We start from the raw sequence: 57,671 nt of genomic DNA, 5'->3' as shown, positions 1-57,671 counted from the left end.
CCAGAACCGACATCGGAACCACCAAAACCATCATCCACGCAAGATTGTATGCAATCAGTTGCAGGATCAGAAGAGTGTCTATCCCTTTCCCAATCAACTGCTCGGCAAATCTCATAAGAAATTGAAGGATGAACACAGAAAAAAGTGAAAACACCGAGAACAGAAATGGTATGAAAAATTTCCTTGCAATGTAAAAACTTAAGATCATTTTGACCGGGCGAACTCTCGGAATTTTTTGTGAGTGTAAAACTGCTTAGTTTTGTAATTAAATGAAATTAAAATATTTAAATATAGCAATTCTGATCCTAACTATAGCAGCACTATTTTTTGAATTGAGCCGCTGCAGTACGGTTGCAGGATTGGTACCCGGTTACCCTGCATGGCTTGTTGATGGCGAAAAGTACCCTCAGCAGACTTCAGGTATCACATTCATCAGGAATGATGAGCTTGGTCAGCCGGTGTTTATAATTTGCGATGACAAACAGGCACTTCATTATTTGAAGATCGTCGATGATGAGTTTACCCTGACTTCAATAGAGATTGATTCCTCGGTAACTGACACTCTCCCGCCTAAAATCAGACTGGACATGGAGGACATCGCCTACGACAAATACACAAACAAAGTTTACATAAGTATCGAGCCCGATAAAAGATACAGGCAGCAATTTGGGATATTTGAGCTTGTGTTCAAGAACGATGACATATTCTCGGGAAGAGTGACCGGATTAAAACGGCTCGTGATCACCCCCGATTCTCTTTTTCATCAATATATTGAAGATAATACAGGATATGAGGGGCTCGCAGTCGACTCAAACTGTTTATATTTGGGTCTTGAAGGAATTAAAAGAGGGGAAACCTCATTCGACGGAAGTTTGGTCAGGGTAGTCGACAAAAGAACGCTAAAAATAGTTGCAACCATGCTTTTGGATTCATTGGGGGTCAACACAATTACAGGACTGGCAATTGCAGATGACGGGTCGCTTTGGGGCGTTGACAGAAACAGATTGAACTTTTTTAATATGAAATTTGATAATAAATTTACAGTCACAAATATTAGAGTTTTTAACATCACAAACTACATTCCGGGCTATCATCAGTACCGGTATGCAGCGGCTGTCGAGGCAATTTCACTCGACAAATCAGGTTTTGTTTATTTAATCGATGATCCATTCACGAAAGAATATGTACCAGTTGAGAACATATTAAGAAAAATGGACAAGAAAACAGAAAAAAGATTTAAGGAATTTGTTCCGATAATTTACAAGTACAAAATGGAGTAATCCACAGGAAAATCATGCACAAGACAGAAAAATTTGTAAACGATAACATAGATAAATTCATAGCCGAGCTTGGCGAGTTTCTAAAATTTGAAAGTATCAGTACTCTTCCTGAAAAAACGGAAGAAATGAAAAAATGTGCCGAATTCACGGCAGCGAAAATGCTTGAAGCCGGGCTCGATAAAGCGGTCGTGCTTGAGACAGGAGGACATCCCGTTGTCTATGGTGAGCGGTTAAGAGTGCCGGGAGCACCAACGGTTCTAATATATGGTCACTATGATGTGCAGCCTGTAGATCCGGTTGAATTATGGAGCAGTGCACCTTTTGATCCCGTCATTAAAGACGGTAAGATATTTGCAAGAGGGGCAACCGATGACAAAGGTCAGCTTTACATGCACATAAAAGCAGTCCAGACAATTCTCGCCAACTCTGATGAACTTCCGTTGAATGTTAAATTCATAATCGAGGGAGAGGAAGAGATCGGGAGCCCGAGTCTTGAACCGTTCCTTAAGGCAAACAAAGAGCTTTTAAAATGTGATGTGGTGCTGGTTTCAGATACAGCGCTCTATGCCCCGATGCTGCCGACTCTGACTTATGGTCTTAGAGGACTTTGTTACATGGAGATTGAGGTAACAGGACCCAACAGAGATCTCCATTCGGGAACCTTTGGAGGTGCAGTAGCAAATCCGATCAATATCCTCTCGCAGATGATTTCAAAGATGCATGATGAAAACGGAAAAGTGGCTATCCCTGGCTTTTATGATGATGTACTTGACCTGACAACCCATGAGAGAGAAGAACTGGCAAAACTTGAATTCTCCGAGGCTGAATATAAAGCGCATCTTGATGTGAATGCTCTTTGGGGTGAGAAGGGATATACAGTAATCGAAAGAACAGGTGCCAGACCCACACTTGATTGTAATGGTATTTGGGGTGGTTTCTCGGGTGCAGGTGCCAAAACTGTGATTCCTTCGAAAGCATCTGCAAAAATAAGCATGCGACTGGTTGCAAATCAGAACCCTGAGAAAATCGCAGTTTGTTTCACTGACTATGTGAAACAAATAACGCCAGAATCAGTAAAAGTGAAGGTTAGTGCTGTTCATGGTGCTGAAGCATGTCTCGTACCAATTGAGTCACCAGCCATCAGTGCAGCAGCTAAAGCATTAAGCAGAGCATTTGGCAAGGAAACGGTTTATCAGAGGGAAGGCGGAAGCATTCCTGTGGTCGCCAAGTTCAAAAAATATCTCGGAGCCGACTCTGTTCTGATGGGTTTGGGACTAAACACAGAGAATCTTCACTCACCCGATGAACATTTTGATCTCAATCATTTCAGACTGGGAATTATCAGCTCAGCATATTTCATGGAAGAATATTCCGGAAAGTAAATAACGGTTTTACGATGAAGTTTAAATATTTAATAGTTTTTGTCCTTTTTTACGGATTGGCAATTTTCGTTGCAGGATGTGGCGAAGATGAGACTGCAGATCCGGCAGATACCGGTTCAACTGCTTCAACGGAGCTCGTTGAGGATCAACCTGACAAGGATAAATCGATTCAGGAATTCAATCTGGAAAAAAGGAAGAAACAGACAAAAACCAGATTCCCTGGAGATACAATCGATTTGATGGAAGCTGTTTTGAAAACCTACCCGAAAGGCAGTTATGTTATCGAAGAGGATATACCGAACTCGTTGGGAATTCCTCCCGCCGCAGTAATCTACAGGCAGGATGGTGCCAGCAAAATGGTCTTTGCCCTCATTGCCACATCCCGTGAAGGGATGGAGAGGGATCGTCTGATTGAATCGAAAAATGTTATCGGGTATGATCAAAGTTTTATTGACTACGACAGTACCAGGCTTGGAACAGCACTTTTCTTCATGACCGGGTTCACGATCGATGGCAGAAATTTCAGCAGAATCTGGGAAAAATATACTCCGTCACATGGCGGTTTCAGGTTGATGACACTTCAAAACTGGGCAGTAAAGAACATTCCCTACATTAAAGTGGATTTCTATGCCCAGTTCAAGAATGCCACTTTTTACTTCAATTATTTCTTTTTGAACGGATTTAATCAGAAACCGCACCTTCTGCTCACTTATGAAGGGATAAACCAGAGGAGAGTGATGACTGATGCCAACGGTGATAAATTTCCTGATTACATAGAGTATGTGTTTGTGGACAACGATCATTCAATTGCTGTGGTCGATTCCGTTACCTATATCTGGAAAGATTCACTTTATGTGAACACGAGATATCCGGAGAAGGTTACCCCCTACTGACAATTCAATCTTTGGTATGCCGGGAAGTCAGGCAGCTTCCCGGCTGCTGCATCTAATTCAAAGTTTAATAATATTTTCAAGTGAAAATGACCGATAAAATTTTTACATCAGTGATTCAGAACATGCTAACCGGGAATGGCTACACTTACGAAGCAGGGAAGAACCATCACTTTCTTTCTCTCTCGAGGAGAGGTTTGAAAGGGGATATAGAATTGTTGAAAAGTGGCACCGCCATTCGGGATACCTCCTCTTTTTGCACCCTGGAAATAAAAGGCGACGATTCTCTCGACTTCCTGAACAGAATAAGCACAAATGATCTTCGCGGATTAAAGCCGGGGGAGAGTATCCGCACTATTTTCTGTTCTGACAAAGGTAGAATCATCGACTCGGTTCTTGTTGTAAATGAGGGACTCAGATTTTTGATTTTTGGCACAGGCGGAAGTTCTGATAAACTCACAAGATGGATCAACAGATATATCATCACGGATGATGTGAATGTGAAGGATATTACAGGTGCATTCGGAAGTTTCGAAATCTACGGTCCTCAGGCTCAAACTGTGATCATTCTTCTCTCTGGAATAAAAGATGAGGAACCAAACAGGATTTATAACTTTGAATTTGAAGACAAGTTGTTCAGCATTCTCAAGTATAATTATGCCGGGAAATCGGATCGTTATCTCCTGTTTGGGGAGCCGAGGTGCTTCGAGAAACTTGCCGGTTATATCTTAAAGTATGACGGACCTTTCAACATTGATTTTGTGAGCGAATCTGCATTTCAACATTACAATATTGAAAACATCACACCGGGAGAAACCGAAATATCAGATTCTTTCAACCCTCATGAGGTCAAATTGATGAGTGAAGTGTCACTCAGAAAGGGTTGCTTCATAGGTCAGGAAGTGATTGCCAGACTTGACACTTACGAAAAAGTTCAGAAATTTCTCGTGCAGCTTGAGGTGAGTGAGGGTAACAAGGTGGTTCTCCCCGCGCAACTTCTCGACACCGACGACAAAGACGCAGGAGTGCTTACATCAATTTCAGCCTGTCATACCAATGGAAAGGTAAAGGCACTGGGACTCGTTCGCAAGAACCATCTTCAAAAGGGGACAGTTTTGTTTGTTCAATCAGGTGCGGACAGAATAAGTGTTTCGGTAAAGGAACTTTAACCATTTCATTTTGATTACAATAGTAAACAAAACTGAGAAAGATGAAAATTTACACAAAAACCGGTGATAGTGGTGAAACGGGACTCTTTGGTGGTCAGAGGGTTGGGAAAGACAGCACACGAATAGAAGCTTACGGAACGGTCGATGAATTAAATTCATTTATTGGGCTTGCTTTGTGTGAAGTCAAAAGTGAAGACCTGACACATGACTTGAGACTTATACAAAACCGGCTCTTTACCGTAGGTTCCGACCTTGCGACTCCTCTCGATTCAAAGATTAAAAATTTTAATCTGCCAAGAACAGAAGAATTATTTTTTAAAGATCTGGAAAAAAGGATAGATTTTTACTCTAATCAGTTGGAAGAGCTTCGGAACTTTATACTTCCGGGGGGAAGCAAAGGGGCATCACTTCTCCATGTTTGCAGAACCGTCTGCAGAAGAGGGGAGAGACTGGTAGTGGAATTGATGCACCACGAGGAATTGAACAAAAATATTGTTATATTTCTGAACCGTCTTTCAGATTTTTTCTTTGTTGCTGCCCGGTATGAAAATCATATCACAGATAACGAAGATCTGAAGTGGGAAAAATAGACTAAAGTTTCACGGGGGTGAAATTGGCTTCGACGGGGTTGACAGGAGCCTTGGATTGCGTACCGTGTTATCCGCAGACACGCTAAACAGCGGTAAAAAAACAACAGGCGAATCTTACGCCCTCGCAGCCTAATTAGTTAGGCTGCCGTTTACGCAGAGTTCTCGTATCGACTCTGTAGTGAACGCCATTTAGATACGATAGCTGATCCGATTTCCGGGCAGGTGAAGCGAATCTTTTACCGGATATTAGCCGTGCGATCCAGTCAGACGGAGCAAACGGAAGGAGATTAAAATTCTGACTATGTGCGTAGTATATCCTCTGAGCCTCAACTTCGGACGCGGGTTCGACTCCCGCCACCTCCACCATTTTATGTGATAGTTTATGTTGTACCCTCCTTTTCGGGTGACACACCTTTTGCGATCAACCGGTCGCTTATCTCTAATGGTAATTAATTAACTTGTTCAGTAATTTCAGGTCGCATTTTGCGTGCGCCTCGTGTATGGAAGTCATCAAATGATGAAAAAAAAGAATTTCTCCCTCTCCGCTTTAACGGTAATATGCCTTTCTCTTACATTCAGCCTCTCTTCTCTTCAAGCACAGAATACAGAGGCGGATTATTACCAAAACGCTTATAAACTCTACGGAACCGCTCTTAGAACAGCACTTCATAATATTGTGAAGGGTCACACAGTGATCAGCTATGACGGACTGTATACGGCTTTTCCTTCCACTGATTCGAGACCGGGTACGAACAATGTATGGGATATTTACTCCGACAAACCCGGCGGCACACCCTCTTATCTTTATGTCCATGGCTTGAAGAAATGCGGCAGCTATTCAGGCGAAGGGGATTGTTACAATCGTGAGCATTCATGGCCCGACAGTTGGCTTGGTGCAACGAATCCCGCCAGATCTGACCTTTTCCATATGTACCCGACCGACGGATATGTGAACAACAGGCGAAGCAATTATCCGTTTGGGACGGTCGGCACGGCAACCTGGACTTCCACAAACGGAAGCAAGGTGGGGAGTTGCTCATTCCCCGGCTACACATCCACTGTATTTGAGCCGATAAACGAATTTAAGGGTGATCTTGCAAGGTCACAGATGTATATGTCCGTAAGATATTATCTGGAAGACAGCGGTTTTTCAACAAGTCCTGCCACCAATAAATCGAATCTGCTTCCATGGTATGCAAATCTGCTTTATTCATGGCACATCAAAGATACGGTCAGTACCAAAGAGATCAACCGGAACAACGCCATTTTTACTTATCAAAAGAACCGGAATCCGTTTATTGATCATCCTGAATTTGCAGCCGAAATCTGGCAGACAGATATGAAACCACAGGTGGTGAAACTTTATCCCGATGGAAACTCCATGGTAATAGATTTTTCGAGATATATCGATTCCAGTGTCGCTGTTAATCCGTTAAATTTTACATGCAGCAACAATGGCGGGAATCCTGTTTCGATTCATTGGGGTGTCGTAAATGATGTGTCGAAGCTTCTTGTAACATTTCAGGGTCTCGTGAGCGGGACTCAGTATGCCCTTCAGATATCCGGCCTTAAGAGTATCAACGGAGTATTGATGAATGATACGACTGTAAATTTTACAACGAGCGGAACCACCGGAGTGGAAGGGAATGAAAGCAGTCTCAACTCCTTCAATCTCGAACAGAACTATCCAAATCCATTCAATCCTTCGACCGTTATAAGGTATCAGATTCCTGTTGAGAATCATGTTTCACTGAAGGTGTTCGACTCCATCGGTAATGAGGTAGCGGTTCTCGTTAATGAAGATCAGGATGCCGGGAGCTATTCTGTCAATTTCAATGGTGCCGGTCTTTCGAGCGGGGTTTATTTTTACCAGATCCGTGCAGGCGGGTTTGTGAAAATGAACAAGCTGATACTAATGAAGTAGTCTTTTCATTTGCCTTTAGTGTAATCTAAATTTTGGGGAGCGAAAAACTCTTTCGTTCCCCGACTGCTGTTCAACAGCTCTCTTTAATAACTGATCACCTTCCTCAAGCACATCGATTTAGTGCCCTTTACTTTTCTTTCTCTTCCCTTACAACTGTTCCCGGTTCTTAATATCCTGTATCGTCTTTACAAATTATTTTTTTTCGCATTAAAATGAATAAAAAATACAAACTAACTTATATCGTTTAAAAAAAATGATTAAATTTAGCTGTTAAAAAAAATCATGCAGATGCAGTTGTAACGATACTTTTTACTATTCAGTAAGAGATAACTGTACACTTGTTTGCAGTGAGACAATCTGAGTTTATTCGCCAAAGTTGAAATTCGCAAAACAAAGGTTTTTCCTATGAAAGATTCATACTCTGAATTGCAGAAAAGGTTTGCAGGACTTGAAAAGGAAAATGAGAGGTTAAGACAGAGGTTAAAAGATCTTGAATACAATCCGCATGTAAGTTCTCATCCTCATAGAAGCAGTGTCGAGGAAGTCATGCGTGAAACAGAGCATAACTATGAAACATTATTTATGTCGATGAATCAAGGAGTCCTTTACCAAAATGCTTCCGGAGAAATTACTCTTGCAAATCCTGCTGCTCAGGAAATATTGGGATTGACCCTGGATCAATTACAGGGAAGAACATCAATGGACCCGAGATGGCGGTCAATCCACGAGGATGGAAGTGATTTCCCCGGGGAAACCCACCCCATCGTGGAAGCCCGCAGAACGGGAAAACCGGTAAGAAATGTGATTATGGGCGTTTATCACCCGATTGAAGACTCCTACAGATGGGTGGAGATAGATGCTGTACCCGAGTTTCATCCCGGGGAGTCAACTCCATATCAGGTTTTTGTGACTTTTACAGATATTACGACGCTAAAAGAACAGGCAGACACCTTAAAGGCGAATGAAAGGAAATTCAGAAGTTATATCGAATCCGCACCCATCGGCATCTTTATTGTCGATGAAGAGAGTCACTTTCTTGAGATAAATAATACACTTTGTCAAATGTTTGGATTGGAGCGGGAATCGCTGATCGGCAAAAAGCTGTTTCGATTTGTAGAGAAAGATGTTTACTTGCCGGCACTTCAGGTTGTCGAGGATGTGAAAAAGAGAGGGCACCACTCAGGTGAGCTTCATCTTCGCTTAAAAAACGGGAATACAATGCATTGCCTTGTGAATGCAGTAAAACTATCTCAGAATCAGTTTCTTGCTTTTATTCAGAATATTGATGAAATAAAAAAAGTGCAGTTCGCCCTCACAGAAGCAAAAGAGAAAGCCGAGACTGCCGCAAGAGTAAAAACAAGTATCCTTGCAAATATGAGCCACGAAGTACGCACGCCTATGGTGAGCATCATGGGTTACTCGGAACTGATCTATCACGAAAATATCGATCCAAACATTAAGGAACTGGTGGAGAAGATAATCTTTGGAAGCCGAAGACTTCTTTCTACAATGGACTTGATCCTGGACATGTCGAGACTTGAATCGGGAAAGGTGGTTGCTAAATCTGAATCGTTCGACCTGGTTGAATTGATGAAAAAAACCGCAAGATTCTACACTCTTATTGCCCATGACAAAGGTCTTGAACTCGATTTACAGATCCCTCGTGAAAGGCCCGTTGTCATTCAGGACAAAAATACCCTGGAACAGGCTCTTCACAATATTTTGAACAATGCAATAAAATTTACAGAAAAAGGGAAAATTGAGATTCAAATCCCAAAATTCCCTGTTTCCTCCGGAGTGGTCGAAATACTGGTAAAAGACACAGGAATCGGGATACCTGACCGGTTGAGGGATGTAATATTTGAAAATTTCCGACAGGCGAGTGAAGGTCAGGGGAGAATGTATGAAGGAACGGGTCTCGGGCTTTCTGTTTCGAAGAAACTTATGGAGATAGCAGGGGGGGATTTGATCCTGCTAAAAAGTGACTCCACGGGTTCAACATTCAGACTCGCTTTCCCTGTTCAGGTTGAGAGGTTCCTTCCTAAACTTCCTGAAGATGTCGATCAGGGGTCAAACAAAGTTGATTCCGGTGTTGAAACGGACCCGGCAAAGAAATTTAGAATTTTGATTGTGGAAGATGAAGAGCTAAACTCCACAATCATCAGAGAACATTTAAAAACGCAATATTCAGTGGATATTGCTGACACAGGTGAGGCTGCTCTCCTGATGTTGGAGGCTGGTCAATATGATCTAATTCTGGCTGATATAAATCTTGGTGGTGGAATGACGGGTGTCGAACTCGCTGCAAAAGTAAAAGCCGATCCAAAATTGTCGGGAATTTCAGTGATTGCCATGACAGCTTATGCTCTTGAAGGTGACATGGAGGAATTTCTTGCAGCAGGCTGTGATGACTACATCTCCAAACCATTCTTTAGACAGGATATCCTTAACCTGTTAAAAAAACATTTACCTGGGAGAAAAAATGAATAAAGGAGGGAGTTTAAAAGATATAATAGGGACGCTGAGGGAGAGTGAGGAAAAGCTCGAGATGTTTTTCTCACAGTCTCTTGATGGTTTTTTCTTTATGATGCTTGACGAACCGGTTGTCTGGAACGATGAGATTGACAAGGATGCCACCCTCGAGTATGTCTTTGCCCACCAAAAGGTTACAAAGATTAACGATGCCATGTTGAAACAGTACAGAGCTGAGCGGGATCAGTATCTGCATCTTACGCCCGCCGATTTTTTTGCACATGATATTCCATACGGGAAATCTGTATGGAAAGAGTTTTTTGACCAGGGTCACCTTCATATAGAAACTGAAGAGAGAAAATTTGACGGCAGTCAAATGTTTGTTGAGGGTGATTATATCTGCATGTACGATCAGGATAAAAGAATCACGGGGCATTTTGGAATTCAGAGAGATGTAACCGAACGGAAACTGACTGAAGCCCGGTTGAAGAAGTTAAATGAAGAATTGAGGCAGTCAGACATTGAGAAGAACAAACTCTTCTCGATAATTGCTCACGATTTGCGCAGTCCTTTGCACGGACTTCTCGGGTTGACCGAAGTTCTCTCGACAGATGCCGAATCTTTGGATAAGACTGAAATAGTCAGGTTCAGCAGGGAATTGCATATTACCGCCATGAGTATCTACAAACTCATCGAGAATCTCCTCGACTGGAGTCTGGTACAGAAAGGAAAGCTGACTTTTCGACCTGTCAGGACAGGTTTGTACCCGATTCTTCAGCAATGTATCGCAGAAGTCGACCAGAAAGCGATACAAAAGGAAATCAGGATAATAAATAATGTCGTCAAAACACAGATGATTTTTGCCGACGAAAAAATGATTTGCTCTGTATTTCGCAATCTGATCACGAATGCCATCAAATTTTCGAACAGAGGGGGTTCTGTCGTTATTACTTCCGAAACGACAGATAAAACCGTCAATATCTCGGTTCATGATGATGGAATCGGGATACCCGATGATTTGCGCGAACGGTTATTCATAACCGGTGAAAAAGTCAGGAGAACCGGCACGGAAAAAGAACCGAGCAGCGGGTTGGGATTGCTTCTGTGTAAAGAGTTTATCAATAAACACAATGGCACACTTTCTGTCGCGAGTGAGGAGGGGAAAGGTTCGACCTTCACCATAACCCTTCCGGTGGAGCAGTAATGAAAAACTTCCCTGAACTGCAGCAAAGCCGTGTGGTCTTGAGAAAACCCTCGACAGAGGACTCGGAGTTCATATTCAGACTTCGCTCCGATGTCGAAGTCGGGAAATATCTTGACAGAAGGCCTCAGACAAAACTGCAGGAAGCTGAAGAGTTTCTCAAAAAAATAATAAACGGCTTAGCCGGAATGAACTGGCTTTACTGGATTATAACCGAAAAAGATTCAGGAAATTGTCTGGGAACCATCTGTCTCTGGAATTTTTCAGGTGACAGAAAAAGTGCTGAAGCCGGTTTTGAGATACTGCCGGAATATCAAGGGAAAGGTTTCGCCTCGGAAGCACTTTCCGCGGTTTTAAGGTATGGGTTCTATGAGTTGTCGCTGGATAAAATTGACGGATTTGTCGAATCGGCAAATCTCCGTTCCCTCGGACTAATGAAAAAATATGGATTCTCACTTGCCAAAGAATTGGAAGAGAAATCTTCGATTGATGGAAGTGAAACCAAATGCTCGATTTATACCTTGGCAAAAGAGGACTATTACCTTAGCTCCTGATCCGGATTTCGACCACAAAAACTTCGAGCAGATCCACATTTACTGAATAGAAGATATCCCACTTTTTGTAAGCAAGTGCAAAAAGACCTTCGTCTACACGACGGATTCTTTTTCGCATGGTATCCTGAGGGTCCATCGTCAACTGAACCGTAGCATATCCTGAGATGTTCTCTCCGTGTGTTGTAACTGTTTCCCGGTTTGTAATCAATGCCACCTCTGAAAAATTCACTGTGAACTTCGGTTTCTCTCCCGTTTTCACCCAGCCGCTTTCAGAATCAGGAAATGAATCGGCATAGGGAAGATAGGGTTTAATATCAAGCACCGGGCTGCCATCGAGAATATCAGAGTTGTTGATATATAGTCTCAATCCTTCCACCTTGACAAGAGAAACGCAACTTAAACCGATATTGTTTGGTCTGTGCGGTGATCTGGAAGCAAAAACCCCGACTTTTTTACCTTTGTTTCCCGGTGGCGTGACGAGAGGTTTCCAGGTGTTGTTCAAGTGAAACAGGTAGATGACCCATATCCTCGCAAATCCATTCAGATCTTTTAGAGCCTGCTCAATATTTCTATGAGGTGAGAGGTTTATGATGGATATATCACCGGAAGATAAAATCCCCTGTTGTGGAGTTTCATACCTCTCCCTAAGTTTGGACTCGACAAAACCGATTGGTTCAAATTCGTATTTATCAGTCATCAAATGTCATCTCAATATTATCATCTTACCCGATAACTTTTCGTTACCTGTCTCCAAACGATAGAGGTAGATACCGCTCGTCAGACCGGAGGCATCAAAAATATACGAATGGGCTCCCTGTTGCATGAATTGTTGCAGTGGAGTTGCAACCAGCTCTCCGACAGCATTGTAAACAGCCAATCTGATATAACCCGGTTCGGCGAGGTTAAAGCGAAAAGTTGTGACCGGATTAAATGGATTCGGGAAATTTTGATAGAGCGTGGTTTTTTCAGGGATGAGTGGATTTTTCCCCTCTCCTGTACCTGTCGGGTCTGCCGTGGAAATTTTGACGGCATCAGCCCTTATCACGGGACCTGTTGTACTCTCTCTGGAGTCCACAACTGACACAGAGATATTGTCTCCAGCGGCAAACTGGTATCTTCCGAGAGTCCTCCAATATCCGCTGTTCGAATTCTGATTTACATGAAACGAATCAATTGCAATGCCATCCCTTTTGATGATATAGAGGGCATTGTTGGCGCTGTTTGTAGTTACAGGAACAATGAATGAAACATCAAACAAGCCGGTTTTCTGAATCACACACGAAAAAGTTGCCACAGGTGGAGGCGTGGTTGTGTTGATGTATGCATACCTGCTTGAGGTGCCGTATGCCTGTGCTACGCTTTTATACCATGCTCCTGACTCGCTGTAGTTTAGAGAATCATTATCGTCAACTATTTCAAAATAAGGCATAACCGTAAGCGTCACAGGAATTTTAAGAAAACCGTTCACAGGGTCGTTGCTTATTATTATCACTGTATCGGTATGCACACCTCTTTGAGAAGGGATAAATTGTAATCCAATTCTGTATGGTGACATTCCGGGAACTGACTGTGGATAACTTACCGTTGGTTTTATCTTACCGGTAACAGACAGAACGGAAAAAAGGGTCAGGTCGTTTATTCCTTCGTTTCTGACGGGTACATCAAAAACCAGAGTATCCATTTCGTTTACTTCACCAAGATTGAGGAATGTTTTTTCACAGACGAGGTATCTGTTCCGGACATTGGCGGATATCCTGATCACATCCGCGCTCATTATCTTAGGAGTTGAAGTCATGTTTCTGCCGGTTACAATAAAACTGTAGAGCGAACCGGACTCAAATTCTTTTGATGTCAGATATGCCCATTTATTTCCGGGTGAGTTATTCTGCCAGCTAAAGTTTTCAACCGGGAAGCCGTTTTTGAAAATTTGTAGATCGAGCAAATCGAGCCGGTTGGCAACCTCAGGAAATTGGAGGTGTAGCGAATGCCAGGTGGATTGTGAGGGGATAAAGTTCCATCTTACTTTTGCGGAATCACCCGGCTGAATGGTCGCCACCCTTGAATTGATACCCCAGGCTGCTGCGGCACTGTTCGACCAGGAACCTGCCAGTTCCGAGTAGCCCTGATCAAGATTATCAACAAACATATCATCGGGTTTGTATCTTATAAATGCTGTCGAGAGATTTCCCATTGTGTCGGTAATAGCGGTTCCAACTTTCATAAGATCATCAACAAAAAAAGAGTTGACGGTTTTCCAGGTTCCCGGTGCCGTCTGGATGCAATCTGCGACTGTATACCGGTAATAGATATCTTTAATTGCGACAAATGGCTGACTTTGAAAGATTGGTTCGTTCGTTGAGATTACGAATTTCCTTTGAATCCCCGACACTTCCTCAGAAAGTGCAAGTTCAGGTTTTATAGTATCAGTTCCTTTTCGCCAAAGTTGGTAGGCTTCAACGGCTGTACAGTACTGAAACTTGACATTGGGATAGAGGAGTGCTGCTTTGTGAGCAAGGGAATCGACATGGGCAATTTCATCAAGAAAAGTCCCTTCTGGGAGGTGCGACCAGAAGCATGCGAGCTGGTCGGTACCCTGGTTGGCTTTTGAGAAGATATTGTTCATCATTGTTGTGGAGACTGATCCCATATATTCTGATCTTACATTCCATCCCTTTCCGGTTCCGGCGAGTTGGTAGTTCTGCGGAGAGGGGTGAAATGGAACGAATTCAGGGGAGGAAAGTGACCAGTCGTAATTGTTGTCGCGAGGCTCGGTCAGATCAGTTCTTTTGGCTGGATAATCGTTGTGCAGGCTGTAGGGGAGAAGGGTATTCAGATAATTCTGCCATCCGTTATCCATGTAGTGCCATCCGCTTCTGAAAGAAACGGGAAAAGTGTTTTCTTCGAGGAGATACTGTGCAAGGGTGACATCAAAATCATCTCTCAATTCTGCAAACTGCTCGGTTTGATTCCACCAAAACACACCGTCATTATCGTAATCTGTCCAGCCAAAGGTGTGATAATGGAGAGTAAGTTCGTCTCCCCACCGTGCAATACTTTGTCCGTAATATTTTTTCATCAACCAGAGTGTCATTGTGTTGGGTACAGGGACATTATTGTTGGTCGCAAAACGGAAGATGTTACCTGCCATCATCCACCATGTCAGTTTAACGGGGGTGCCGAAGGAGTCGGTAAAACGATTTCTAAATGAAGGCTCCATAACTTTATATGGATTTTTATTGACATCTGTAAACAACTGGATATTATAGGTGCAGTTGTACCTGGAGGTGCTCATCCCGTCCCAGATTGCGGTATCGGAACCGAGGACCAGGTATACTTTTCCCTGTGGTACAAGGAAAGAGGAGAGGGCGATTAAAGAGACCAGGAAATGATTCGTTTTCATTTCAACCACCAAGAAAATTTAAAATATAAAACAACTTAGGGAAATTTTTTCGAGATTACAAGTTATTAACCTCTGCTGGAGTGCATTCCGGGGTAAAAGAGTGAAAATTCGATGCGAAATAACAAAAAAAAACCCTCATCCCGCAAGATTGCAGGATGAGGGTACACATTCAACAATTGATTTACTTGAGCAGAAGCATTTTTTTAGAAACTGAAGTGCCTGCAACTTCAAGTCTGTAGAAATAAATTCCGCTGGCAAGATTTGATGCATTGAAGGAAACCAGATGTGTTCCGGCTTCTTTTACATCATTAAGAAGGGTGGCAACAAGATTGCCAAGATTGTCATAAACCTTCAGGGATACATTCCCCGTGACGGGTACACCAAATTTAATGGTGGTTGAAGGATTAAAAGGATTCGGGTAATTCTGTTCGAGAACAAAATTCTCCGGAATGCTTTGCTCTTTCACCGAGTTTGGTGATGCCGGAATAAATGATGCTGCATCTGAATATGCAGAAAAATCACCATTTGCATTTTTAGAGCGAACTCTCCAGTAGGTGGTATTCTGCAGTCCTGAAGTAATCACGAGATTGGTAATCTGTGATTGCAAGGTGGTTGCGTTGCTAAATTCAGGATTATTTGCGTACTGAACTTCATATCCGGAGATATCACCACTTGTAGGAACGATCCACGAAAGTACAGGAGCGGAGGTCGAAAGTTGAATTCCGTCGACAGGGCTACCGGTTATTGGTCTGACAGCCCATGTTCCCGACCATGTAACAAACGATTCAGGAGTTGCCCATGCAGAGGAAACCACTCCGTCGGTCGATTGAACCTGCCAATAATAGGTAGTTCCGGGTAACAGACCTGTAAGTTCATATCTGCTGTTCGTGAGATTGGTCACTGTTGTGGCGCCGCTCATAGCTGGTGATGTTGAATATTTCAGGTTGTAGGTTAAACCTGTTGATGCGGAGTTCAAATACCATGAGAGCTGCTGTGTTGTGGTATAAATTGTAGTTCCGCCGATGGGCCAGGAGAGAACAGGTGTAACGGCTACAGGGGTGGAAGCTATTGTAGTGAAAGCTTCACCGGTCGACCATGCCGAGTACACTCCGTTTTTAAGCGATCTTACCGCCCAGTTGTAGGTTGTACCTGCAAGCAATTGTGGCACATTCAACCAGGGATTTGTCAAACCTGTCGCAGTAGGAGAAGCTTGAAGCGCACCCGCTCTGAGTTCAACTTCGTAAGTATATCCATCGGAAGCAGTTCCAAGCCACCATCTGAGGGTGGTGGAAGTGGCGTAAACAGTTGCACCACCTACAGGCCATGACGGATGTGGTACTACAGGAGGTGTACTTGCGACTTCAGCAACTGTTGAGAAAAGAGCTGCATCAGACCAGTTGGAATATGAAGTCCCTCTTTTGGAGCGGACTTTCCACTTGAAGTCAGTGCCACTTGGGAGGTTGCTGAGTTGATAATTAAGTGATGTAATATTTGTGTAAGTAGCACTTCCTGTGAATGGATTTGTACCCGACACGAGCTCTACTTCATAAGTCAGTCCTGTACCGTCACTTCCGAGATACCAGTAGAGTTTTGGACTGGTTGTATAGATAACGGCTCCACCGAGGGGCCATGACGGAGTTGGTACCACGACAGACGGGACGGTGAGAGTTGTAAAGGAAGCAGGTGTTGACCATGCGGAGGCACCACTTCCTGAAACTGAACGGATTGCCCAACTGTACTTTGTACCCGGGGTAAGTCCGTTTAACTGAACAAATTTATTTGTTGTCGGCAGAATGTTCGCTGTGCCTGTAAGGGCAGCGGGTTCACCCTGAACAACTTCTATTTCATAAGAAAGACCGAATGCCGGTTCATTGTGATACCAGTAAAGTGTGGGTGAGAGTGTATATACTGTCGGGTTGCCTATCGGCCATGAAAGTACGGGGAGTGGAACACTTGGACCTGCCGGAGTTACAAAACTCTCGATCACAGAAGTGTTGTAAACCCATCCAATAATATTATGAACTCTGACTCTCCAATAGTATGTGGTACCGGGAAGAAGTCCGTTAACTGTGTAAAGCTGGTTCGATCCCGGGTTGTACATTGTATAGGTAGCCATGTTGGGGTCTGTTGAAAGCAACAGGTCGAAATGGAAGCCTGCTCCCATACCCCAGGGGAGATACCATGAAAATTGAGCACTGTTGGAATAAATCTGGGCACCGTTTACGGGCCATGATAGCTCGACGGGTGGAACCATCGGGTTTAATATTTCCTCAACAACAATATCTCTGAAGTAGTTGGAATTCTGATAGGAATTTGTCGGAAAAGTACCGGAGCTGCCATATACACCGTTGGCTCCATCAGCGACGGTTGATATTATTCCGTTTGTGACAGGGGTAGCAAGAGCATTTTGGGTAGCGCCATAAGCTGTGTTGGAGTTAACTGAAACGAAATAAACATTTTCAGGGTAAATCTCGTAGTTACCTGTAACTTCCACAGTCTGCCATCCGGAAGCTGTCTCGTTAGTAAAAGTAAACTGACCGAGTTGTCTTCCGTAGATATCCCAAATTCGTCCAATGTGTGTACCTGTTTCACCTGGCGTTTTGTAGTATTTAATGGCTTTAATAGTGGATACTTTAGAAACGGAAAACTTTACACCGAGTTCGTAGGGACCATCGTTAAATTCGCCGGAAGGTACCTGAGTAGTAAATATTGAATTCGGGGGTGTAACCGCAACCACATCAACAAAATAGTTGGAATTGTTGAATGACTGGTTTGGGAAAAGTCCCGGGTTGACATTGAACACACCGTTGTTGCCATCAGCAACAGTTGAAAGAAATCCGTTTGTTATTGAAGTGGCAAGTCCGTTTTGTGTGATAGGATATTCTGTGTTGACATTAACAGAAACCACAAAAACTGTATTAGCCTCGATAAGGTAAGGAGACGGCAGGACGGCGGTTTGCCAGCCCGAACCGGTTTCACCCGTGAAGACCACCGATGAAAGAAGAGTACCTGAAGCTGAGAAAAGCTTGCCTGTATGAGATCCCGTTTCTCCGGCGGTTTTGTAAAATCTGATCGCCTGGATTAAAGCGGGTTGAGAGGCAGTAAACTTAGTGCCAAGCTCATAATCACCATCTGCACCTGTTGAGGCAGGTACCTGCGTAGTGAAAATGGTTATCTGTCCAAATGTCTGTGCCGGAAGCATCAGCCATAGTGTAAACAGAAATGTAAAGCTGAAAATGCGTAATATTCGTTGCATTTTAATCTCTCACTTTGGTATTATTAAATATATATAACGAACCTATGCTGCAAAAATAGTGCCAAAATAAATATGCCAAAATCAGGCATAATGAGCGTCATTGGGAGGCAGGTTTTGCGAAGTGTCTCATAATGAGATTGGTTAGTGTCTCATAATGAGAATACGATGCTGAACAAAGTGATAAAAAAATCATTTTTTTAATTGTGAAAATAGCTGTAAATTTAATCAGACAATTTTATCTGATTTGGAAAAGCACGATGGAACAGGAAAAAATAAAACCTAAAAACATAAAAAAAGCAAGAGAAATAAAACTTCAAAACCACCGGTTATGGGTTCAACTGGCATTCATAATCATCTGTCTATGGATTGGAGTGGAGTTTTATTATTTCACAAAGTATTTTGAAACAGGAGGAGCCGAAGGGAGTTTTTCGCGCCCTCCGGGAGTGGAGGCATTTCTCCCGATAAGCTCGATGATGAGCGTTTACTACTTCGCTATCACAGGTGAGTTGCATAAAGCTCACCCGGCCGGTTTTTTTATTTTTCTTGGCATAGTAAGTCTTTCATTCCTTTTTGGAAAATCATTCTGCAGCTGGATTTGTCCGGTAGGATCAATATCAGAGGCGATAGGTGATTTTGGTGACAGGATTGCGATGAAACTTTTTAAGCGGAAATTAAGGATGCCCCGCTGGCTGGACTATCCATTAAGAAGTCTGAAGTATCTTTTACTTGGCTTTTTTGTGTATGCGATATTTCTCTCAATGGAAGTTGCAGCCCTTAAATCATTTCTCGACAGCCCATACAATATTATATCCGATGTAAAAATGTACTACTTTTTTGCGGATATATCACAGTTTGCATTTGGTGTAATAGCTGTGCTTTTTCTGTTATCAGTTCTGGTGAGAAACTTCTGGTGCCGTTACCTTTGTCCATACGGTGCACTCTTAGGGATATTTTCTTTGTTGAGTCCTGTAAAAATAAAACGGGATGCCGACAAGTGCACTTCATGCAGTCTGTGTACTTTGGCGTGCCCCAACAAGATAAAAGTGGAAAAGGTAAATGTCGTTCTTTCAGATGAATGCTCGTCTTGTATGAAATGTGTGGATGCCTGTCCTGTTAGAGACGCACTTTACTTAAAGGAAGTTGTAACCGGTAGACGGGTCACAAAAAAATTCGTGACTCCTCTTGTTCTTGGCGTTTTCTTCCTTTTTATTGCTTTGGGGATCATATCAGGAAACTGGCAGAACAAAGTAACTAAAGAGGAGTATGAAGTCTATATTCAGATGCGAAACAGCCTGGGCCATCCGACTGGCATGGAAAATGAAGAGGGGAAAAGACTTATTGAGCAGAGAAACAGGGAAGCGAAGGAAGCTGCAACGAAGTGACCGGTGAGAATCAGGAACGGCTAAATGAATTTTGTGGGGATATTATAGCACCATTATATACACAGATTAATAATAGATTATCAGGAACATTCATAATTTTTGCAAAGAGGCGATTATAGACCGCGAAGTACCGTGCGAAGTGGGATTTGATTCGTGTAAAAGGATTGAAGAATCAGGAATCATTTTAATAAAGGAGGAAGTTTAGCAATGAACCACAATGAACTTCCATTGATAATTCAAGGTGGAATGGGTGTAAATATATCCAGTCCACAATTGGCGAGTACTGTTTCCCGATTAAACCAGCAAGGTACGATTTCAGGCACTGCACTGGAATGGGTAATGGTGCGTTCTCTTCAGATGGGTGACCCGGGAGAGAATTTCCGTAGAGCTCTGGCATCTTTCCCTTTTCAAGCGACAGTGAAAGATATCTTCAATAAGTTTTATCTTCCCGGAGGGAAGGCTAAATCCACTCCATTCAAGGGAATTTCACACATCAATTTAAATCCTTCCGGCTTATTGATCGCACTGATAATTTGCGCCAATTTTGCCATGGTTAATCTGGCAAAAGAAGGGCATGACAAACCTGTAAGCATCAATTACCTCGAAAAGATAGCAATGCCTCATATTTATGCACTAACCGGTGCAATAATGGCAGGAGTTGATATTATCACAATGGGTGCGGGGATACCTCTACAGATTCCTCATCTGATAAATGATATTGTAAATCACCGTGAGACGACATATTCGATACCTGTAACAGGTGACAATATCAAGAGCTTTGCGATGCGGTTTGATCCGGCAAAATTTTTTGGAGCCGCGCTCCCCGAATTGAAAAGACCAAAATTTCTTCCAATAATTGCATCGAATCTCCTTGCCACACTCTTTTTGAAAAAATCACCTGAAGGCAGTGTTGACGGATTCGTAGTCGAGGAACCTACTGCAGGCGGTCACAATGCCCCGCCTCGAAGACCAGACCCCAGTGCATTACCGGGTGCATCTCCGGTTTACGGCGAAAAAGACCTGGTCAATTACAAGGAAATCGCTTCACTTGGCTTGCCGTTTTGGATTGGAGGATCGCATGCGACACCTGAAAAACTGAGATATGCTCTCTCCATAGGTGCTGCGGGAATTCAGGCAGGAAGCATCTTTGCTCTCTCGGAAGAATCGGGAATGGAACCTGATTTGCGTAAAAAAATCAGTAAAACGGGTTTTGAAGGGAAGTTAAATGTAAGGACCGATGCCAGAATTTCCCCTACAGGTTTTCCCTTCAAGCTTGCAGAAGTTGAAGGCACAATTTCCGAAAAGGAAACCTATGATTCGAGAGTGAGAGTCTGCAATAAAGGACTTTTGGTAACTCCCTATGAAAAAGAGGATGGAAAAACGGGATTAAGATGTGCTGCCGAACCTTACGAAAAATTTATTGCAAAGGGAGGAAATCCCGACGACCTCGAAGGAAGAGGCTGCCTTTGCAACGGTCTGCTCGCAACCGCCGGGGTAGGCGATGAAGTGGAACCGCCAATGATCACTCTAGGTGATGATCTTGAATTTTTGCCGGTTTTGATGAAACACAGCGACGACACTTACAGTGCAGCCGACGCAGTCAATTATCTTTTGGGTAAGTATCAGGAGAAGCCGGAAATCAGGAAAACCTAAAGACTAAAATCGATTCCCCATGCTTCGGCTAATGATCTGATGAAGGATTTCTCATTATCAGCGAGATCCTGGTCTGCATTTGCTATGCTCAGGAGGTCATCGAGTATGGCGCCCTTTTCGATGTCTGTCTCGAGATCCACATTCAGTTTTGCTGCGATGGAGTAGACTACCTGAATTCTCTGATCAGCCGATTTGTTATACCAGCCAACAATATCATCCCACAAAGAGGAGATTTCCTTCAGGTCAGTGCCCTCAGATCTCTTTGAAAGTATTCTTTTGATCTCTCCGGTCTCTTCCTCACTCAGAACCGTATCCGAAAGATGTGCGAAAGCCAGATAGAGATATCCGAGATTTTTTAGTTTTGCGTAATGATTAATAGACAAAAAAACTCCTGTTTAATTCGCAATTATATGGAATATTTGTCAGGTATCAAATTAAAATATTAACTTACAAGCTAATTATTTAAAATTTGCGTTCAAAATAAGAGTCACAAAAATGACGATCGATCAAGTCCGTGAGCAGTTTCCCTATCTCAAACTGGGGAAGATTTACCTGAATCATGCCTCACTTTCCCCCGTACCTCAACCTGTTATAGATCATGCAAATCTTTTTCTGAAGCGAAGAAGCGAAACGCACATTGACGATATGAGTCAGTGGATGGCGGATGCGGAAGAAGCGAAAATAAAACTTGGAAGGTTGATTAACGGTGATCCTGACCGGTTCGCATTTTTTGACAACACATCGACTGGTTTGAACATTCTGGCACAGGGAATCAACTGGAAGCCTGGTGACAGAATTCTACTTAATGATGTGGAATTTCCTTCGAATGTCTATCCTTTTTTGAATCTAAAGAATCAGGGTGTGGAAATTGACTTCGTTCACTCCAAAAAAGGGGCTGTAAATTCGGTTGACATACTCGCTGCCGTTAAACCGGAAACCAGACTGATCTCGATCAGTGCCGTTCAATTCCTCAGCGGTTACAGAAGTAATTTGAAGAAGATTGGTGATTATTGCCGGGAACACAATATAATTTTCAGTGTGGATGCGATTCAGGCTCTGGGAGCCTTGCAAATCGATGTTAAAGATTGTCATATCGATTTTCTCTCATGCGGTACCCAAAAATGGCTGCTTGGTTTGATGGGACTCTCGTTTATCTATATAACAGAAGAACTTCAGCATGAAATAACTCCGAGATTTGTTGGCTGGGCATCGATGGAGAACCAGACATCACTCCTTGACTACAGTTTTGTCTTTAAGAAGAGTGCGGACGCACTTCAAAACGGTACCATTAACATGATCGGTGTGAATGCACTTCTCGGATCACTCGAACTTTTACTGGATTTCGGACCGGAAAATATTGAGAGAAGAATAATCGAAAATACCAGACATCTGATTGAGAGGCTTCATTCGATCGGAATCAAACCGGTGTGCGGGAGGTATAATGAGAGGAATCTGTCGGGGATTGTGAGTTTTACTTCTCCCCGGTCAAAAATGATAAATCAGAGATTAACCGAGGAGAAAGTAAGCACTTCACTTCGTGAGGGGTATGTGAGGATGTCCCATCATTTTTACAATACTTTTGAAGAACTCGACAAAGCAGTTGATATTATCAGGTCCTGCGTCAAGTAGCTGACTATATTTTTCTGATCCTTAGTGACCCCATAGTGAGGTCAACAGAAATGGTGGCGCCGTTTCCGCCATTTATGCTGCAGTTCACCAAAACTTTTCCGCCTGATTTCTTCGTAGTAACAGGGAAGTCTGATTGAACTTCGTCAGTCACTTCATCACCCCAGCCAAATGACGATACATTTCCCTTAAGAGTAGCCTTAATTGCGGAGGGGAGATTGACAATAACATCACCCGCCGAGTTGGAAATCCTTACTTTCCCGGTATTACCTGCTGCAAATGTGATGCTTATATCGCCGGCAGCAGTTTTTATTTCAGCATCCGATCCAAGATTTTTTATCACAACTTCACCTCCCGAAGTTTTTGCGACAAGTTTTCCGACTGCAGACCTCACATTGATGGAACCTCCGGCAGTTGCGAGTTCGCTGTTTCCCTTAAGAAGGCTTGCGGATACATTTCCACCCGAGGTTTTTAGAGAAGCTTCTCCTGCGACAGTATTCACCTGAATATCTCCACCTGCTGTCCCAAGTTTTGCGTTGCCGCCGAGTGTGCCGGCAACGATATTTCCTCCGGAAGTCAGAAGGTGAGTATCACCCGCGATGTCAGCGGCGATAACATCTCCACCGGCAGTTTTTGCTTTTACTTTCCCGGTTACACTTCCCATTCTGATCTCACCCCCCGAAGTGGAGGCATCCAGATCACCTGTTATATTTCTGGTTGTTATATCACCACCTGCTGTAAAAAGAATGTGGTTCCCTGTTGAATTGTTGAGGAGGGAAATGTCACCTGCGGCAGTATTGATATTCAGGTTGAATTTTGAAGGTATGGTAACGATAAACTTTATCCCGTCACCCCATCTTTTATAGTTCTTGAAAACGATATAAATGGAGTTACCTCTCTGGTCGGCAGTAAATCCCGCCTGATTTTTGTCAGAAATGCCTTCACCAATCACCAGCACTTCATTTTTCTCCCATACTCTTATCTCCACTTCACCGTAATCGGACAGGAGATTAAAAGTGCCACCGGGTGTGACTGTGAAAGATTCCTTGAAATCAAATTCATCACCATGGGTGATTGTCACCGGCAAGGCGAGTAACAGAGCTAATAAAAGTATTCTTTTCATTTTACAGATCCTTTCCATCCAAAACTGATTTTGCTCTTATTTTTATGTAGGGGTTGTCTTCCTGTTCAAGCCGGTTTTTGAAGACTGAGAGTATTTCATCATCAGCCTTAAAGCCCGACTCAATTGCTTTAACGAGAGTATTAATGGCTTCAATTCTGTTACCGGGTACTTTATCGTTGATGAGAACATGAAGGCATGTTTTCTTTATTTCATTGTCAAACTGAAGTGCGGCGAGTGTCTTTAGTGCCTGGAGTCTGACCCCGGGATTCTCATCGTTCTTAGCGGCACTTACCAGTGCTTCCTTCACACCGGCGATCTCCTTTTTGTCGTAACTGTCGTTAACGAGATTGATGGAGTTCAGCCTTGTCCCGGGATTTTTCTCGTTCAAAATCGAGAAAGTGAGGAGCTTCTGTATTTCAGGATCATCGGGCGAACCTGAGATTGTTACTCTTTTGTAGGCATCAAATGTGAAAGTTATGTTTCCATCCCGGGTGTCGGAATCGCTGAATCTCACATTGGTAATGCGGGTTTGAGGCTCCTTGCCATCCACCACATTGGAAAAAAGAGCGTCGACATTCGGGGATTTGTGTGCAAAAAAGAAGATTCCGACGAGGATACCGGCTACCATTCCGAATGAACCCGTGAGTGCAGGCACGAAGACGGGTGAGGAGAAGAAATTTCTGATTCTTACCCAAATGCTTCCGGAATATTCCATTTCGTAAATGCTGTTTCTCAGATTTCGTCTTGAGTCTGAAAGAATCCGCTCGACATTAAATTGGGGAGTGGAATTTTCGATATCAGAAAAGAAAGCCTTTTGAGCTTCAAATTCCTCTCCACACTCTTTACACGATTCGATGTGTGAAGTCAGGGCTTTTGCTTCATTATCGGGCAACTCGCCCATTAGCAGAAGTGTAATTTTTTCTGTATAAATTTTGTGTTCCATCTTTTTCACCTAATTGTAAAATTGCTTTAATGATTCTCTCATCTTCAGGGTGGCATCGAACAGATACCTTTTCACAGTTCCTTCAACGAGACCTGTCAATTCTGCAATTTCTTTCAATTTATAGCCTTCATAATGTTTCATGGTAAAAACGAGTTTCTGTTTTGCCGACAGATTGTCGACTGCGTGTCTGATAGCCTCGTTCAATTCTGAATTTCCCATTTGCATCTCCGGGTTCAAGTCCGAACCCGCAATTTCGAATGCAGGCGCATCTTCATCATCGGATTGTGCGTTATTCTCCAAAAGATCAACCGTTTGCCTCTTTTTGCTGTTTTCAATATAAGAGAGACAGACATTCGTAGTAATCCTGAAAAGCCAGGTGGAAAACTCACTCTTGAACTCAAACTTTGAAATATTTTTATAAACTCTTATAAAGACTTCCTGATAAATGTCTTTTGCATCTTCTTCAGAGCGGGTATATTTCAAGGCTAAAGTAATGACTTTTCTGTCATACTTTTTGATCAGGGCTTCAAAGGCATCCTTGTCGCCTTTGGCTGCCATCTTTATCAGATTATAATTGTCTTGAACCATATCCTCCGTTTCCTGACTGGTTAGACCCGGCTTGAATAAAAAAGGTTGTGTTACAGAGGCAAAAATTATAAATCTTTCATTAACTATAAAAATTGTTTCTTGAGTGGCGATATTTTGCGACAGATGGAAAAAGGAGAAGACAGTGAAAACCAAAGTGACCGAATTTAACGCTTACCGTTCCGAAATGAATGAAAAAATATTGAACAGCGGGTTCAGTGATTTTAAGAAATTTTTTGCACTCGACAACAAGGCATATCATCCGGGTGCGCTGGATGCCAAGACGAAGGAGCTGATGGGGCTCTCTGCCTCCATGGTTTTGAGATGCAACGACTGTATTTATTATCACATTGAGAGATCCATTATTGAGGGTGCAAGCCGTGAGGAACTGATGGAGACATTTAATGTTTCATTGATAGTCGGTGGATCGATTGTCATTCCGCATCTCAGATCAGCTTTTGAGTTTATGGAGCAGGTTTTCGAATCAAGAAAAAACACAACAGCATAACAACAATTCGACAGGAGATTTCGATGCCTACCGGTAAAAAAATATTCGTTTCCACTCAGAATAAAGGGAAGCTCAAGGAAATACGGTCAATTCTTGGGACCGGTGATTTTGAATTTATTTCGGTGCATACCATTGACGGTTTTCCTGATATAGAAGAAACAGGAACTTCTTTCGAGGAAAATGCGATTATAAAAGCAGAGGAATCGTATAAATTGACAGGGATTCCATCGCTGGCGGATGATTCCGGGTTGTCTGTTGACTGCCTTGACGGGGCTCCCGGGGTTTATTCTGCCCGGTATGCCGGAGAAAACGCTGATGACGAAGAAAACCTCAGGAAGGTTTTGGGTGAGATAAAAAATTTTCCCCCCCCATACAAGGCAAGATATGTTTGTGTGCTTGCTTTTTATGACGGAGAGAAACTAATCACCACCCGGGGAGAGTGTGAAGGGGAGCTGATAATGGAAAAGAGGGGAAGCAATGGTTTTGGATATGATCCAATTTTTGTTCCTGAAGGTTTTATCGAGACAATGGCGGAACTGAACATGGAAACAAAAAATAAACTTAGTCACAGATTTAAAGCATTGGAAAAAATGAAGGAAGCACTTTTTAAATGAATATTAAACGAGCAATTCTAATACCGGTTATCCTTTTTCAGGCGTTTATTTTTACCTCTTGTAAAGATTCAGTATCACCGGAGCCTCCTGCTGTCGTAAAAAATTATTTTCCACTTCCCAACGGAGCAATCAGCAGATATTCTGTTGATTCGGTTTCGGGCGGATCACAGTATTTTAATATTGGAACCAAAGTCACCAGTTTTGGAAGTGAACAGGTAACAGCCGGTACCCCCTATTTTCAGCAAATTGATCAAATCGACTATTTTTCAGGTGGAAGTGTAATTCAAAGGTCGAAGGTCCGTAAAACCCAACGGGGTCTTTATTATTATCTGGATACTACAGGCGTGACGGGTCTCATTCCGGACACATTGAAACCATTCGTACAGATCGACAGGGAAATAACTCCACTGTCGCTTCCGTTTTATTCGGGACAAACCTGGTCGGCTTTTAAATTTAATGTGGTTATCATCCCGATTATCAACTGTACAGCCACATATCTTGGGAGCGTAACGGTAACCGATACCATCAGAGGCGTAACCGGAAGTGTAAAAGCCGAGAGAGTCGGTTACAACCTTACAATCAGCATCCCTGATTTGGGTCAGGGACCCCTGAATCTAACTTATTCGGGTGAGGTATGGTATGCTGAAGAAACAGGTGTTGTCAGGAAGGAAGGGGATTATTTCCTTTTTCAGTTCCTCGCCGGAAGTGAAATTGATCTTCTTTTGCCAAACTACAGGATCAGGGAAAGACTGATTGAAGTAGTTAGATAGACTTGATTTAGTTATGAGTTATTAGTTATGATTTATTTTTTTGTAATGCTAAAGAGAGCAAGACTTTAAGTTTCAAACCTCTGACATCAAACTTGCAATCTCTGACATCAATCTGATTTCCGTATATTTAAAGTTTGAATTTTATAATTTTTGGAAAATTGATGATTGAAATAGATAAAGCGTACAGTCCGTCACCCGTTGAGACGAAGTGGTATAAATACTGGCAAGACCACAAACTTTTCAGATCCGAGGTTGATGAAACAAAAACTCCTTACACCATCGTAATTCCTCCCCCGAATATCACCGGAATGCTCCACCTGGGACATGTTTTGAATAATTCAATTCAGGACATCCTTATCAGACACAAAAGAATGCAGGGATTCAATGCCTGCTGGGTACCGGGTACAGATCATGCATCTATAGCGACAGAATCAAAAGTGGTTGCGCATCTTGCTTCCCAAGGGATAACCAAAAAGGATACAGGTCGCGAGAAATTCCTGGAGCATTGCCATGAGTGGAAAGAGAAATACGGCGGAATTATCATCAGCCAGCTTAAAAAGCTTGGAATAAGCTGTGATTGGGAGAGACTTCGCTTTACCATGGATGATCATTATTATGGTAAAGTAATCGAATCATTTGTAAAGCTGTATAAAGACGGACTTATCTACAGAGGGTACAGAATGGTAAACTGGGATCCAAAAACACAAAGCGCCATTTCGGATGAGGAAGTTTACTATCAAACAATGAATATCAAATTGTACCACATCAGATATCCGATGGTGGATGGCAGTGGCGAAGTTGTGGTAGCTACCACAAGACCTGAGACAATGTTTGGTGATACCGCTGTTGCAGTCAACCCTGAAGATGAGAGATACAAAGATTTCATCGGGAAGAAACTGATTCTGCCGCTGACAGGTCGTGAGATTGAGATTATTGCCGACACTTATGTCGATTCCACATTTGGAACAGGTGCAGTTAAGATGACTCCCGCTCATGATGTCAATGATTATGAAGTCGGACTCAGACACAAGCTGCAGTTCATCAACATTCTCAATCCGGATGCAACCCTTAATCACAATGCTCCTGTGGAATTCCATGGACTTGACAGATATGAAGCCCGTAAAAAAGCAGTGAAAATGCTCGAAGAACAGGGTTTCATGGTGAAAACTGAAGACTATACAACCAATATTGGTTTCTCGCAACGGGGTAATGTTCAGGTTGAGCCATACATGTCGGAGCAGTGGTTCATGAAAATGGATGAACTTGCAAAACCTGCCCTTAAGGCTGTGAGTGAAGGTGAAATTAAATTTTATCCTCCACACTGGGTGAAAACCTATGAACACTGGATGGCAAATATAAAAGACTGGTGCATTTCCCGGCAGTTATGGTGGGGACACAGAATTCCCGTTTGGTATCACAACGAAACGGGTGAAATCTATTGTGATACAGTGCCGCCATCCGATCCCGAAAACTGGCTTCAGGACAACGATGTACTTGATACCTGGGCTTCGAGCTGGCTTTGGGCTCACGATGTCTTTATGACAGAAGAAGAGCAAAAATATTATTATCCCACCGATGCACTTGTTACAGCTCCTGATATTATTTTCTTCTGGGTTGCCAGAATGATCATGGCAGGCTACTATTTCCAGGGTGAGATCCCCTTTAAGCATGTCTATTTTACGAGTGTTATAAGAGATGACCTCGGAAGAAAAATGAGCAAATCTCTCGGGAATTCTCCAGATCCCCTGGATGTAATCGACAAATATGGAGCAGATGCATTAAGATTTACGATGATGTTTCTTGCCCCGCTTGGACAGGATGTACGATTCAGTGAAGACAAGTGTGAGATAGGTCGAAACTTCGCAAACAAAATCTGGAATGCGGGAAGGTTTATTTTGATGAACACACCCGATGGATTTGTTTACGATGAGAATTACAAACCTGCCAACGAAGATTTTGTTGACAAGTGGATAAATTCCAGACTAAATTCCACTATCAGGGAGTTGAATAAAAACCTTGATGATTTCGAGTTGACGAACTCCTCTAAACTGATTTACAGTTTTATTTGGACGGATTTCTGCGACTGGTACATCGAATTAATCAAGAACAGATTCTACAGTGACGATCCGGCAGTAAAAGCCGATGCGGCGCAGAAGGCGGTTGGTATATTTGATAATATACTGAGACTTCTTCATCCATTCATGCCTTACATAACCGAAGAACTTTGGCAGCTCATTAAAACGAGAAACACTGGTGACTCTATCAGTGTTGCCAAGTTCCCTGAAGTTGACGAAACCAAAGTGGATGTTGCCGGCGAAAAGCAAATGGAATTCCTGCAGAATTTGATTACCGCTGTAAGAAACATTCGAGGCGAAATGAAAATTGCACCTTCGAAACCGGTAAAACTCTACTTAAAAACGGATGTTTTTGACCCGCTGTATGGTGATCTGATAAAAAAACTGGCAAAGGTTGAGGAAATTTTTTCAGGGAACGATACAGTTAAACCCCATAAGAGCGCTTCAGCCGTGATAAAAGACTGCGAAATTTATGTACCTCTTGAAGGACTCATAGATATCGAGGTTGAAAGAACCCGTCTCGAAAAAGAGATAGAACGAATCAAAGGCGGCTTGACCGGACTTGACAAAAAGCTGTCGAACGAGGAGTTTGTTTCCCGTGCTCCCGTTGATATTATCGAGAGAGAAAGAAACAAGAAACGCGACTGGGAGGAAAGCCTTTCGAAGCTTGAAGCGATATTGGCAGATCTTTCATAGATTAAAACACCAGAAAATCAAAAAGCTGTCCTGAATCAGGGCAGCTTTTTTTTTGTTTCCGCAAATATCTTCGGGCAGGAATTTTTATTACCTGATATTAATTTGCTAAAATTGAGATGTAAAAATTTTTAAATTCATGCTAAAGTAAAACATGAAATAGAGACATTTAATAATTAAGATTAATTAAAGTTAAAGTGACTTGTCTGATCCTTTAATTTAACATACAGTTTCAAAAAATCAATTCGTTTTTAAATGTAACTGCATCATGAAAATCGGGCTTGTTTTCAGAATGATCGGACGCCCAAAACGAAATTTCGCCGTTTTTTTTCTTAACTACCATAGAAGGAAGAAAGTTGGCTCTCATTGCCGGGAGTTTAATAGCGGGAGTAATTCGAGCATGGAATTGAAGTTGATCATCGCTCAAATCCATGGATAAGCCGGAGACTGTAAAATCAGTCGTTTCAATTATGGGAGCACGATAGCTGTCGAGGTGGAAAATATTGAAACAACTGTCAGGAGCAAAATTAAACTCATAGTAATCTGGATTTCCTTCGAACTTCAGAAAGAATTCGAAGCATGTATCAAGCCAGAGATAAAGCCTGCGCCCTTTTGAATCATAGACAGGAAGGCTCAAAGTGGAGGTATCACCTGTAATCTCCCATGAACATTCGAGTCCGGTTTTTCCCTGATTTATTGAAAAAGTGACGGATAATTTGATTTCATTTGAGAATGGTTTTAGTGTAAGTTTCATATCGTGTAAAAAATAGTTGACAAGGGTGTGAAAATTGGTAAATTTGTGTTTTACGATTGTGTAAAATAGTTATAGTTGATCAAAATTGATTCATTCAGAATGGACAAAGAATGAGTGACCACGAACTTTTAGTGAATGTAGCCAAAAAGGATGTAGCAGCCTTTAAGGATTTGTACCGTCGTTACAATAAACTTGTGTATGCTCTTGTAACGAAGATAATTGAAGAAGAAGCTCTTGCCGATACCACCTACGAAGAGGTATTTCTCATTATCTGGAACAAGGCACATCTCTATAATGTAAATTCGCAGAACGCATATTGCTGGATTATTACCCTCGCAAGAAATAAAGCCATTGACACGAAAAGACGGAAATGGAACACCACACCGATGGATCCCTACAGTGATGATTACGAGAACTATATTATCGTGCCACATCTCTCTTCACAGATAGATCCGCTTGATTTGGAAATGGGAATGAATATCAGTGAAAATATTGAGAAAGCTTTGATGACGCTGACGGAGGCTCAGCAGCATGTCATTTATCTTGGAATGTACTATGGATTTACACAATCGGAGATCAGTAAAAATTTGAATATTCCGATACAGACCGTGAATTCCAAAATCCGGATCGCACTCGGTTCATTAAGAGACAATTTATTGCATGGTGAAGGATGACAACTGAAGAGAAAAAGAAATTTGAAAACCTGATTCAGGCGTTCGCCCTGGGAGCACTTGACAAGGATGATTTCATTGAGTTTGTCCACTACATGGAATCGAATGAAGATTTTGCAAGACAGGAACTTGGAGAGTATCAGAACCTGACAGCTCTGCTGGTTTCGTTTATAAACCCCAAAGAGCCACCACAGCAGTCATTGGAGAGAATCCTTACCCGAATAGATGAACTGGGGAATTCAAGCCCGTCACGGTCACCGGAGAGAAAAACCATCAGTTTTACAAAACTGACCAGTTTTGTTGAAGAATCTGATAATCACGGAGCGAAAGATGCAAACAAAAAGGTTGAGGAGCTTATTGAATCACCGGAGATTGATCCCTACAGCATCGTTCGAAATGACCAGGCAAGGCCCTCTTTCAACCGGCAACCGGGATTCCAAAGACCGGGATTGAGCACCCAAATGAACGCCAGAGGGGGAGAACCGCAGGAGAGGCCCGGAGCCGGTGACCGGCCTGCTCCAGAAAGAGATGAACCGGGTGAAGAATCTGTGGATACAGGTGCCGCGGCAGAAAGCGGTTTCTTCCCGCATATTTCGCGTGAACAGATACTACCGGATGCTCCCGTCGAACCCCTGTACTCACCGGATCAACAGGAACCTGAGCCGCCGTACTATGATATTAAAATCGATGAACCTGATGCAGAAGATGCTCCCGTTCATCCCATAAGTCCGCGGAGAGCCAGACGAAAACAACTGATTGAGAAAGAACTTGGCGAGGAGTTTCAGGAAGAGCCGGTTGAAATGGCGGAGGATCAGATACCTGAACCGCTTACCCGGGAACCGGGAGTGAAGAACCGGAAGTCTTTCAGAGGCAATATTATCGATGTCAGCGGGAGTGTCACTGCCACGGCTTTTTGGGGCGTTACAGCAACTTTAGTAATCTGTTTTGCTATTGTGGTGTATTTCATGTTTTCAATGATTCAGGCGTCTGAAGAAAAACTTGACAACAGGATTAAGGAACTTGGAACCGCCCAGGCAAAGACAGAACTTCTGAAAAGCACGGTAGTGATGAACCAGAATCTTCTTCTTTTTTTCAGTTCCGTTAAAACCGCCGGTCTGGTGAATCTTTATGGTTCAGACGACTTTCCCGAGACATTTGGGAAATTCTTCTATGGTGTAAAAGAAAGAAAAGGATTCCTTCAATTTTCGAATATAATGTCGTTCAATTCAGGTAAAGGATTTCAACTCTGGATTCAGACAGGTGAAAAATATGTCAAGGCAGGCGGAATCAACATCCCCGATCAGAATGTCGAATTTTTTGAGTTGAATAATCTCCCAGACCTTGGACAGACAGGCACCTTCAAAGTGATTCTTACGGAAGAAAATGTGACGGGCAGCGAAACACCGTCGAACACTGTCATTATGAGTGGATTATTGATAATGAAAGCTCAGGCTAACTGAGATGATCTTCGTCGTCTTTTCTTGTGAAATTACCCTGAAGTAGAATAAAAAACACTGATATAGCTGCCAGGAAGATTATCAGCCAGTATTTCGATGCCATTTCCAGAATGGCTTCCAGCATCGAAGTTACAGTCATCGAATTTTCCTTGCTTAGGAAGAAGAAGGGGAAGCCAATAAAAACCGCTGAAACAAGAAGAAACTGCGGAGTTTTAGGATTATCCAGGAAGAGTACTATGAGGTTCACCCCAATCATAAACATTGCAGTCGGGAGCAGCAGATCCGCCCACGGAATGGAATAAAAATTCTGATTGAGGTAAATTAGAATCCCGATTAAAAACATTGTTGTCCCGATCAGAAGTGCAGGGATATCATGCTTCCCGAACACCACAACCACGGTTGCCAGCCCTATAAGGATAAATAAAAACGAGAAGATGAATGGAAATGTTATATCGAGTACATTGAATGCCTTGAGGCCCCACATAACCGAGCCGATTAACAAAACAAAAGCGATGAATTGTTTAATGTTGTTCATGGTTACAAAATTCTCATTCCCATGCTTGATGCTATTAAATCGACTGCAAAAACTGCAGAGGCATTCTGATTATCCAGGATTGGATTAACTTCCGTGATTTCGAGAGACGACATACAGCCACACTCTGCGATTGTTTCCATCAGAAGATGAGCCTCTCTGTAGCTCAAACCTCCCGGAACGGGTGTTCCAACCCCGGGTACGACAGTCGGTTCAACACTGTCGACATCGAAACTGACATGGATGTGATCCACCTTGTTCTTAAACTGTTTTAATACTCTTGATGTTATGCGGTGAATCCCGAGTTTATCGATATCTGACATTGTGTAAACCGTGATCCCGGTTTTTTTGATATTGAGTCTTTCCTCGGTGTCGATGCTCCGTGCTCCGATAATCACTGCGTTTTCCGGGAGCACCTTGGGAGCAGGGGAGTAAAGTTCTGTCAGCCTCGGTGATCCCAAGCCAATCGAAGCTGCAAGTGACATCCCGTGAATATTTCCTGAAGGTGTGGTCTCATCTGTATTCATGTCTGCATGAGCATCAATCCAGATCACTCCCAGTCGCAGGTTTCTTTTTCTGCAGTATGCAGAGATTCCTCCCAGAGTACCCAGAGCCATCGAATGATCTCCACCTATACACAGCGGGAAGTCTTCGTTGTCGAGGGTTTCTTCCACAAGTTCTGCAAGTTTTAGTGAAGTCCTTTCAATCTCATCGATATACTTGAGTTTGTCATTTTTGACCTTTTGAGTCTCCATGATCTCAATAACTATATCGCCGTGATCTTCCACATCATAGCCGAGTTCTGTCAGCTTTTCGTTAAGGTTGGCGATCCGTAATGCAGAAGGACCCATATCCACACCGCGTCGTCCGGCGCCGAGGTCCATAGGGAATCCGATAATCTTGACTTTTTTCTTCATTGGAAATACTTTTTGATTGAAAGTTACAAAAATATAAAAGATAATTTTACTGAATAATTAAAATTTTATGAACGGTTTTGTATATTAAAATACAAATTTCGATTTACATTGTAAGGATTGTTTTATGGACGAACCACTGATTAGTGTGGGAATACTGACCGATTCGGTTATAAATTTTACTTGTTACGGCGATTATTACATAAATAATCAGGAAGACTTTTTCAGCGGGGTATTTCAGGCTGTCGTGAGGAACGGTAAACTTGTTCTTGAAGGAGCGGGTAAAAAACTGATTGAAGATGAATCGTTCATTCTGACCCCCAATTCTCCGGAGACCGAACACTTCATGATCAAGGATGTGGTAATAGGCGTTCAGTTCCACTGGGAGAGGAAAGAAAAGGAAAATTTCAAAGGTGCCCTGAAACTTCTCAGAAAAGGGGATAAAGTATGTGCGATCAATATCATCAATATTGAAGAATACCTTAAAAGTGTAATATCCTCCGAGATGAGTGCCAAAAGCAGTGTCTCCCTCTTAAAGGCTCATTCTGTCATATCGAGGAGCTGGCTTCTTTCGCAGATTGAACAATCGAATGTCAAAAAAAATCTGAGCAGCAAAGAAAAAGGAATAATCATCAGTGACGAGGAAATCGTCCGGTGGTACGACAGGGAGGATCATGAAGATTTTGATGTATGTGCCGATGACCATTGCCAGCGGTATCAGGGAATAACTAAGATTTTTACCGAGGCTGCGAGCAAGGCAGTGGATGAAACAAAGGGACTCGTTCTTAAGTCAGGTTCTGAAATCTGCGATGCAAGATTTTCAAAATCGTGCGGTGGTGTTTCAGAAGCTTTTGGTTATGTATGGGAGAACAAGGAAGTACCATATCTTAGCAAAGTTATCGACTACAAGTATGAACCGGATGAGTTCAGTACTGAACTGAAGGATGAGACGAACGCCAGTAAATGGATACTCGGTGAGCCGGAGGCGTTCTGCAATACCAAAGACAAATCTGTACTTTCACAGGTGCTTTTACATTACGATCAGGAAACAGTGGATTTTTACAGATGGAAGGTCGAAATCTCTCAGCAAAATCTGAAGGATTTACTGAAGAAAAAATTGAATGTCGATCTGGGAGATATCCTGCAGTTGACACCCCTTGCAAGAGGTGAGTCGGGAAGGATATACAAGCTCAGGATAGAGGGAACGAAGAAAACCATAACAATCGGGAAGGAACTTGAAATCCGCAGGGCTCTTTCTGAATCCCACCTCTATTCGTCTGCGTTTGTCGTACAGCCGCTAAAAGTTGAAAATGGCATCCCTTCCGGATTTCTCATTCGTGGCGCCGGTTGGGGTCATGGAGTGGGTCTCTGTCAAATTGGAGCCGCAGTAATGGCGGAAAAGGGATACTCGTTTGATGAGATCCTCCTCCATTACTACAGAGGAGTCGACCTCGTCAAAATTTATTAGAATTCCATCGTTCCCGGGGTGGGACATCTCACCCCAGGAAAATATAACCTGCAAAAGTCAAAAGTGAACCTGCCAAAAGCACCTCGCCCGGTTTTATCCTGAAAAAAACAAGAATGCTTACAGAAATCCAGAGCAACGGGTAAAATATACTTTCCATGGTGAACATGGAAGCTGGTCCGGGGACAACTCCCGGTGCGGGAGCGAGGTACATGAAGTTTTTGACGGGTATGATAAAAAATCCCAAGCAGATGAAGAAGATGGTTGTAAAAATTGTGTAGAGTTTGAATTTTGGAGCGGGATTAAAATATTCGAGTCCGCTTCTTGATGCAAAAAGCAGTCCAAGAAAGAGAAACAGGGGATAAATAACCTTAATGATGATGCTCACCTTGCCCGTGAATCCGGTTTGAAGGGTGGTTTTATATGGAATCTGGGTTTCTTTGTCACCATATCTTAAAAAGACCGAGTATGAGACAACCGAACCTGGAGCCTGCGACGGTATGGTTCCTGAAAGTTCTCCTTCACCGGCGGTTAATTCTTTTTTTACCGGTTTGGCTCCCTGTATTTGATAAATATAGTAGCCTGTAACTTTCGGGTTATCATTCCTGATGAGGAACTGGTAATCCTGACCGCTTTCAATTTCTTTTGGAAAGAGGTAGGTTATTTTTTTCCCCTCGATTCCAATGGTGCCTGAAAGTGGTTGTGTCCCTTTAAGAAGAGGTTGCGCAAGACTGAAAACAATTACCACTACAACAGCCACAGTCCATAAAATACCGTTTTTGCTCATTATCTCGGTTCGATTCGTCAAAAAAGTGAAAAAAATCAGAAAATTTAAATTTGAGAAATAAAAAATTAAAAAACAATCGTGAAAAAGCTTAAAATCCCTTTTTTTTCATCTCAAAGGTTCTTAATTTGTCTATCCAAAGAATAATTTATCAACAAATAAAGAAAAACATCATAACGATTGGCTAATAGAAGAAACAACGGCAAAGCGGAAATAGTTGGCTCTGTGATTTATTACCGGAAGTTTAGAAGCCGTTATCCGATATTAGAACGGGATCTTCTCGTCTGGCTTCCACCTTCATACAAAAAAGACAGACACAGATATTACCCGGTTTTATACATGCACGACGGGCAAAATATTATAGATCCTGCCACATCATTTGCCGGACAGGACTGGCAGGTGGATGAGACAGCAACGAGATTAATAAAGCAGAATGCAATTGAGGAAGTAATTATAGTCGGAATTTATAATACTCACGAAAGACTGGAAGAATACAGTGAAAGTGAGAAAGGCAACTACTACCTCAAATTCATCGTGGAAGAGCTGAAACATTTTATCGACAGTAACTTCAGAACGATACCCGACAGGGAAGCCACAGCCATAATGGGGTCATCGATGGGTGGGTTGTGTTCTCTGAGGATGGTTTGGAAATATCCCCATGTTTTTGGAAAAGCGGGATGTCTGTCCTCTTCATTTTACTTTGGAGATGATGCGATTTTCAAGATTCTGGAATCGACACAGGAGAGAAGAAATGTCAAGATATATTTTGACAGCGGAGAGGACGGCAAAAAAGATGCGCAGAGGATGTTTTGCCTTCTGGCACAGAAGGGGTATGTAATCGGCGATAATTTTGACTACTATTTTGACAGGGGTGCAGGTCACAACGAACTTGCCTGGGCGAACCGGCTTGAACGCCCCTTGAAATATTTCTTCGGCAAGTAAAATTATAACCGCATATTAAGATCGAATGAATAACCAATATGAAATTTAAATTGAAACAGAGATGAACGACAAAAGAGAAACAAAACGGATCATTAAGATGAACTCTTCTTTGAAGAAGATTTACCACCCTATGAAGGAATTCAGTGAAAGGGCAGTGGTGAAAACCCTTGACGAATACAAAAAGCTTTACAAAGAGTCGGTTCTGAATCCCGAAGCCTTTTGGGGAAGTGTAGCCGACGAGCTGCACTGGTTCAAATACTGGAGTCATGTCAGGGAAGGTTCGATGTATGAATCGAAATGGTTTGTGGGAGCAAAAACCAATCTTAGTTACAATTGTATTGATCGTCATCTAAACGGACATTCCCGGAATAAAGCTGCCATAATATGGGAAGGAGAACCGGGAGAAACAAGAACCCTGACATATCTTCAGCTCCACAGGGAGGTTTCAAAATTTGCAAATGTGCTCAAGCAGAAAGGGGTTCAAAAGGGTGACAGGGTTATTATCTACATGGGGATGGTGCCTGAGATGGCAATTGCTCTACTTGCGTGTGCGAGGATTGGTGCAATCCATTCCGTAGTGTTTGCCGGATTCTCCGCTGAGGCTTTGAAAGACAGAATCAGGGAATTGAAAGCTAAAATTGTAATTGCAAGTGATCTGGCTGTAAGGCGGGGAAGCAACATTTACCTGAAACCTGCAGTCGATAATGCTCTCGAGAGTTGTCCTGAAGTAAAAACGGTAATTCTTTTCAAAAGACTTCATGAATCATCTGTCAAGATGGTGCCCGGGAGGGATTTTTGGTGGCATGAGCTGATGGAATCTGTGTCTGACGAGTGCAATGCCCTCCAGCTCGACTCCGAGCATCCTCTCTTCATTCTTTTTACAAGCGGCACTACCGGAAAAGCAAAGGGAATCCTTCATACCACAGCCGGGTATATGATTTCCGCATACTACACATTCAAACTTATCTTTGATATTCAGGAGACCGACATTTACTGGTGCACAACCGATGCCGGTTTTTCCACAGGCCATACCTACGGGCTTTACGCCCCGCTTCTGAATGGTGCAACCATCCTGATGTATGAAGGCGCAGTGGCAACACCGGAACCCGACCGGTTCTGGAAATTGATCGAAAAACACAAAGTGACAATCTTCTTCACAGCACCCACCTATGTCAAAACTTTGATGAGAATGGGCGACGGCTGGGTAAATAAATACAAACTTGACAGTCTGCGAATCCTTGCTTTGGGTGGTGAACCCGTGAACCCAAAAGTTTGGTTCTGGTTTTACAAAACAGTAGGCAAGGAACGGTGTCCGATAATTGACGGATGGTGGCAAACAGAAACAGGATCATTCATGATTGCTCCGATTCCCGGAGTTACTCCGCTAAAACCCGGTTCGGCTACACTTCCCCTTCCCGGAATTCTTGCTGATGTAGTGGATAAAAACGGGAAACCTGTAAAGCCGGGTGAAAATGGTTTTCTCGTGCTTAAGGACAGTTGGCCCTCTATTTCGAGAACTGTTTTCGGAAACAAAAAACGCTTCAAGGATGATTACTGGGCAGGATTCGGTGGTGATTTTTTCACCGGGGACGGAGCCCGAAAGGACAAGGACGGTTACTTTTGGATGCTCGGCAGAGTTGATGATGTAGTGACTGTTTCGGGACACAGACTAAGCACTCTCGAAATTGAGAATGCCTTGCACACTCATAAAGATGTTGCCGAGGTTGCGGTTGTTGGACGACCCGACGACCTGAAAGGAAATTCGATTGTTGCTTTTGTTACATTGAAAGAAAATGTTTCCCCTTCACTTCTGCTAAAAGAAGAGATGCGGAATCATGTTATGGTGGAGATAGGGCATATAGCAAGACCCGATGAAATAAGGTTTACTGAGGCACTTCCCAAAACCAGAAACGGTAAAATTGTCAGACGGCTTCTTCGGGAGATTGCAGCCGGCGGAGTGGTGCTCGGTGACCTCTCTTCAATAGAAGATATCTCCGCCGTCGAATCGTTGCGTGAACTTGAGGAAGAATTTTAGTCAGCAAACTGATTGATACTCTCGCCATGCTGCGAGATATCCAGTCCTTCTTCCTCCATCTCCTTGTTTACACGGAGGGGCGTTATAAGATTGGTGAGATAGTAAAGCAGGGCAGAACCGACAAAAGCAAATACGGACACAATCACCAGTGCGATAAGATGATTCAGAAATGTAGTGGTGGTTCCGTAAATCAGTCCTGACTGTTGCGCGAATATTCCTGTGGCAATCATTCCGGTAATCCCTCCGATCCCGTGACAGGGAAAAACATCGAGGGTATCGTCCAAAGTTGTTTTGGACTTCAAAGACACAGCGATGTTGCTGATCACACTTGCAATTGTTCCGATGAAAAGACTCTCACCAACGGTCACAAATCCCGCAGCGGGGGTTATTGCCACCAGTCCCACCACAGCTCCTATGCACGCACCGAGGGCAGAGGGTTTTCTTCCCATCATGGCATCAAAAAATATCCATGCGAGTGCTGCAGCCGCCGATGCGGTATTAGTGGTTGAGAAAGCGAGGACAGCCTGTCCCGAAGCTGCCAGTGAGGAACCCGCATTGAATCCAAACCAGCCAAACCAGATTAAACCGGTTCCGAGAAGGACATAGGGGATATTTGCCGGTTCATGTTTTTGGTTTTCAATGTGAATTTTTCTTCTTCCAAGAATCAAAGCTCCCGCAAGTGCAGCATATCCAGCCGACATATGCACTACTGTACCGCCCGCAAAATCGAGTACCCCCATCTGTCTTAATATTCCGTCAGGGTGCCAGGTCATGTGTGCCAAAGGAGCATAAATGAAAAGTGAAAAAAGTACCATAAAGAGGAGGTATGCTTTGAAACTTACCCTTTCGGCGAACGATCCGGTAATTAGTGCCGGTGTAATAATTGCAAACTTCAACTGAAACATCGCAAAAAGAAGAAACGGAATTGTGGGAGCGAATGCCGGATTTGGTGTTACACCCACATTTTTGAAGAAAAGAAAAGTAAAGGGATTGCCAATTATCCCGTGTACACTCTCTCCGAAAGCAAGACTGAAACCGACAACAACCCATAAAATTGAGATTATTCCCATTGCAATAAAACTCTGGAACATTGTGGAGATTACATTCTTGCTTTGCACCATACCGCCGTAGAAGAACGACAGACCCGGTGTCATCAAAAGTACCAGACCTGTTGCTGTGAGAAGCCAGGCAGTATCACCGGCACTTATTGCAGAGGTATCACCGGGTATGGAACTGCCTTTCAGAAAAAGACTTAAGACAGAGAGTACAATAAGAATTGCAAAAGCGAGTAAACCGAATTTTTTCATGCTAATTCCGTTGAATGACTAAATAAATAAGGTTAAAACGATTAAAACATAAATTAATAAGGCAATATAATAAAATATACTTATATATTAAGTATCAAAATTGTTCAATCAGAAAAATAATGCCGGAGGAAAGGGAATCGGGAACGGACGGGGAGGACTAAAGGAATTTTTTCAGGATTCTGAGGAAGTCAGCTTTGACGACAGGTTTAGGAATATAGCCATTGAAACCGGCTTCAAGCAGGGTGTTTCCGGGGGCTGAGACAGCATGCGAACTGAAAGCTATGAACGGAACATTTTTATATTCCTTTTGCTCTCTCAAATGTTTAATGACCTTTAAACCTGAGGATGTATTCACGGAGTCAATCTCCAGGAGTACAATATCAATTTTTTTAGTGGATGCGAATTCAACCGCCTGAGTGGTATCGTAAGCGATCAGAATCTCGGCAAAACTCTTTGTGAACACTCTGACAAGGGTCTGCGACATGATGTCCTGATTGATAAGTAAGATCCGCTTTTTTTCACCTGATATCCAGGGTGGAAGTGAAAAATGGACCTCGGAGGCATCCGGTTCAGGAGAAATACCTGCGTCGAGACTCACAGGAAATGAAATGGTAAAAGTGGTTCCTGCACCGGGTTGACTGTTCATCTCTACCTGTCCACCGAGCTTTTCTGTGAATTTTTTGACAATAGTCAAACCGAGTCCCACACCCTCGAAGGAGCGGGTGAGACCCTCCGATACCTGTCTGAATTCATCAAAGACTAGCTGCTGAAATTCGGGAGAAATTCCGATGCCGGTGTCACGGATCATCAGGTTCATTTTCCTGAGATTTATTCCTTTTTCGATTGTGATGATAAAATGAACACCACCTGTCTTTGTAAACTTTATTGCATTACTGAGCAGGTTGTCCACAATGGTAAGCAACATTCTTCTATCAGATTTTAGAAGTGGAACCGTCTCAGGGAAAGTGGTTTTAATGTAGAGTCCTTTGTTGCCGGCATCAGATTCGAGGTAGGAGATACTTTCAGAGATTACTTCGGTAATGTCCACCAGCTCCAGGTTGAGTGTAAGTTTATCAGCTTCAATTCTTGAGAGATCGAGGATAAGGCTGAGTGAGTCACTAAGGCGCTGCCCGGCGGAAAAGATGTTTTCAGCCAGTTTTTTATGGTACTGATCCTGAATTTCCTCCTTCAGAATTTCGGCAAAACCCAGAACACCGATGAGGGGAGTTCGAAGTTCATGCGACATATTGGCGAGGAAGTTGGATTTGAGCCTGTTCATCTCCTCGGCTTTGGTTTTTGCTGCCAGCAGTTGTCTCGTGGTGGTTTCTCTTTGAATTGCACCACCGATGGCTACTGCGGCAGTTTTAAGCATCGACTCTTCTGCAGCCGAGTAAACTCTTTCTTCCGTACAGTTATCGAAACCGATGAAACCCCACCACTGGTCATTGAAACAAATCGGTACAGCCAGAATTGAGAGAATTCCACGGGGAGCCAGATATGCCCTTTCCGTTGCGGGGAAGTCTTTAATCAGTCCGTTGATGCTTTCTTTTACGGACATCTTTTCCTTCCAGCGGGGGAAGGAATTATTGTAGGGCAGTTTCTGTAACAAGGGGTTGTCAATCTGAATGCTGATACCGCCCCGCGCCCATTCATAGCTCTGACTCATGAAAACTTCCCCCGTTTCGGGGTCGGTTTCATTTTCAAAAATATATATTCTGTCGGCACCCGCTGATTTCTCCAGAATCTCGAAAGCTTTTTGAATTCCCGTCTCAAAATCAGGTTCGGTAAGAAGCGTTTCGGAAATCTTGGCAACATCCTTTATTTTATCTTCACTTTTTTCAAGTTTCTCAGAGAATTCCTTCAATTCTGAAATATCTATTCCAATCGCCCAGGAGGACCATCCTACAACGGGGTATTTCTTCGAAATATTTGACCAGCTTATGGCTTTTTGACAACCGTTCTTACAGTGTATTTTCCAGACCTGGTTCTGGTAGTTTCCCGAATTTTCCTGCCAGAAGGTTTGCAGCAGTTTCAAGTATTCGAGATCAGGGAAGAGGATTTTGCTAGGATCGGGATTACCGATCATTTCGGAGGAGTTGTAGCCTGTCACCCTTTCGCATTCATAATTCCATTCGACAAAGATTCCTTCACTGTCGGTAGCTATTACCATCAGCGGAAGGGCTGTAATCAGCGACCGGATTTCGGAATCACTGCTTCCACCGGTCATTATTTCGGTAATGGAACTCAACATTTAATTTAAATGATATATATAAAAGGTGAATGGACAAAATGTGTGGTGATACAATAATTCATTAGTATCTTTGCACTAAAATAATCATAAAATTCAATTAATTAAAGAAAAAATTGATGAGCGATAATTTAGTATTTTCTGAAGAAAACTTTTTGATACAACTCACAAATTCGCAATATGAAGGCGGATTTTACAGGCTTCAATTCTATACGATGAATGGAAGACCTGCCACGATGGAAACAGGTGAGGTTGAGACCTACTATTATTACCCTAGTGGGGGAACCATTCGCGATAAATCATTTAATATCATTGAATACATTCCGAAATTTGACATCTACAGAGGCTTCAGACCACCTCATTTACAGGACAAATGATGCCCGGTACTTTATTCGTTACCGCAACCCCCATTGGTAATTTCGAAGATATTACCCTCCGTGCGATAAAAGTGCTTCAATCGGTTGATTTTATTATCTGTGAAGATCTGAAAGATGCCCGTCGACTTTTAAGCAAGTTGGAGATCAGGAAGGAACTCGTGACTCTTAATGAACACGACGAGGCGGAGAATACTCCTCTGATCGTGGAAAGACTGATAAATGGCGAAAGTGCGGCTTTGATCTCCGATTGTGGAACGCCTATGTTTGCCGACCCGGGGCACCATCTGCTCGATAATCTTCTCGCATTTGGTGTTGAGGCAGTTCCTGTACCCGGTGCCTCATCTCTTACCACAGCTCTCAGTGTGTCAGCACTTCACGCAGAAAAGTTTTATTATTACGGCTGGTTGCCTGTAAAAAAAGATCTCAGGGTGAAAGAATTAAAAAGATTGACGAGGTTAAACGAGTTGATTGTCTTTCTCGAGACACCTTACAGATTAAAGAATATTGCGAGAGAGATTGTGGACAATTTTGGAAGAGGTGCAGAAACCGTACTGGCATTCGATCTGACACAACCTTCAGAAAGGATTATCAGAGGGAGTGCGGGGAAACTGCTCGAGGAAGTGACGAAAAAAAACCTCAAAGGGGAGTTCGTTTTGATGGTGGATAACCGTAAAAAATGAGTATTTCGGCAGATTTAACCGGTTGTCTATCAGGCAGTTTTTGAAGATTTAATCAATATTTAATAATAATTGCGTAAATTTTATGTTTATTTTTTACACTTTAACAAATTGGCATAATTCTATCCAAAGGAACAAATGTTAATAAAACAACGCACAATAGCAAAAGAAGTTTCGATGAGCGGTATCGGGATACATACCGGACATGAATGCAAAATGACATTTAAACCTGCTCCGGAGAATTACGGGGTAAGATTTATAAGAACCGATTTGGGAGGAAATCCTGAAATACCTGCTGTGGTGGATTATGTTGTGGATATCTCCCGGGGAACTACCATCGGAATCGGAGAGGCAAAAGTCCACACCGTTGAGCATGTGATGGCTGCCGTTTACGGTCTGCAAATTGATAATCTCAAGATAGAGCTCGACGGTATCGAACCTCCAATCGGGGACGGAAGTTCTCTTCCCTATGTCGAAAAACTTGTGGCAGCTGGATTTGTAGAGCAGGAAGCCCCAAAAGATTACCTTATAATCGATCAGACGGTTACCTACCACGAAGAAGACAGAGGAGTGGATATTGTGGCACTCCCTCTCGATAATTATCGCATCACGGTGATGGTCGACTATCAGAATCCTGCACTCGGGAGTCAGCACTCCGGACTTTTTGACCTGGAGAAGGAATTCGTGAGTGAGTTCGCCCCTTCCCGTACTTTCTGCTTTTTGAGTGAAGTTGAAATGCTTGCTAATCAGGGTTTGATTAAGGGAGGCGACCTCGAGAATGCTGTTGTGATTGTGGACAAGGATCTGGAAGTGGATGAACTCGATAAACTTGGTGAGAAGCTGGGAATCGAGGAAAAGTTCGTTTTGGGTGAAACCGGAATACTTAACAATAAGTCATTCAGATTCAAAAATGAACCGGTAAGGCATAAACTGCTCGACCTTATTGGTGATCTCGCGCTTATAGGCGTTCCGATAAAGGCTCAGATTCTTGCTGCGAGACCCGGTCACAAAGCGAATGTGGAATTCGCTAAAATGATCCGGAAAATGTATCAGCAGAAAAAACTTGTGAAGAAATATCAACATGCCAGTAAACAGGGCATTGTTTTTGATATAAACGCTATCACAAAGATACTTCCGCACAGATATCCCTTCCTTCTTGTGGACAGAATTATCAGCATGGAAATGGAGAAGAAGATCACAGGATTGAAATGCGTTTCCATAAACGAACCTTTTTTTAACGGCCACTTCCCGGGGAATCCAATAATGCCGGGAGTGTTGTTGATTGAGGCGATGGCACAAACCGGCGGGTTGTTGCTGCTGAATTCGATCGGAAATCCTGAAGAAAAGAACGCCTATTTTATGCAAATAAACAATGCCAAATTCAGGAGAACAGTAATCCCCGGAGATGTTCTTCGGATTGAAGTAGAGATGAAAGAAATGAGAAGAAAATTTGTAATAATGCGCGGTGAGATTTTTGTCGAAGGTGCCCTTGTAGCCGAAGCTGATTTTACGGCAGCAATAGTTGACAGGGTGAGCCATGCCTGAGATACATAAAACCGCAGTCGTCGATCCGAAAGCCAGAATAGGCGAGGGTGTCGTAATCGGTCCTTTCGCATTTATTGAAGCAGATGTCGAGATTGGTGAAAATTCAAAAATCGGTCCCCATGCATGTCTCTACAATGGAGCGAGAATCGGTTCGAATGTCACCATTTATCAGGGTGCATCAATTTCACATGCCCCACAGGATTTGAAGTATGCCGGCGAAGAGTCGCATACCGTAGTAGGAAGTGGTACCACAATACATGAATTTGTTACGCTTCACCGGGGTACAGTAGAGACACGCCTGACCTCAATCGGTGAAAACTGTTTGCTGATGGCTTACTCTCATGTTGCTCACGATTGCAGAATCGGCAATAATGTTATTCTTGCAAACACTGTTCAGGTCGGCGGTCACGCAACCATTGAGGATTATACAATTATTGGCGGTTGCACACCCGTTCATCAATTCTGCAAAATTGGTAAACATTGTATGATCGGAGGCGGATTCAGAGTTGTGCAGGATGTTCCGCCATATATTCTTGCCGGACATGAGCCCCTCAAATACGAAGGACTCAATCTGATCGGACTCAGAAGACGCGGCTTTACGAATGACGAAATAATGAGAATAAAAAAGATTTATGAACTGATTTATCAGTCGCATCTGAATCTTACTCAGGCGAAGGAACAGATAAACCAGAAGTTTGCGGACGACAAATTTGCTGCAGAAATTCTTGATTTTATCTCCCGCAGCACAAGGGGATTGATCAGATAATCAGCTTGTGAATCGCATGTCTGTAAAAGGATATTACATAGATACCGTTGCCTCGCCCGGAAGGTTCAATATGGACTTTGATGTTCAACTTGCCTCCGGGAGCAAGGAAGGTTCGATGTGTCTCCGGTTGTACGAATGGAATCCGTATTGCATTTCCCTCGGGGCAAATCAGTCTGAGGAGAGTCTAAATAAAGAAGCACTCCACCGTGACGGGTATGACTGGGTTCGAAGGCCCACGGGGGGGAGGGCTGTTTTTCATTCGGAAGAGTTGACTTATTCAGTTATATTGAACAAACTGAATATCTCTCCGAAGGACGCCTACAATGCGATAAACGAGGCACTTCTTTTCGGTCTAGCAGAGTATGATCAAAGACTCGGGGGAGCCGGGCTCTCAAGTGAAGAAGTAAATTTTAAGGAGCACTACCGCTCGTCTGAGAGTGCTGCCTGCTTCTCTGTCCCTTCCAAATCTGAAGTAAAAATGGATGGCAGGAAACTGATAGGAAGTGCACAACGAAAAACCGGTGATGTAATCCTTCAGCACGGATCGATAAATACAGGAAGTTTTCATAAAAAGATAGTTGATTATCTTAATATCGATCTGTTTGAAAAGGAGAATCTGAAGATGCTTTTGAACGAAAAAACTTCGGATATCAAAAGTATCACAGGTGAAGAAGTGGATATGGAAAAGTTGAAGTTCTCGATAATACAAGGTTTTCGAGACAGATTTTCCATCGATTTTGAAGAATTGGTAATTGAAAAGAAAGTTTAAGAGACTACATGAGCACATTTGGAAAATTTCAGCGGGTTTCCACAAAGACACTCAGTCTGATGAAAAAGGAAAATAAAAAGATAGCTGCTCTTACTGCATATGATTTTATAACAGCAAAGCTTCTCGATGAGGCGGGAATCGATCTGATTCTCGTCGGTGATTCTCTTGGGAATGTTTTTCAGGGGAATGAGACTACACTTCCAGTAACGATGGATGAGATGATATATCACACTAAAGCTGTTGCAAAAGGGATCACGCGGTCGATGCTTATTTGCGATATGCCTTTTATGTCATACCAGTTGAGCGTGGATGAGGCATTCAGGAATGCAGGTAGAATTCTTAAGGAAACTCCGGCTGGCGGTGTAAAAATTGAGGGCGGGAAAAGGGTAGCAGAAACAATCAGGAAAATTACCGAGAATGGCATCCCCGTAATGGGGCATCTCGGGCTTACACCTCAAAGCATTCACAAGTTCGGAAGCTATAAACAAAGAGGAACCGAGGAAGAGGAAGCTGCTGAAATTCTATCGGATGCCAAAATTTTGGAAGAAGCCGGAGCTTTTTCAATCGTTCTCGAAAAAATACCCAAAGTACTTGCCAAAAAAGTGACTGAAAGTGTTTCCATACCCACGATTGGAATTGGTGCCGGTCCTTACTGCGACGGGCAGATACTTGTAACACCCGACATGCTTGGGCTCAACAAGGAGTTCCACCCCAAATTCCTCCGATATTACGCAAATCTCGCGGATGTCCTCAATGGTGCGTTCAAGAACTACATCGAGGATGTAAGAGAGAGTCATTTCCCAACAGATGCGGAGAGTTATTAACAAGGTGCAGATTAAAAGAATTTTAACGGTTTTATTATTAGTGAGCCTGACGGTTCTTGCTTCCCCTCCTGATTTCTTTCAGATTGCCGGTGGTGCCAAAGTTACGGCTTTCGTGAGAGATGGTAATGACTTCTGGCTCGCGACATACGGAAATGGAATTTTCAGGTATGAAGCTTCATCGAATCAGTTGATTTCAATGGCAGACGGTGAAAAAGGAGTTAAAGACCGCCTTATCGACTGCATTGAGGCGAATGAGGATTTTGTCTGGGCAGGAACCAGCGATGGACTCCTCATCTATGACAAGAAAAAAGACTCATGGAAGAAGAGAAAATTTGCCGAAGGTGGCGAATACGGCAACTGGATTAGAGGTTTGAAATATGACAAATCAACAGGACTTTTGTGGATAGGGAGATTTATTAACCTCTCGATACTCAATGTCAAGAGACAAAAGTACGAAGACTTCAATCTCGCCAGAGGTAGTGAGACTGCCACAAACAATGTAAAACGCTTTTTCATCGAAAATGACAGGTATGTCTGGATTGTGACCGAAGGTGGACTCTATAAATTCGACAAAGCTGATGGTGAATTTGAGACAGGTAAATGTGAATTCATCTCGAATAAAGACGGAGCCTTCCGCTCAGAAGGAATGAGGGTTTCTGTCAATTCAATCCTCTTCGACAAGGAGTTTATCTGGTTTGGGAATCAGGATTTCCGGTCTCCCGAAATGCCCGATTTTAATGTTGGCGGTATTTACCGATTTAACCGGATGGCGAAATGGGACAAACTTGACAACCGTTCAGGCTTGCCCGGAAATGGTGTCTATTCGATGATTAAAGTCGGGAACACAATCTGGGCGGCGGTATATGAGTTCGATACTGATATCAAAAAAGAGTACGGTAGAGGAATCACGATAATCGACAGAAACAGTACCAAAATAATCTCGAGCAATCCCGGCGATCTTAATATCCCGGCAAACAGCTTTTTTGCGATGGAATTCGATAAACGGTACATCTGGCTGGCTTCCGAGAACGGACTGTGGAGGATAGATCTGAGTAACCCTCTCGGTACCTGGGGTGGTGTTGCAAAAAAGGGGAATAAAAAATAAAAATTTGATTTAGAGACCAGAGAATGATTAAGGTAGAAAACGAAAGATTAATTCAATTAAAAAACTCCTTTTCGGGGAGGAAAATCGCCATTATTGGCGATATGATGCTCGATGGATACATTATGGGCGGTGCGAAGAGAATTTCACCTGAAGCACCGGTGCCTGTTGTTGATGTGGAGAACGAATTTTACAGATTTGGTGGAGCTGCCAACTGTGCTAACAACATTCTTCATCTGAATGCAGAGCCTTTTCCTCTCGGAATAATCGGAGATGACCGCGCCGGAGGGATATTTAAGAGCCTTCTCTCGGGACTGAACATTAAGTCAGGCGGGCTGGTTGTGGACACACAAAGACCCACTACATTGAAGACAAGAGTGATAGCCGGGTCACAGCATGTTGTAAGAATCGACAGTGAGAGCAAGGACGATATAGGTGAGGAGACTGAGAACCGTCTCTTTAATCTGTTGGAAAACAATATTGATCAGATTGATGCAGTCATTCTTCAGGACTACAACAAAGGTGTCCTTACAGCTTCCCTGATCAGTAGAGTGATTGAACTCTGTAATAACAGGCGGAAACTGGTTACAGTTGATCCCAAATTTCATAACTTTTTTATGTACAAGGGGGTTACTGTTTTCAAACCAAACCGGAAAGAAGCAAGTGACATTCTGGGGTTCAGAATCAAAACGATAAATGATGCTCTGAAAGCAGGAGAGATTCTCCTGGAGAAACTTGAAGCTGAAAACATCCTCCTGACGCTGGGAGAAGATGGTATAGCTGTGTTTAACAAAAAGAACGAACCAAAAATGATGCCCACTAAAGCACGGAAAGTTGCGGATGTTTCGGGTGCAGGTGATACGGTAATCTCAACTCTTACCCTCGCATTAAGTGCCGGAGCGGATATTTATGAAGCATGTTTTATAGCAAATTATGCTGCAGGTATCGTCTGTGAAGAGGTCGGTATTGTGCCTGTCGAAATAGATAACCTGTTCGAAACCATCATTGAGGGGAGACGATGAAATATTTATACAACTGGGACGAACTCTCAGCACTTCGTAATGAATTTCGGAAGACGGGTAAGAAAGTTGTTTTCACGAACGGCTGTTTTGATCTGATTCACAAAGGACATATCGATTATTTAACAAAAGCGAAAGCTTTGGGCGATATTCTCGTTGTTGGTCTGAATTCAGATGAGTCGATGAGAAGAATAAAAGGGGACAAAAGACCCCTGCTTCCTCAGGATGAAAGAGCATTTGCAATGGCAAATCTGAAACCTGTCGATTTTGTAACAATATTTAATGAAGATACTCCGTTTGAGTTGATCAAAACTCTGGTGCCTGATATACTTGTAAAAGGGGGTGACTGGTCTCTCGACAACATTGTGGGCAAGGACATAGTTGAAGCAAACGGGGGAGTAACCACCAACATTCCTTTTGTCACATCCCGTTCAACAACGAGTATAATCGAATTGATACTGCAGAAATACGGCGGATAAAAGCATGAAGCGAATACCGGCATACATCCTTAAATATACAAGAGGTACACTCTACTTCCTGTTGATGCTGGTGACCGCAATTCTGGTTTTCTCGCAGACATCCTTGTTCCGTTCCATCGTTAAAGATAAAGTTACAACCATCCTCAACGAAACTTTCCGCGGGAAAATCACTATAGGCACAATAGAAGGAACAATTGTCACCTCACTGATGATAAATGATATCAGGATTGCAGATTCCGCCAATACGGAAATACTTTTCATAAAGCGATTGGAAGTGTATCCCAAACTGCTGGAATTTTTGAGCGACAGATTAAATGCCGATAAATTGGCGATAGACGGGCTTCACGCAAATCTTGTAGTTGATTCGAACGGTGTATTGAATCTTGTGAAGATACTCCCCAAACCTTCCGAAAAAAAAGAGATCGATACCGTTTCAAAGCCATTTCCTTTTGTTATTAAAGCCGGCACAATAGAGTTGACCAACTCCTCAATTTTATATCGAAAGTGGGACAAACTTTCTTCAACAGAGGAATACACTTCTCTCAATTACGATGATTTAAGACTACTGAACATCGATATAAAATTGGACGATTTAAGTGTGGATATTGCGAAAAACGGATACGATGTAAAGATCAAAAAATTCCATCTTGAGCCCAATTTATTGAATACACCTGAAATATCGTTGTCGGGGGAATTGAAACTTGCCGGCAGGAGCATAAATGTCGGTGATCTTAAAGTAGTCACCAGGAAAAGTGAGATAACTCTCAACTACAAGACGGATGAGCTGAATGTTTTTAATAATTTTACAACCGATTCTCTGAAAAAAGCAAATTTCGAGATGGATCTCGTTTGTGCCCCGTTTCATTTTGATGACATTTCGTCTTTGATCGCAGGTTTCGACTTCATGAAGGGTGCGATGGAGATAGATCTGGCTGCGTCCGGGGATCTGGTTAATACAAAGATTGCAAAGCTAAAACTTAAGACTTTGAAAACCGACCTGTCGTTAACCGGGACGCTTCTTAATTTGATGGATTTTGACAAATTAAGAATGACTGCGAGTATAAAAAATTCAGTGCTAACACCTGGTGATATACACACATTAATGCCTTCATTGCAGCTCCAAAAATATCTCGATTTTCCTTCAATTCAGATCGACAGTCTCGGGTTCATCGGATCACCTCTTACATTTTCGGGTGGCATGGGGCTCAGATCGCCTGCAGGAAATATCAGTGGCAGTTATAAATTCGACTTCTCGAAAGCGGCACCTTACTATGAAGTGGATGCGAGAACAGAAAAACTTGACATAAGCAAATATGTGAACCTGCCTTTTAATCTTACATCGAAAATAAGAGCCAGAGGTCATGGTTTCAATCCTGAAAATGCCGAGTTCGAACTTGATTTTGACGGTGATCAGTCAACGATCGGGAAATATTTCTTTGATCGTTTTACTGTAAAAACCAAAGGAAACAACGGCAAAATCGGCTTTCAACTCTCAGCCAGTTTACCGGGTGCACAGCAGGGTGAGATAAAAGGTGATTTGGACATGTCTGACCTTAAGAGTCCGTCTTACTCGATCAGTTCCACTTTCAGGAATATTGACCTGGAGTATTTTGCGGGCAATTCGATGGAAAATTCATCAATCAATTTTACTTTCGATGCAGAGGGAAAAGGTCTCAATCCCGACGACATGGTGCTGAATGCAAATCTTAATCTTCTTGATACAAAGATAAAAGGGGATTCCCTCGGTGAGATAGATGCCAATATCAAACTGACGGCAACACCCGATATGCAAAAGGATATTTTTATAACTTCGAACCTCTTCACCATGTCCACAGCAGGGAGGTTCAGTTATGCCACTCTCGGGACTAATCTGGGGACAGAATCGACAAATTTGTTTGCAGACCTCTCAAAAATTCTTTCCAACTACTACCCCGATTTCTTCGAGGATTCAGCGGCTGTCGCAAATGCTAAAGCCCCCATTCCCACAAACAGGGGATTTAGTGTAAAGTCCAATGACTCTCTCTCTTATTCACTTCAGGTTAAGGATTTAGGACCCTTAAAAAGGTTTCTGAAACTTCGAACCTTTGATATTCAAGGTTCTCTTTCCGGGCTGATTGTGCTGGATACTACGAAAGTTTTGTTTTCATTGAATAACGATCTTGATCTTCTTCGTTTGCGTGCTTCTGATTCATCCAGTACTTTGATATTGTGGGGTTCGAATTCAAAGATAAAACTTTCACACCCTTCAAATGAGATTCAGATCGGGAGTATCAAGGGTTCCATACAGAGCACGACAAAAAAGATTTTTATGATTGAGAGGGGTAGAGCCGATACCCTTTCGAATACCGAACTTGTAGTTTCTCTCGACAAATCGATACTCGATCTCGAACGCCTGGATGTGAATTACAATGAGATGGTCAAAGCCCGGATAGCCCTGGTGGTCGATTTCATGAAAGATTCTCTCGAATTGGATATGTATGAGACCAAAATAGACTATAAGGGATATAAACTCGAGAATATGGCAAATACAGTCATTTCTTTCAGTAATGATGCCCTTTTTGTCAAGAATTTTTCTTTGGGAATTGGTCAAAGGCAGATTGTAAGTCTTGACGCAAGACTTGATAAAGATTCGCTGATGGCAGATGCAAAAATCGAGAACATCTCTCTTCACGAGATTATGAGTGATATCTTAAAACAACCGATTGCACAACCTGTGGATGCAGATATCAAATTTGCTGTTCGTGCAAGAGGAGGTTTCGAGTCGCCTGTGATCCACTCCGATTTCCGGATAGATGCGATAAAGTACCAAAAGCAAACGCTCGGAAAGTTGAAATTCTCTGCTGTTTACGAAAATGAGGAAATTCGTCCCACAGGCTATTTTTATTCCGGTAAAACAGAGGGGGATGACTCGCTTCTTGCTGTGACAGGGGTGATACCATACAGGATATCCTTTGCGGATTCGAAATTTGATTTTGTTAAGGATAAACTTACAGATTTGCGAATAGATGCGAAAAACTTCTCACTTAGTGCTCTCAACGGTTTTATTCCGAATGTGAAAGAACTGACAGGTTTATTCCGTTCTCAGATCAGAATTTCAGGATACTACCCCAACCTTTCCAAGAATGGAACTGCAGAAATTGAGGGCGGCTTGTTCAGAGTGGCAATGACCAATCTGATTTACGGTCTCGAGGCAGGGGTTGTTTTGAATGATTCCACCCTCACCATTGAAAAACTTGCTGTCACCAATGAAGGCAATCTCGATTTCTACGGAAAAATAACAGGTACGGGTTCACTTCACCTTACAGGTTATGAACTAAAGTCGGGACAAATAAGGCTTGGTGGCAATCTTACGGTAATGGACAGTAAGAAGCCGACAAAGGAATTCCCGATTTTCGGTAAACTTGTGGTCTCAACCAATGAGGATATTGTACTTAACATTAACAGGAACAACTACTTTGTAAAAGCTTCGATAAATCTCGATAAAACAGACCTTACTATTCCTCCCACTCAGAGCGGGGTTTCAAACGCCGGTGACAATTACATTTACAAGTATATGAATTATGATTATACCGGCGGGGTGCTCGATTCCACTTTCCTTTCTTTTCTCGAGGATGACAGGCAATACAAAGATTCCGCTATCGCCGGGGTGAAGCAAACACCTTTTAATCTCGAGTATCAAATCAAAATAACAATGTCGAAGAACTCGAAGATGACGATGATCCTCTCACAGGAGGCAAATCAGAAACTCACCACCTACCTCGAGGGAGAACTGAACTATGAAAAACTCGGCGGGTTCGAAAATGTTCAGGGTGAGTTAAAAGTATCTGAAGAATCGACACTTGAATTTTTAAATCTTAAAACATTCGCAGCATTGGGTACTTTGAGATTCGAAAAGGAAATTTTTAATCCTTATCTCGATATCGTTGCGAACTACAATTCCTACTATGTTTTCTCTTCCAAGGGTAGCAGCAATGAGCAGCCGGTTCAGGTAAAACTGAAACTTAAGGGAAGTATGGACGAACTCTCTACAAAGTTTGCAAAGGAAACAGACAACATTGCTGTCTATGTAGGTGAGGATAATATAAAGAATGCAGTTCCATCACCCCAGTATGACAAAGCAGACGCAGTCTGGTTTATTCTTACAGGGAAGTTCAAATCAGATTTGACAGAAGCGGATAAATCAAGTGCCGAAGGGCAAATAAACACAATACAGGGAACCGCCACTTCACTTGCCGGTTCATTATTAGGAGGGCTGTTATCAAGTTATCTTGGTGATTATGTAAAATCACTCGAGGTCAGGGCTGCCGGAAATCAAACAAAGTTCAATCTTTCCGGGCAGATATCCACAATTAAATATTCATTTGGTGGTACCACCAATGTTTTCCAGGACCTTTCTGCAGCCACATTCAGGTTTGAGATTCCCGTGATAAAAAATTTCCTTATCAGGATTGAAAGACGGGAGTCGATAGGCGAAGGATCATCAAACAACACGATGATCAATGAAATGGGTCTAAAATACAAAATAGAGTTTTAATGAAAAACAAGATCAAAGCATACTTTCAAAGGAATGCAAACACGCCTGTAAAGGCAAAGCAACTGGCAAAACACCTCGATATATTCACCGAACAGGAATATGAGGCAATGAAAGCCTTTCTTCACCAGCTAAGTGAAGAAGGATTTCTTGTCCGCGACGGAAAAAGATTCAAATATATGCCCAGGACACAGGACAAGACTGTGAAGGGTGAATTCAATATCCAAAAGGACGGCTCGGGTTTCGTTTTCAAGGACCGGGTGCAGGGTGGTGGATATTACATCTCCTCCCGTTACTTCAATACGGCTTTTCATGGTGACACGGTTGAACTTTCAGTTGCTGCGAAGGAACTCAAAGGAAGAAACCGGGTACTCATGACGGGACAGATTGTTTCAGTTGTGGAAAGAAAATGGCATGAAATTTCGGGAATCATATCAAAAGAAGGTTCGTTTTACATACTGAAACCGGATATCCCCGAAATTCACAGGAACATCTACATCCCTGAAGCCGACCTTAACGGGGCTTTACCGGGTGACAGGGTATTTGTCGGAGAGATCAACTGGAGTAACCCGAAGATCAATCCGGAGGCAAAAGTTGTCGAGGTGGTGGGTAAAGGGGAAGGTGTGGATGTTGATGTCATCACAATCGCCCGTGAATATAACCTGCCTTTCAAATTTGCCAAAAAGACTTTTGAAGAGGCAAGGTCTTTCTCCGAAGAAGTGCCGGAAGAGGAAACTGCGAAAAGGGAAGACTTCAGGAACAAAAATGTTTTCACCATTGATCCGGAAGATGCAAAGGATTTTGACGATGCTCTCTCGATCGAAACCCTTGAAAACGGCAATTATGAAATCGGTATCCATATCGCAGATGTAAGCCATTATGTCAGACCCGGAACCTCTCTCGACAAGGAAGCCCTAGAAAGAGGAAACAGTGTCTATCTTGTTGGAGCTGTTATTCCGATGTTACCCGAGGAGCTTTCAAACGGTATTTGTTCCCTGGTCCCATATAGGGACAGGTTAACATATTCGGTAGTGGTTGAAATGACCTCGCGCGGGAAAGTTTTAAACTACAGAATTGCCAAAACTGTCATAAACAGTAAAAGAAGATTTTCTTATGAGGAAGCACAACAGGTAATCGAGACGGGTACAGGAGACCTCGCTTCCGAAATCACCATATTGAACAAAATAGCCAAAACTCTTCGGTCAAAGAGGATGAAAGCGGGGAGTATCGACTTTGCGACCGATGAAGTGAAATTTCTTATCGGTGCCGAGGGTGAAGTGCTCGGTGTAAAACGAAAAGAGATGAAGGACAGCAACAAAATGATCGAAGAGTTCATGTTGCTTGCCAACAAAATCGTTTCTGAACATGTAAACAAGAGCAAAAGCGAAACCGAGGTTGTACCGTTTGTTTACAGAATTCATGACAAGCCGGACAAAGAGAAGATGAGAGAATTCGCAAGATTTGTGAAATCACTCGGATTTTTGGTCAATTTTTCTGATTCTCCGACTCCTCAGCAGTTCAATGCTCTTATGGAGGCAGTGAAGCAAAAAGAAGAAGAAGTGCTCGTGAGCGAGCTTTCAATCAGAACCATGGCTAAAGCGATTTATTCCACCGACAATATCGGACACTACGGTCTGGGATTCGGGTATTATTCACATTTTACTTCGCCGATCAGAAGATATGCCGATTTGCTTGTTCACAGAATCCTTTTCCACCATGCTTCCACGAAAGGGAAGATTCTATACAATGAGACTGAATTAAGAGGCATCTGCGCTCACATTTCACTAACCGAAAGAACTGCTGTGGAAGCAGAAAGACTGTCGGTAAGAAAGAAATACATCGAGTACCTTACTCCACTTGTGGGAGAAGAATTTGACGGAATAATTTCAGGTGTGACAAGTTTTGGATTTTTTGTTAAACTTGCAGATTCTCTTGCAGAAGGTTTGGTGCATGTCCGCGACATCGAAGGAGACTACTTCACTTTTGAGGAGAAGAATTATTGTCTCCGCGGTGAGAGAAGCGGCAGGGTTTACAGACTTGGCGACAAACTGAGAACCAAACTTATCCGGGTGAATCCCGAGAGGTCAAATGTTGATTTTACAATTGCTTAATGATTTTTATTCGAGGCAGAAAAGATGAGAAAAGCGGCGTTATTTTTTGTTTTTGTTGTGGTAATCATTTCACAGTCTTTCGGGCAGTTTGGCAGGAATAAAGTTCAATACAAAGACTACGACTGGTACTACATTCAGACAAAACACTTCGATATATATTTTACCATGGAAGGGAAAAATATTGCGGAGTTTGCTGCTACAGCAATTGAGGATGCACTGGCTCAGATTCATTCCTCTTTGAATTATACGATTCAGAAGAGAATCAGCGTAAT

The 57,671-nt window shown here is 42.7% G+C and carries 47 protein-coding genes and 1 other RNA gene (2 of these 48 running past the window's edge); 34 read left to right on the top strand and 14 right to left on the bottom strand.

Annotated elements, in window-relative coordinates:
* Window positions 1–208, bottom strand: the 5' end (the start) of a protein-coding gene (locus LCH52_07260) for an LptF/LptG family permease (protein ID MCA0388278.1). The gene continues 1,151 nt to the left of window position 1, outside the view; 208 of the gene's 1,359 nt are visible here — the first part of the coding sequence; the start codon lies at window positions 206–208; its stop codon lies beyond the left edge, outside the window.
* A 61-nt stretch (window positions 209–269) separates the two neighbouring features.
* On the opposite strand from LCH52_07260, the gene LCH52_07255 reads away from it, so the two are divergent.
* The 10 genes from LCH52_07255 to LCH52_07210 all read left to right on the top strand — a co-directional run bounded on the left by LCH52_07255 (window position 270) and on the right by LCH52_07210 (window position 11,462).
* Window positions 270–1,280, top strand: coding sequence for a hypothetical protein (locus tag LCH52_07255; GenBank protein MCA0388277.1), 1,011 nt, complete (start codon window positions 270–272; stop codon window positions 1,278–1,280).
* A gap of 14 nt (window positions 1,281–1,294) precedes the next feature.
* Window positions 1,295–2,662: a dipeptidase gene (locus LCH52_07250; protein MCA0388276.1), complete on the top strand. Its 1,368-nt coding sequence runs from the start codon at window positions 1,295–1,297 to the stop codon at window positions 2,660–2,662.
* A gap of 14 nt (window positions 2,663–2,676) precedes the next feature.
* Window positions 2,677–3,555, top strand: a complete 879-nt coding sequence (locus tag LCH52_07245) for a hypothetical protein (protein MCA0388275.1) — start codon at window positions 2,677–2,679, stop codon at window positions 3,553–3,555.
* Between the two features lie 86 nt (window positions 3,556–3,641).
* On the top strand, window positions 3,642–4,721 hold the full coding sequence (locus LCH52_07240; GenBank protein MCA0388274.1) for a hypothetical protein: 1,080 nt from the start codon (window positions 3,642–3,644) through the stop codon (window positions 4,719–4,721).
* Between the two features lie 41 nt (window positions 4,722–4,762).
* Window positions 4,763–5,311 carry a cob(I)yrinic acid a,c-diamide adenosyltransferase gene (locus tag LCH52_07235; protein ID MCA0388273.1) on the top strand — a complete coding sequence of 183 codons (549 nt, stop codon included), beginning with the start codon at window positions 4,763–4,765 and terminating at the stop codon, window positions 5,309–5,311.
* Window positions 5,312–5,324: 13 nt separating this feature from the next.
* Window positions 5,325–5,677, top strand: a transfer-messenger RNA (tmRNA) gene (ssrA, locus tag LCH52_07230).
* 148 nt (window positions 5,678–5,825) lie between these two features.
* Window positions 5,826–7,235 (top strand): endonuclease, encoded by a 1,410-nt coding sequence (locus LCH52_07225; protein MCA0388272.1) that lies wholly within the window; start codon window positions 5,826–5,828, stop codon window positions 7,233–7,235.
* Between the two features lie 405 nt (window positions 7,236–7,640).
* The gene (locus LCH52_07220) at window positions 7,641–9,725 is read left to right on the top strand and encodes a PAS domain S-box protein (GenBank protein ID MCA0388271.1); all 2,085 of its coding nucleotides are present in this window, start codon (window positions 7,641–7,643) and stop codon (window positions 9,723–9,725) included.
* Entirely contained in the window at window positions 9,718–10,911 is a 1,194-nt protein-coding gene (locus tag LCH52_07215; GenBank protein ID MCA0388270.1) for a PAS domain-containing sensor histidine kinase, read from the top strand. The genes LCH52_07220 and LCH52_07215 overlap by 8 nt, the downstream gene beginning before the upstream one ends.
* A complete protein-coding gene (locus LCH52_07210; protein MCA0388269.1) occupies window positions 10,911–11,462 on the top strand; it encodes a GNAT family N-acetyltransferase in 552 nt (183 codons plus the stop codon). Before LCH52_07215 ends, LCH52_07210 begins: the two co-directional genes overlap by 1 nt.
* Here the strand turns inward: LCH52_07210 and tsaA are convergent.
* From tsaA to LCH52_07195, 3 genes are all read right to left on the bottom strand, one after another.
* A complete protein-coding gene (tsaA, locus tag LCH52_07205) occupies window positions 11,452–12,159 on the bottom strand; it encodes a tRNA (N6-threonylcarbamoyladenosine(37)-N6)-methyltransferase TrmO (protein ID MCA0388268.1) in 708 nt (235 codons plus the stop codon). The two genes, LCH52_07210 and tsaA, sit on opposite strands and share 11 nt — an antisense overlap.
* A gap of 6 nt (window positions 12,160–12,165) precedes the next feature.
* Window positions 12,166–14,862 (bottom strand): T9SS type A sorting domain-containing protein, encoded by a 2,697-nt coding sequence (locus LCH52_07200; GenBank protein MCA0388267.1) that lies wholly within the window; start codon window positions 14,860–14,862, stop codon window positions 12,166–12,168.
* A gap of 181 nt (window positions 14,863–15,043) precedes the next feature.
* Window positions 15,044–18,118, bottom strand: coding sequence for a DUF4082 domain-containing protein (locus LCH52_07195; protein MCA0388266.1), 3,075 nt, complete (start codon window positions 18,116–18,118; stop codon window positions 15,044–15,046).
* A 257-nt stretch (window positions 18,119–18,375) separates the two neighbouring features.
* On the opposite strand from LCH52_07195, the gene LCH52_07190 reads away from it, so the two are divergent.
* Together LCH52_07190 and LCH52_07185 are read left to right on the top strand one after the other, a co-directional pair.
* Complete coding sequence (locus LCH52_07190) at window positions 18,376–19,500, top strand: 4Fe-4S binding protein (protein ID MCA0388265.1); 1,125 nt, start codon at window positions 18,376–18,378, stop codon at window positions 19,498–19,500.
* Window positions 19,501–19,707: 207 nt separating this feature from the next.
* Window positions 19,708–21,153 (top strand): nitronate monooxygenase, encoded by a 1,446-nt coding sequence (locus LCH52_07185; GenBank protein MCA0388264.1) that lies wholly within the window; start codon window positions 19,708–19,710, stop codon window positions 21,151–21,153.
* Here the strand turns inward: LCH52_07185 and LCH52_07180 are convergent.
* Window positions 21,150–21,536: a TerB family tellurite resistance protein gene (locus tag LCH52_07180; protein ID MCA0388263.1), complete on the bottom strand. Its 387-nt coding sequence runs from the start codon at window positions 21,534–21,536 to the stop codon at window positions 21,150–21,152. The two genes, LCH52_07185 and LCH52_07180, sit on opposite strands and share 4 nt — an antisense overlap.
* A 112-nt stretch (window positions 21,537–21,648) precedes the next feature.
* Between LCH52_07180 and LCH52_07175 the strand changes: the two genes are divergently transcribed.
* Window positions 21,649–22,782: an aminotransferase class V-fold PLP-dependent enzyme gene (locus LCH52_07175; GenBank protein ID MCA0388262.1), complete on the top strand. Its 1,134-nt coding sequence runs from the start codon at window positions 21,649–21,651 to the stop codon at window positions 22,780–22,782.
* 4 nt (window positions 22,783–22,786) lie between these two features.
* Here the strand turns inward: LCH52_07175 and LCH52_07170 are convergent, their stop codons facing one another.
* The 3 genes from LCH52_07170 to LCH52_07160 are packed head-to-tail and all read right to left on the bottom strand — an operon-like array spanning window position 22,787 to window position 25,433.
* Window positions 22,787–23,902, bottom strand: a complete 1,116-nt coding sequence (locus tag LCH52_07170) for a DUF4097 domain-containing protein (GenBank protein MCA0388261.1) — start codon at window positions 23,900–23,902, stop codon at window positions 22,787–22,789.
* A gap of 1 nt (window position 23,903) precedes the next feature.
* On the bottom strand, window positions 23,904–24,845 hold the full coding sequence (locus LCH52_07165; GenBank protein ID MCA0388260.1) for a HEAT repeat domain-containing protein: 942 nt from the start codon (window positions 24,843–24,845) through the stop codon (window positions 23,904–23,906).
* A gap of 9 nt (window positions 24,846–24,854) precedes the next feature.
* Window positions 24,855–25,433 carry an RNA polymerase sigma factor gene (locus LCH52_07160; protein ID MCA0388259.1) on the bottom strand — a complete coding sequence of 193 codons (579 nt, stop codon included), beginning with the start codon at window positions 25,431–25,433 and terminating at the stop codon, window positions 24,855–24,857.
* Window positions 25,434–25,575: 142 nt separating this feature from the next.
* On the opposite strand from LCH52_07160, the gene LCH52_07155 reads away from it, so the two are divergent.
* The 4 genes from LCH52_07155 to LCH52_07140 all read left to right on the top strand — a co-directional run bounded on the left by LCH52_07155 (window position 25,576) and on the right by LCH52_07140 (window position 30,093).
* Window positions 25,576–25,938 carry a carboxymuconolactone decarboxylase family protein gene (locus LCH52_07155; protein ID MCA0388258.1) on the top strand — a complete coding sequence of 121 codons (363 nt, stop codon included), beginning with the start codon at window positions 25,576–25,578 and terminating at the stop codon, window positions 25,936–25,938.
* Window positions 25,939–25,961: 23 nt separating this feature from the next.
* Window positions 25,962–26,552, top strand: coding sequence for an RdgB/HAM1 family non-canonical purine NTP pyrophosphatase (rdgB, locus tag LCH52_07150; protein ID MCA0388257.1), 591 nt, complete (start codon window positions 25,962–25,964; stop codon window positions 26,550–26,552).
* A complete protein-coding gene (locus tag LCH52_07145; GenBank protein MCA0388256.1) occupies window positions 26,549–27,322 on the top strand; it encodes a hypothetical protein in 774 nt (257 codons plus the stop codon). The genes rdgB and LCH52_07145 overlap by 4 nt, the downstream gene beginning before the upstream one ends.
* A 161-nt stretch (window positions 27,323–27,483) precedes the next feature.
* Window positions 27,484–30,093, top strand: a complete 2,610-nt coding sequence (locus LCH52_07140; GenBank protein ID MCA0388255.1) for a valine--tRNA ligase — start codon at window positions 27,484–27,486, stop codon at window positions 30,091–30,093.
* Window positions 30,094–30,322: 229 nt separating this feature from the next.
* On the opposite strand, the gene LCH52_07135 is transcribed toward LCH52_07140, so the two are convergent.
* Window positions 30,323–30,844 carry a hypothetical protein gene (locus tag LCH52_07135; GenBank protein ID MCA0388254.1) on the bottom strand — a complete coding sequence of 174 codons (522 nt, stop codon included), beginning with the start codon at window positions 30,842–30,844 and terminating at the stop codon, window positions 30,323–30,325.
* Between the two features lie 110 nt (window positions 30,845–30,954).
* Here LCH52_07135 and LCH52_07130 point away from each other — a divergent pair, with 110 nt between their 5' ends.
* On the top strand, window positions 30,955–31,518 hold the full coding sequence (locus LCH52_07130) for a sigma-70 family RNA polymerase sigma factor (GenBank protein MCA0388253.1): 564 nt from the start codon (window positions 30,955–30,957) through the stop codon (window positions 31,516–31,518).
* Window positions 31,515–32,975 carry a hypothetical protein gene (locus LCH52_07125; GenBank protein MCA0388252.1) on the top strand — a complete coding sequence of 487 codons (1,461 nt, stop codon included), beginning with the start codon at window positions 31,515–31,517 and terminating at the stop codon, window positions 32,973–32,975. The genes LCH52_07130 and LCH52_07125 overlap by 4 nt, the downstream gene beginning before the upstream one ends.
* On the opposite strand, the gene LCH52_07120 is transcribed toward LCH52_07125, so the two are convergent.
* A complete protein-coding gene (locus tag LCH52_07120; protein MCA0388251.1) occupies window positions 32,968–33,507 on the bottom strand; it encodes a hypothetical protein in 540 nt (179 codons plus the stop codon). The genes LCH52_07125 and LCH52_07120 overlap by 8 nt on opposite strands.
* 2 nt (window positions 33,508–33,509) lie before the next feature.
* Window positions 33,510–34,421, bottom strand: a complete 912-nt coding sequence (rocF, locus tag LCH52_07115) for an arginase (protein ID MCA0388250.1) — start codon at window positions 34,419–34,421, stop codon at window positions 33,510–33,512.
* 124 nt (window positions 34,422–34,545) lie between these two features.
* On the opposite strand from rocF, the gene LCH52_07110 reads away from it, so the two are divergent.
* Window positions 34,546–35,886, top strand: coding sequence for a SpoIID/LytB domain-containing protein (locus LCH52_07110; GenBank protein MCA0388249.1), 1,341 nt, complete (start codon window positions 34,546–34,548; stop codon window positions 35,884–35,886).
* A 28-nt stretch (window positions 35,887–35,914) separates the two neighbouring features.
* Here LCH52_07110 and LCH52_07105 read toward each other — a convergent pair whose 3' ends face one another.
* Window positions 35,915–36,670 (bottom strand): hypothetical protein, encoded by a 756-nt coding sequence (locus LCH52_07105; protein ID MCA0388248.1) that lies wholly within the window; start codon window positions 36,668–36,670, stop codon window positions 35,915–35,917.
* 177 nt (window positions 36,671–36,847) lie between these two features.
* On the opposite strand from LCH52_07105, the gene LCH52_07100 reads away from it, so the two are divergent.
* The gene (locus LCH52_07100; protein ID MCA0388247.1) at window positions 36,848–37,609 is read left to right on the top strand and encodes an alpha/beta hydrolase; all 762 of its coding nucleotides are present in this window, start codon (window positions 36,848–36,850) and stop codon (window positions 37,607–37,609) included.
* A gap of 61 nt (window positions 37,610–37,670) precedes the next feature.
* Window positions 37,671–39,644: an acetate--CoA ligase gene (gene acs / locus LCH52_07095; GenBank protein MCA0388246.1), complete on the top strand. Its 1,974-nt coding sequence runs from the start codon at window positions 37,671–37,673 to the stop codon at window positions 39,642–39,644.
* Here acs and LCH52_07090 read toward each other — a convergent pair.
* On the bottom strand, window positions 39,641–40,951 hold the full coding sequence (locus LCH52_07090; protein ID MCA0388245.1) for an ammonium transporter: 1,311 nt from the start codon (window positions 40,949–40,951) through the stop codon (window positions 39,641–39,643). The genes acs and LCH52_07090 overlap by 4 nt on opposite strands.
* A gap of 157 nt (window positions 40,952–41,108) precedes the next feature.
* A complete protein-coding gene (locus LCH52_07085) occupies window positions 41,109–43,178 on the bottom strand; it encodes a response regulator (protein ID MCA0388244.1) in 2,070 nt (689 codons plus the stop codon).
* Between the two features lie 140 nt (window positions 43,179–43,318).
* Here LCH52_07085 and LCH52_07080 point away from each other — a divergent pair, with 140 nt between their 5' ends.
* The 12 genes from LCH52_07080 to LCH52_07025 form a co-directional block, all read left to right on the top strand.
* Window positions 43,319–43,576 carry a hypothetical protein gene (locus LCH52_07080; protein ID MCA0388243.1) on the top strand — a complete coding sequence of 86 codons (258 nt, stop codon included), beginning with the start codon at window positions 43,319–43,321 and terminating at the stop codon, window positions 43,574–43,576.
* Window positions 43,576–44,256 carry a 16S rRNA (cytidine(1402)-2'-O)-methyltransferase gene (rsmI, locus tag LCH52_07075; protein MCA0388242.1) on the top strand — a complete coding sequence of 227 codons (681 nt, stop codon included), beginning with the start codon at window positions 43,576–43,578 and terminating at the stop codon, window positions 44,254–44,256. The genes LCH52_07080 and rsmI overlap by 1 nt, the downstream gene beginning before the upstream one ends.
* A 135-nt stretch (window positions 44,257–44,391) precedes the next feature.
* Window positions 44,392–45,798: a bifunctional UDP-3-O-[3-hydroxymyristoyl] N-acetylglucosamine deacetylase/3-hydroxyacyl-ACP dehydratase gene (locus LCH52_07070; GenBank protein ID MCA0388241.1), complete on the top strand. Its 1,407-nt coding sequence runs from the start codon at window positions 44,392–44,394 to the stop codon at window positions 45,796–45,798.
* Window positions 45,791–46,564, top strand: coding sequence for an acyl-ACP--UDP-N-acetylglucosamine O-acyltransferase (gene lpxA, locus LCH52_07065; GenBank protein ID MCA0388240.1), 774 nt, complete (start codon window positions 45,791–45,793; stop codon window positions 46,562–46,564). Before LCH52_07070 ends, lpxA begins: the two co-directional genes overlap by 8 nt.
* 16 nt (window positions 46,565–46,580) lie before the next feature.
* Window positions 46,581–47,333: a hypothetical protein gene (locus LCH52_07060; protein MCA0388239.1), complete on the top strand. Its 753-nt coding sequence runs from the start codon at window positions 46,581–46,583 to the stop codon at window positions 47,331–47,333.
* An 8-nt stretch (window positions 47,334–47,341) separates the two neighbouring features.
* Window positions 47,342–48,157 carry a 3-methyl-2-oxobutanoate hydroxymethyltransferase gene (panB, locus tag LCH52_07055; protein MCA0388238.1) on the top strand — a complete coding sequence of 272 codons (816 nt, stop codon included), beginning with the start codon at window positions 47,342–47,344 and terminating at the stop codon, window positions 48,155–48,157.
* 40 nt (window positions 48,158–48,197) lie between these two features.
* Entirely contained in the window at window positions 48,198–49,262 is a 1,065-nt protein-coding gene (locus LCH52_07050) for a hypothetical protein (GenBank protein MCA0388237.1), read from the top strand.
* A 23-nt stretch (window positions 49,263–49,285) separates the two neighbouring features.
* Entirely contained in the window at window positions 49,286–50,281 is a 996-nt protein-coding gene (gene rfaE1, locus LCH52_07045; GenBank protein MCA0388236.1) for a D-glycero-beta-D-manno-heptose-7-phosphate kinase, read from the top strand.
* Window positions 50,278–50,757 carry a D-glycero-beta-D-manno-heptose 1-phosphate adenylyltransferase gene (gene rfaE2, locus LCH52_07040; GenBank protein ID MCA0388235.1) on the top strand — a complete coding sequence of 160 codons (480 nt, stop codon included), beginning with the start codon at window positions 50,278–50,280 and terminating at the stop codon, window positions 50,755–50,757. Before rfaE1 ends, rfaE2 begins: the two co-directional genes overlap by 4 nt.
* Before the next feature lie 4 nt (window positions 50,758–50,761).
* Window positions 50,762–55,291 carry a hypothetical protein gene (locus LCH52_07035; protein ID MCA0388234.1) on the top strand — a complete coding sequence of 1,510 codons (4,530 nt, stop codon included), beginning with the start codon at window positions 50,762–50,764 and terminating at the stop codon, window positions 55,289–55,291.
* Window positions 55,291–57,399, top strand: a complete 2,109-nt coding sequence (gene rnr, locus LCH52_07030; GenBank protein ID MCA0388233.1) for a ribonuclease R — start codon at window positions 55,291–55,293, stop codon at window positions 57,397–57,399. The genes LCH52_07035 and rnr overlap by 1 nt, the downstream gene beginning before the upstream one ends.
* A 24-nt stretch (window positions 57,400–57,423) precedes the next feature.
* Window positions 57,424–57,671, top strand: the start of a protein-coding gene (locus tag LCH52_07025) for a biopolymer transporter Tol (protein ID MCA0388232.1). Its footprint extends 2,953 nt past the window's final position; only the first 248 of its 3,201 coding nucleotides appear in the window; the start codon lies at window positions 57,424–57,426; its stop codon lies beyond the right edge, outside the window.

The organism is Bacteroidota bacterium, assembly GCA_020161395.1.
GTDB lineage: Bacteria > Bacteroidota > Ignavibacteria > Ignavibacteriales > Ignavibacteriaceae > UTCHB3.
This window is presented reverse-complemented; position numbering and strand designations above follow the sequence as displayed.

Coding starts and splice junctions, on each gene's coding strand:
- LCH52_07255 (MCA0388277.1), top strand. CDS start 270: ATGAAATTAAAATATTTAAATATAGCAATTCTGATCCTAACTATAGCA.
- LCH52_07250 (MCA0388276.1), top strand. CDS start 1,295: ATGCACAAGACAGAAAAATTTGTAAACGATAACATAGATAAATTCATA.
- LCH52_07245 (MCA0388275.1), top strand. CDS start 2,677: ATGAAGTTTAAATATTTAATAGTTTTTGTCCTTTTTTACGGATTGGCA.
- LCH52_07240 (MCA0388274.1), top strand. CDS start 3,642: ATGACCGATAAAATTTTTACATCAGTGATTCAGAACATGCTAACCGGG.
- LCH52_07235 (MCA0388273.1), top strand. CDS start 4,763: ATGAAAATTTACACAAAAACCGGTGATAGTGGTGAAACGGGACTCTTT.
- LCH52_07225 (MCA0388272.1), top strand. CDS start 5,826: ATGATGAAAAAAAAGAATTTCTCCCTCTCCGCTTTAACGGTAATATGC.
- LCH52_07220 (MCA0388271.1), top strand. CDS start 7,641: ATGAAAGATTCATACTCTGAATTGCAGAAAAGGTTTGCAGGACTTGAA.
- LCH52_07215 (MCA0388270.1), top strand. CDS start 9,718: ATGAATAAAGGAGGGAGTTTAAAAGATATAATAGGGACGCTGAGGGAG.
- LCH52_07210 (MCA0388269.1), top strand. CDS start 10,911: ATGAAAAACTTCCCTGAACTGCAGCAAAGCCGTGTGGTCTTGAGAAAA.
- tsaA (MCA0388268.1), bottom strand. CDS start 12,159: ATGACTGATAAATACGAATTTGAACCAATCGGTTTTGTCGAGTCCAAA.
- LCH52_07200 (MCA0388267.1), bottom strand. CDS start 14,862: ATGAAAACGAATCATTTCCTGGTCTCTTTAATCGCCCTCTCCTCTTTC.
- LCH52_07195 (MCA0388266.1), bottom strand. CDS start 18,118: ATGCAACGAATATTACGCATTTTCAGCTTTACATTTCTGTTTACACTA.
- LCH52_07190 (MCA0388265.1), top strand. CDS start 18,376: ATGGAACAGGAAAAAATAAAACCTAAAAACATAAAAAAAGCAAGAGAA.
- LCH52_07185 (MCA0388264.1), top strand. CDS start 19,708: ATGAACCACAATGAACTTCCATTGATAATTCAAGGTGGAATGGGTGTA.
- LCH52_07175 (MCA0388262.1), top strand. CDS start 21,649: ATGACGATCGATCAAGTCCGTGAGCAGTTTCCCTATCTCAAACTGGGG.
- LCH52_07170 (MCA0388261.1), bottom strand. CDS start 23,902: ATGAAAAGAATACTTTTATTAGCTCTGTTACTCGCCTTGCCGGTGACA.
- LCH52_07165 (MCA0388260.1), bottom strand. CDS start 24,845: ATGGAACACAAAATTTATACAGAAAAAATTACACTTCTGCTAATGGGC.
- LCH52_07160 (MCA0388259.1), bottom strand. CDS start 25,433: ATGGTTCAAGACAATTATAATCTGATAAAGATGGCAGCCAAAGGCGAC.
- rdgB (MCA0388257.1), top strand. CDS start 25,962: ATGCCTACCGGTAAAAAAATATTCGTTTCCACTCAGAATAAAGGGAAG.
- LCH52_07145 (MCA0388256.1), top strand. CDS start 26,549: ATGAATATTAAACGAGCAATTCTAATACCGGTTATCCTTTTTCAGGCG.
- LCH52_07140 (MCA0388255.1), top strand. CDS start 27,484: ATGATTGAAATAGATAAAGCGTACAGTCCGTCACCCGTTGAGACGAAG.
- LCH52_07135 (MCA0388254.1), bottom strand. CDS start 30,844: ATGAAACTTACACTAAAACCATTCTCAAATGAAATCAAATTATCCGTC.
- LCH52_07130 (MCA0388253.1), top strand. CDS start 30,955: ATGAGTGACCACGAACTTTTAGTGAATGTAGCCAAAAAGGATGTAGCA.
- LCH52_07125 (MCA0388252.1), top strand. CDS start 31,515: ATGACAACTGAAGAGAAAAAGAAATTTGAAAACCTGATTCAGGCGTTC.
- LCH52_07120 (MCA0388251.1), bottom strand. CDS start 33,507: ATGAACAACATTAAACAATTCATCGCTTTTGTTTTGTTAATCGGCTCG.
- rocF (MCA0388250.1), bottom strand. CDS start 34,421: ATGAAGAAAAAAGTCAAGATTATCGGATTCCCTATGGACCTCGGCGCC.
- LCH52_07110 (MCA0388249.1), top strand. CDS start 34,546: ATGGACGAACCACTGATTAGTGTGGGAATACTGACCGATTCGGTTATA.
- LCH52_07105 (MCA0388248.1), bottom strand. CDS start 36,670: ATGAGCAAAAACGGTATTTTATGGACTGTGGCTGTTGTAGTGGTAATT.
- acs (MCA0388246.1), top strand. CDS start 37,671: ATGAACGACAAAAGAGAAACAAAACGGATCATTAAGATGAACTCTTCT.
- LCH52_07090 (MCA0388245.1), bottom strand. CDS start 40,951: ATGAAAAAATTCGGTTTACTCGCTTTTGCAATTCTTATTGTACTCTCT.
- LCH52_07085 (MCA0388244.1), bottom strand. CDS start 43,178: ATGACCGGTGGAAGCAGTGATTCCGAAATCCGGTCGCTGATTACAGCC.
- LCH52_07080 (MCA0388243.1), top strand. CDS start 43,319: ATGAGCGATAATTTAGTATTTTCTGAAGAAAACTTTTTGATACAACTC.
- rsmI (MCA0388242.1), top strand. CDS start 43,576: ATGCCCGGTACTTTATTCGTTACCGCAACCCCCATTGGTAATTTCGAA.
- LCH52_07070 (MCA0388241.1), top strand. CDS start 44,392: ATGTTAATAAAACAACGCACAATAGCAAAAGAAGTTTCGATGAGCGGT.
- lpxA (MCA0388240.1), top strand. CDS start 45,791: ATGCCTGAGATACATAAAACCGCAGTCGTCGATCCGAAAGCCAGAATA.
- LCH52_07060 (MCA0388239.1), top strand. CDS start 46,581: ATGTCTGTAAAAGGATATTACATAGATACCGTTGCCTCGCCCGGAAGG.
- panB (MCA0388238.1), top strand. CDS start 47,342: ATGAGCACATTTGGAAAATTTCAGCGGGTTTCCACAAAGACACTCAGT.
- rfaE1 (MCA0388236.1), top strand. CDS start 49,286: ATGATTAAGGTAGAAAACGAAAGATTAATTCAATTAAAAAACTCCTTT.
- rfaE2 (MCA0388235.1), top strand. CDS start 50,278: ATGAAATATTTATACAACTGGGACGAACTCTCAGCACTTCGTAATGAA.
- LCH52_07035 (MCA0388234.1), top strand. CDS start 50,762: ATGAAGCGAATACCGGCATACATCCTTAAATATACAAGAGGTACACTC.
- rnr (MCA0388233.1), top strand. CDS start 55,291: ATGAAAAACAAGATCAAAGCATACTTTCAAAGGAATGCAAACACGCCT.